Annotated in this window: 60 protein-coding genes, 3 tRNA genes and 1 other RNA gene (2 of these 64 only partly in view); 35 read left to right on the forward strand and 29 right to left on the reverse strand. The window is 65.4% G+C overall.

Features of this window, described 5'->3' with window-relative positions; genetic code table 11:
• Positions 1–137, forward strand: the final stretch of a protein-coding gene (gene surE / locus VYJ16_RS14570) for a 5'/3'-nucleotidase SurE (RefSeq protein ID WP_336351029.1). 640 nt of this gene lie to the left of the window's left edge; the window shows 137 of its 777 coding nt (coding positions 641–777); its start codon lies off the left edge, out of view; the stop codon is at positions 135–137.
• A 57-nt stretch (positions 138–194) separates the two neighbouring features.
• Here surE and VYJ16_RS14575 read toward each other — a convergent pair whose 3' ends face one another.
• Complete coding sequence (locus VYJ16_RS14575) at positions 195–608, reverse strand: DUF5790 family protein (protein ID WP_336351030.1); 414 nt, start codon at positions 606–608, stop codon at positions 195–197.
• Positions 609–770: 162 nt separating this feature from the next.
• Entirely contained in the window at positions 771–1,151 is a 381-nt protein-coding gene (locus VYJ16_RS14580; RefSeq protein WP_336351031.1) for a dihydroneopterin aldolase family protein, read from the reverse strand.
• Between the two features lie 95 nt (positions 1,152–1,246).
• On the opposite strand from VYJ16_RS14580, the gene azf reads away from it, so the two are divergent.
• Positions 1,247–1,999 (forward strand): NAD-dependent glucose-6-phosphate dehydrogenase Azf, encoded by a 753-nt coding sequence (gene azf, locus VYJ16_RS14585; RefSeq protein ID WP_336351032.1) that lies wholly within the window; start codon positions 1,247–1,249, stop codon positions 1,997–1,999.
• Between the two features lie 29 nt (positions 2,000–2,028).
• On the opposite strand, the gene VYJ16_RS14590 is transcribed toward azf, so the two are convergent.
• Positions 2,029–2,496, reverse strand: a complete 468-nt coding sequence (locus VYJ16_RS14590) for an HVO_2922 family protein (RefSeq protein WP_336351033.1) — start codon at positions 2,494–2,496, stop codon at positions 2,029–2,031.
• Between the two features lie 108 nt (positions 2,497–2,604).
• Between VYJ16_RS14590 and VYJ16_RS14595 the strand changes: the two genes are divergently transcribed.
• Positions 2,605–3,030 (forward strand): hypothetical protein, encoded by a 426-nt coding sequence (locus VYJ16_RS14595; RefSeq protein ID WP_336351034.1) that lies wholly within the window; start codon positions 2,605–2,607, stop codon positions 3,028–3,030.
• An 86-nt stretch (positions 3,031–3,116) separates the two neighbouring features.
• Here the strand turns inward: VYJ16_RS14595 and VYJ16_RS14600 are convergent, their stop codons facing one another.
• Positions 3,117–3,767, reverse strand: a complete 651-nt coding sequence (locus tag VYJ16_RS14600) for a DUF309 domain-containing protein (RefSeq protein ID WP_336351035.1) — start codon at positions 3,765–3,767, stop codon at positions 3,117–3,119.
• 148 nt (positions 3,768–3,915) lie between these two features.
• On the opposite strand from VYJ16_RS14600, the gene VYJ16_RS14605 reads away from it, so the two are divergent.
• Positions 3,916–4,455: a hypothetical protein gene (locus VYJ16_RS14605; RefSeq protein ID WP_336351036.1), complete on the forward strand. Its 540-nt coding sequence runs from the start codon at positions 3,916–3,918 to the stop codon at positions 4,453–4,455.
• Between the two features lie 882 nt (positions 4,456–5,337).
• Here the strand turns inward: VYJ16_RS14605 and VYJ16_RS14610 are convergent.
• The 3 genes from VYJ16_RS14610 to VYJ16_RS14620 all read right to left on the reverse strand — a co-directional run bounded on the left by VYJ16_RS14610 (position 5,338) and on the right by VYJ16_RS14620 (position 6,838).
• Positions 5,338–5,604 carry a hypothetical protein gene (locus tag VYJ16_RS14610; RefSeq protein WP_336351037.1) on the reverse strand — a complete coding sequence of 89 codons (267 nt, stop codon included), beginning with the start codon at positions 5,602–5,604 and terminating at the stop codon, positions 5,338–5,340.
• Between the two features lie 6 nt (positions 5,605–5,610).
• Positions 5,611–6,372, reverse strand: coding sequence for a hypothetical protein (locus VYJ16_RS14615; protein WP_336351038.1), 762 nt, complete (start codon positions 6,370–6,372; stop codon positions 5,611–5,613).
• A 115-nt stretch (positions 6,373–6,487) separates the two neighbouring features.
• On the reverse strand, positions 6,488–6,838 hold the full coding sequence (locus tag VYJ16_RS14620; RefSeq protein ID WP_336351039.1) for a winged helix-turn-helix domain-containing protein: 351 nt from the start codon (positions 6,836–6,838) through the stop codon (positions 6,488–6,490).
• 154 nt (positions 6,839–6,992) lie between these two features.
• Between VYJ16_RS14620 and VYJ16_RS14625 the strand changes: the two genes are divergently transcribed.
• On the forward strand, positions 6,993–8,387 hold the full coding sequence (locus VYJ16_RS14625; RefSeq protein ID WP_336351040.1) for a DNA methyltransferase: 1,395 nt from the start codon (positions 6,993–6,995) through the stop codon (positions 8,385–8,387).
• Between the two features lie 141 nt (positions 8,388–8,528).
• On the opposite strand, the gene VYJ16_RS14630 is transcribed toward VYJ16_RS14625, so the two are convergent.
• The gene (locus tag VYJ16_RS14630) at positions 8,529–9,026 is read right to left on the reverse strand and encodes an SWIM zinc finger family protein (protein WP_336351041.1); all 498 of its coding nucleotides are present in this window, start codon (positions 9,024–9,026) and stop codon (positions 8,529–8,531) included.
• 206 nt (positions 9,027–9,232) lie between these two features.
• Here VYJ16_RS14630 and VYJ16_RS14635 point away from each other — a divergent pair, with 206 nt between their 5' ends.
• The gene (locus VYJ16_RS14635; RefSeq protein WP_336351042.1) at positions 9,233–9,457 is read left to right on the forward strand and encodes a FaeA/PapI family transcriptional regulator; all 225 of its coding nucleotides are present in this window, start codon (positions 9,233–9,235) and stop codon (positions 9,455–9,457) included.
• 358 nt (positions 9,458–9,815) lie between these two features.
• Here the strand turns inward: VYJ16_RS14635 and VYJ16_RS14640 are convergent, their stop codons facing one another.
• The 4 genes from VYJ16_RS14640 to VYJ16_RS14655 form a co-directional block, all read right to left on the reverse strand.
• Positions 9,816–11,321 carry a helix-turn-helix domain-containing protein gene (locus tag VYJ16_RS14640; protein WP_336351043.1) on the reverse strand — a complete coding sequence of 502 codons (1,506 nt, stop codon included), beginning with the start codon at positions 11,319–11,321 and terminating at the stop codon, positions 9,816–9,818.
• 1,171 nt (positions 11,322–12,492) lie between these two features.
• Complete coding sequence (locus VYJ16_RS14645; protein WP_336351044.1) at positions 12,493–12,759, reverse strand: hypothetical protein; 267 nt, start codon at positions 12,757–12,759, stop codon at positions 12,493–12,495.
• Between the two features lie 2 nt (positions 12,760–12,761).
• The gene (locus VYJ16_RS14650) at positions 12,762–13,880 is read right to left on the reverse strand and encodes a tyrosine-type recombinase/integrase (protein WP_336351045.1); all 1,119 of its coding nucleotides are present in this window, start codon (positions 13,878–13,880) and stop codon (positions 12,762–12,764) included.
• Positions 13,881–14,074: 194 nt separating this feature from the next.
• Positions 14,075–14,147, reverse strand: a tRNA-Arg gene (locus VYJ16_RS14655).
• A 155-nt stretch (positions 14,148–14,302) separates the two neighbouring features.
• On the opposite strand from VYJ16_RS14655, the gene VYJ16_RS14660 reads away from it, so the two are divergent.
• The 4 genes from VYJ16_RS14660 to VYJ16_RS14675 all read left to right on the forward strand — a co-directional run bounded on the left by VYJ16_RS14660 (position 14,303) and on the right by VYJ16_RS14675 (position 18,135).
• Positions 14,303–14,815 carry a hypothetical protein gene (locus VYJ16_RS14660; protein WP_336351046.1) on the forward strand — a complete coding sequence of 171 codons (513 nt, stop codon included), beginning with the start codon at positions 14,303–14,305 and terminating at the stop codon, positions 14,813–14,815.
• A gap of 206 nt (positions 14,816–15,021) precedes the next feature.
• On the forward strand, positions 15,022–16,479 hold the full coding sequence (locus VYJ16_RS14665; protein WP_336351047.1) for a single-stranded DNA binding protein: 1,458 nt from the start codon (positions 15,022–15,024) through the stop codon (positions 16,477–16,479).
• A gap of 206 nt (positions 16,480–16,685) precedes the next feature.
• Positions 16,686–17,117, forward strand: coding sequence for a histone (locus tag VYJ16_RS14670; RefSeq protein WP_336351048.1), 432 nt, complete (start codon positions 16,686–16,688; stop codon positions 17,115–17,117).
• Positions 17,118–17,124: 7 nt separating this feature from the next.
• Positions 17,125–18,135 (forward strand): histone deacetylase family protein, encoded by a 1,011-nt coding sequence (locus tag VYJ16_RS14675; protein WP_336351049.1) that lies wholly within the window; start codon positions 17,125–17,127, stop codon positions 18,133–18,135.
• Positions 18,136–18,205: 70 nt separating this feature from the next.
• Here VYJ16_RS14675 and cca read toward each other — a convergent pair whose 3' ends face one another.
• Complete coding sequence (cca, locus tag VYJ16_RS14680; protein ID WP_336351050.1) at positions 18,206–19,597, reverse strand: CCA tRNA nucleotidyltransferase; 1,392 nt, start codon at positions 19,595–19,597, stop codon at positions 18,206–18,208.
• Positions 19,598–19,748: 151 nt separating this feature from the next.
• On the opposite strand from cca, the gene VYJ16_RS14685 reads away from it, so the two are divergent.
• The 5 genes from VYJ16_RS14685 (at position 19,749) to VYJ16_RS14705 (ending at position 22,298) form a co-directional block, all read left to right on the forward strand.
• Positions 19,749–19,821: transfer RNA gene (locus VYJ16_RS14685), tRNA-Asn, on the forward strand.
• Positions 19,822–19,988: 167 nt separating this feature from the next.
• Positions 19,989–20,726, forward strand: a complete 738-nt coding sequence (locus VYJ16_RS14690) for a homing endonuclease associated repeat-containing protein (protein ID WP_336351051.1) — start codon at positions 19,989–19,991, stop codon at positions 20,724–20,726.
• 68 nt (positions 20,727–20,794) lie between these two features.
• Positions 20,795–20,919, forward strand: a tRNA-Ile gene (locus VYJ16_RS14695).
• 73 nt (positions 20,920–20,992) lie between these two features.
• Positions 20,993–21,127, forward strand: a complete 135-nt coding sequence (locus VYJ16_RS14700) for a hypothetical protein (protein WP_336351052.1) — start codon at positions 20,993–20,995, stop codon at positions 21,125–21,127.
• A 67-nt stretch (positions 21,128–21,194) separates the two neighbouring features.
• Positions 21,195–22,298 carry an aminopeptidase gene (locus VYJ16_RS14705; protein ID WP_336351053.1) on the forward strand — a complete coding sequence of 368 codons (1,104 nt, stop codon included), beginning with the start codon at positions 21,195–21,197 and terminating at the stop codon, positions 22,296–22,298.
• Positions 22,299–22,322: 24 nt separating this feature from the next.
• Here VYJ16_RS14705 and VYJ16_RS14710 read toward each other — a convergent pair whose 3' ends face one another.
• Entirely contained in the window at positions 22,323–22,901 is a 579-nt protein-coding gene (locus tag VYJ16_RS14710; protein ID WP_336351054.1) for a class I SAM-dependent methyltransferase, read from the reverse strand.
• A 648-nt stretch (positions 22,902–23,549) separates the two neighbouring features.
• An RNA gene (gene rnpB, locus VYJ16_RS14715) (RNase P RNA component) lies at positions 23,550–23,921 on the reverse strand.
• Between the two features lie 94 nt (positions 23,922–24,015).
• On the opposite strand from rnpB, the gene VYJ16_RS14720 reads away from it, so the two are divergent.
• Positions 24,016–24,621 carry a TIGR00296 family protein gene (locus VYJ16_RS14720; protein ID WP_336351055.1) on the forward strand — a complete coding sequence of 202 codons (606 nt, stop codon included), beginning with the start codon at positions 24,016–24,018 and terminating at the stop codon, positions 24,619–24,621.
• Positions 24,622–24,806: 185 nt separating this feature from the next.
• On the opposite strand, the gene VYJ16_RS14725 is transcribed toward VYJ16_RS14720, so the two are convergent.
• From VYJ16_RS14725 to VYJ16_RS14735, 3 genes are all read right to left on the reverse strand, one after another.
• A complete protein-coding gene (locus tag VYJ16_RS14725; RefSeq protein ID WP_336351056.1) occupies positions 24,807–25,952 on the reverse strand; it encodes a nicotinate phosphoribosyltransferase in 1,146 nt (381 codons plus the stop codon).
• Positions 25,949–27,379, reverse strand: coding sequence for an Hvo_1808 family surface protein (locus tag VYJ16_RS14730; protein WP_336351057.1), 1,431 nt, complete (start codon positions 27,377–27,379; stop codon positions 25,949–25,951). The genes VYJ16_RS14725 and VYJ16_RS14730 overlap by 4 nt, the downstream gene beginning before the upstream one ends.
• A gap of 96 nt (positions 27,380–27,475) precedes the next feature.
• Complete coding sequence (locus VYJ16_RS14735; RefSeq protein WP_379762489.1) at positions 27,476–29,020, reverse strand: Hvo_1808 family surface protein; 1,545 nt, start codon at positions 29,018–29,020, stop codon at positions 27,476–27,478.
• Here VYJ16_RS14735 and VYJ16_RS14740 point away from each other — a divergent pair.
• Entirely contained in the window at positions 29,010–29,144 is a 135-nt protein-coding gene (locus tag VYJ16_RS14740) for a hypothetical protein (RefSeq protein ID WP_336351059.1), read from the forward strand. The two genes, VYJ16_RS14735 and VYJ16_RS14740, sit on opposite strands and share 11 nt — an antisense overlap.
• A 25-nt stretch (positions 29,145–29,169) precedes the next feature.
• Positions 29,170–29,739, forward strand: a complete 570-nt coding sequence (locus VYJ16_RS14745; RefSeq protein WP_336351060.1) for a cysteine hydrolase family protein — start codon at positions 29,170–29,172, stop codon at positions 29,737–29,739.
• A gap of 33 nt (positions 29,740–29,772) precedes the next feature.
• Here VYJ16_RS14745 and VYJ16_RS14750 read toward each other — a convergent pair whose 3' ends face one another.
• The 5 genes from VYJ16_RS14750 to VYJ16_RS14770 form a co-directional block, all read right to left on the reverse strand.
• The gene (locus VYJ16_RS14750; protein WP_336351061.1) at positions 29,773–30,225 is read right to left on the reverse strand and encodes a DUF5807 family protein; all 453 of its coding nucleotides are present in this window, start codon (positions 30,223–30,225) and stop codon (positions 29,773–29,775) included.
• A gap of 552 nt (positions 30,226–30,777) precedes the next feature.
• Positions 30,778–31,398 (reverse strand): archaellin/type IV pilin N-terminal domain-containing protein, encoded by a 621-nt coding sequence (locus VYJ16_RS14755; protein WP_336351062.1) that lies wholly within the window; start codon positions 31,396–31,398, stop codon positions 30,778–30,780.
• A gap of 2 nt (positions 31,399–31,400) precedes the next feature.
• Complete coding sequence (locus tag VYJ16_RS14760) at positions 31,401–31,985, reverse strand: archaellin/type IV pilin N-terminal domain-containing protein (RefSeq protein WP_336351063.1); 585 nt, start codon at positions 31,983–31,985, stop codon at positions 31,401–31,403.
• A gap of 220 nt (positions 31,986–32,205) precedes the next feature.
• Positions 32,206–32,670 carry a DUF7500 family protein gene (locus tag VYJ16_RS14765; protein ID WP_336351064.1) on the reverse strand — a complete coding sequence of 155 codons (465 nt, stop codon included), beginning with the start codon at positions 32,668–32,670 and terminating at the stop codon, positions 32,206–32,208.
• Positions 32,671–32,716: 46 nt separating this feature from the next.
• The gene (locus VYJ16_RS14770; RefSeq protein WP_336351065.1) at positions 32,717–33,295 is read right to left on the reverse strand and encodes an archaellin/type IV pilin N-terminal domain-containing protein; all 579 of its coding nucleotides are present in this window, start codon (positions 33,293–33,295) and stop codon (positions 32,717–32,719) included.
• A gap of 392 nt (positions 33,296–33,687) precedes the next feature.
• Here VYJ16_RS14770 and VYJ16_RS14775 point away from each other — a divergent pair, with 392 nt between their 5' ends.
• From VYJ16_RS14775 to VYJ16_RS14810, 8 genes are all read left to right on the forward strand, one after another.
• Positions 33,688–34,872 (forward strand): FlaD/FlaE family flagellar protein, encoded by a 1,185-nt coding sequence (locus tag VYJ16_RS14775; RefSeq protein WP_336351066.1) that lies wholly within the window; start codon positions 33,688–33,690, stop codon positions 34,870–34,872.
• A gap of 1 nt (position 34,873) precedes the next feature.
• Positions 34,874–35,305, forward strand: coding sequence for an archaellum stator protein ArlF (arlF, locus tag VYJ16_RS14780; protein WP_336351067.1), 432 nt, complete (start codon positions 34,874–34,876; stop codon positions 35,303–35,305).
• 96 nt (positions 35,306–35,401) lie between these two features.
• The gene (gene arlG, locus VYJ16_RS14785; RefSeq protein WP_336351068.1) at positions 35,402–35,854 is read left to right on the forward strand and encodes an archaellum stator protein ArlG; all 453 of its coding nucleotides are present in this window, start codon (positions 35,402–35,404) and stop codon (positions 35,852–35,854) included.
• 2 nt (positions 35,855–35,856) lie between these two features.
• Positions 35,857–36,585 carry an archaellum protein ArlH gene (gene arlH / locus VYJ16_RS14790; protein WP_465261551.1) on the forward strand — a complete coding sequence of 243 codons (729 nt, stop codon included), beginning with the start codon at positions 35,857–35,859 and terminating at the stop codon, positions 36,583–36,585.
• Positions 36,586–36,592: 7 nt separating this feature from the next.
• On the forward strand, positions 36,593–38,260 hold the full coding sequence (locus tag VYJ16_RS14795; RefSeq protein WP_336351070.1) for a type II/IV secretion system ATPase subunit: 1,668 nt from the start codon (positions 36,593–36,595) through the stop codon (positions 38,258–38,260).
• 4 nt (positions 38,261–38,264) lie between these two features.
• Positions 38,265–39,983, forward strand: coding sequence for an archaellar assembly protein FlaJ (gene flaJ / locus VYJ16_RS14800; RefSeq protein ID WP_336351071.1), 1,719 nt, complete (start codon positions 38,265–38,267; stop codon positions 39,981–39,983).
• Positions 39,984–40,074: 91 nt separating this feature from the next.
• A complete protein-coding gene (locus VYJ16_RS14805; protein ID WP_336351072.1) occupies positions 40,075–40,512 on the forward strand; it encodes a FlaD/FlaE family flagellar protein in 438 nt (145 codons plus the stop codon).
• 389 nt (positions 40,513–40,901) lie between these two features.
• Complete coding sequence (locus tag VYJ16_RS14810) at positions 40,902–41,408, forward strand: PadR family transcriptional regulator (protein WP_336351073.1); 507 nt, start codon at positions 40,902–40,904, stop codon at positions 41,406–41,408.
• A 100-nt stretch (positions 41,409–41,508) separates the two neighbouring features.
• On the opposite strand, the gene VYJ16_RS14815 is transcribed toward VYJ16_RS14810, so the two are convergent.
• Both VYJ16_RS14815 and VYJ16_RS14820 read right to left on the reverse strand, forming a co-directional pair.
• Positions 41,509–41,946: a DUF7112 family protein gene (locus VYJ16_RS14815; RefSeq protein ID WP_336351074.1), complete on the reverse strand. Its 438-nt coding sequence runs from the start codon at positions 41,944–41,946 to the stop codon at positions 41,509–41,511.
• A gap of 239 nt (positions 41,947–42,185) precedes the next feature.
• Positions 42,186–42,596 carry a 30S ribosomal protein S6e gene (locus VYJ16_RS14820; RefSeq protein WP_336351075.1) on the reverse strand — a complete coding sequence of 137 codons (411 nt, stop codon included), beginning with the start codon at positions 42,594–42,596 and terminating at the stop codon, positions 42,186–42,188.
• Positions 42,597–43,040: 444 nt separating this feature from the next.
• Between VYJ16_RS14820 and VYJ16_RS14825 the strand changes: the two genes are divergently transcribed.
• A complete protein-coding gene (locus VYJ16_RS14825; protein ID WP_465261550.1) occupies positions 43,041–43,361 on the forward strand; it encodes a WNWW family protein in 321 nt (106 codons plus the stop codon).
• Between the two features lie 236 nt (positions 43,362–43,597).
• The gene (locus VYJ16_RS14830; protein ID WP_336351077.1) at positions 43,598–44,170 is read left to right on the forward strand and encodes a DoxX family protein; all 573 of its coding nucleotides are present in this window, start codon (positions 43,598–43,600) and stop codon (positions 44,168–44,170) included.
• 46 nt (positions 44,171–44,216) lie between these two features.
• Here VYJ16_RS14830 and VYJ16_RS14835 read toward each other — a convergent pair whose 3' ends face one another.
• On the reverse strand, positions 44,217–45,116 hold the full coding sequence (locus tag VYJ16_RS14835; RefSeq protein ID WP_336351078.1) for a diacylglycerol/lipid kinase family protein: 900 nt from the start codon (positions 45,114–45,116) through the stop codon (positions 44,217–44,219).
• 158 nt (positions 45,117–45,274) lie between these two features.
• On the opposite strand from VYJ16_RS14835, the gene VYJ16_RS14840 reads away from it, so the two are divergent.
• Positions 45,275–45,787, forward strand: coding sequence for a TspO/MBR family protein (locus VYJ16_RS14840; protein WP_336351079.1), 513 nt, complete (start codon positions 45,275–45,277; stop codon positions 45,785–45,787).
• 59 nt (positions 45,788–45,846) lie between these two features.
• Here VYJ16_RS14840 and VYJ16_RS14845 read toward each other — a convergent pair whose 3' ends face one another.
• Positions 45,847–46,368 (reverse strand): DUF21 domain-containing protein, encoded by a 522-nt coding sequence (locus tag VYJ16_RS14845; protein ID WP_336351080.1) that lies wholly within the window; start codon positions 46,366–46,368, stop codon positions 45,847–45,849.
• Between the two features lie 98 nt (positions 46,369–46,466).
• On the opposite strand from VYJ16_RS14845, the gene VYJ16_RS14850 reads away from it, so the two are divergent.
• From VYJ16_RS14850 to VYJ16_RS14865, 4 genes are all read left to right on the forward strand, one after another.
• A complete protein-coding gene (locus VYJ16_RS14850) occupies positions 46,467–47,129 on the forward strand; it encodes a DUF502 domain-containing protein (protein WP_336351081.1) in 663 nt (220 codons plus the stop codon).
• Positions 47,130–47,193: 64 nt separating this feature from the next.
• Positions 47,194–48,426, forward strand: a complete 1,233-nt coding sequence (locus VYJ16_RS14855; protein ID WP_336351082.1) for an MBL fold metallo-hydrolase — start codon at positions 47,194–47,196, stop codon at positions 48,424–48,426.
• Between the two features lie 137 nt (positions 48,427–48,563).
• Positions 48,564–48,959, forward strand: a complete 396-nt coding sequence (locus tag VYJ16_RS14860) for a DUF8147 domain-containing protein (protein ID WP_336351083.1) — start codon at positions 48,564–48,566, stop codon at positions 48,957–48,959.
• An 87-nt stretch (positions 48,960–49,046) separates the two neighbouring features.
• Positions 49,047–49,466 (forward strand): CopG family ribbon-helix-helix protein, encoded by a 420-nt coding sequence (locus VYJ16_RS14865; protein ID WP_336351084.1) that lies wholly within the window; start codon positions 49,047–49,049, stop codon positions 49,464–49,466.
• 19 nt (positions 49,467–49,485) lie between these two features.
• Here VYJ16_RS14865 and VYJ16_RS14870 read toward each other — a convergent pair whose 3' ends face one another.
• Entirely contained in the window at positions 49,486–49,713 is a 228-nt protein-coding gene (locus tag VYJ16_RS14870; RefSeq protein WP_336351085.1) for a hypothetical protein, read from the reverse strand.
• Between the two features lie 123 nt (positions 49,714–49,836).
• Here VYJ16_RS14870 and VYJ16_RS14875 point away from each other — a divergent pair, with 123 nt between their 5' ends.
• Positions 49,837–51,342 (forward strand): FAD-dependent oxidoreductase, encoded by a 1,506-nt coding sequence (locus tag VYJ16_RS14875; protein ID WP_336351086.1) that lies wholly within the window; start codon positions 49,837–49,839, stop codon positions 51,340–51,342.
• An 80-nt stretch (positions 51,343–51,422) separates the two neighbouring features.
• Positions 51,423–52,613 carry an MBL fold metallo-hydrolase gene (locus VYJ16_RS14880; RefSeq protein WP_336351087.1) on the forward strand — a complete coding sequence of 397 codons (1,191 nt, stop codon included), beginning with the start codon at positions 51,423–51,425 and terminating at the stop codon, positions 52,611–52,613.
• A gap of 27 nt (positions 52,614–52,640) precedes the next feature.
• Here the strand turns inward: VYJ16_RS14880 and VYJ16_RS14885 are convergent, their stop codons facing one another.
• A protein-coding gene (locus VYJ16_RS14885) for an oxidoreductase (protein ID WP_336351088.1) crosses the window boundary here: on the reverse strand, positions 52,641–53,553 show its 3' portion. It continues 80 nt past the right edge of the window; the window shows 913 of its 993 coding nt (coding positions 81–993); the start codon falls outside the window, past its right edge; its stop codon occupies positions 52,641–52,643.

Genomic DNA, 53,553 nt, shown 5'->3' on the forward strand with positions numbered 1-53,553 from the left:
GCGACGAAGCCGTCACCGACCCCGTCGGGACCGACCGGCGCGCGCTCGCCGACGCCGACGTCAGCGTCGCACCGCTCTCGGTCACCACGAACACCGTCGACCACGCACCGTTCCGGTCGCTCGAAGACGCCTACTGAGAACACGCCGAACCGCTCGCGACCGCTCGCCGCGTCACGCGACAACCGCCAGGGACGTTACTCGTCGTCCTCGTCCTCGTCGGCGTGGGCGTCCTCGAGCGTACTCCGGAGTTCCGGCACGGTCGACGCGAGGTCGCCGACCTGATCGTGCGCCTCCTCGATCGTCCCGACGAGGTCCTCGACGGTCTCGATGGCCTCCTCGAGGTCCTCGGCGTCCTCGAACGCGTCCGCGCGCTTCCCCATCACGAACGCCTTCTTCGCGTCACGCAGGTGGTCCTCGGCGTCGCCGACGTCGAGCGCCGACCGCAGGCCGTTCAGGACGCCGAGGACGTTATCCGCGTCCGTCTCCCAGACGTCGTCCGCCTCCGGGAGGTTCTCGCGCGCCTTCTCGAGGGCCTCCTCGACGTCCTCGCGCATCTCCGACGCCATCTCGCCGAACAGCTCGTCGTCGTCGAGACTTGCTTGACTCATGCCATTACCGACGCCCGCGAGGAGGTTAAATACCCGCCTGAAAGTGAAAGTGAAACCAGCGTCGAGAGCCCTCATATCCGTCGAATCCGAGTCGTGGACCGACAGCGACGACCGACCCCCATGCGAGGTCAAACGGGACTCCTCGACGTTCCCGTCTGGTGGTCAGTCGCGTTCGACCGAATCGACCTGCATCAGCGGGTAGCCGTCCTGCATCGCCATGCTCGTGTACACCGTCACGTCCTCGTACTCGATGCGCATCGAGACGTCCACGAGCGACCCCGTGAGCTCGACGTAGTCCGCGCCAGCGTCGTCGATGGCGGCCGCGAGCGCGTCCTCGCGGATCGCGACCTGGACGTCCTCGCAATGGGGCTGGTTCTCGATGGCCTCCTCCATCGCCGTCGCGAGACTCCCCGCGCTCGACGGCGACACCGGCGTCCCCGCGAACTGGTGGTAGAGCGACCCGAACTTGATACCCGCCTCGAACGCCGCTTCCTCGCCGGTCGTCGGCGCCGACGCACCGCCCTCGGTCTCCTCGTCGGTCATACGCGGACGGTCGGCCCGGATTCGGAAACCCGTTCGGGTCGCGGCCGGAGCGGAACCGGATTCTTCTTACCCGCGCCAATCATGCCATCAATCGAATGGACGACCCCGTCCTCCTCACCGGCGCTCGCGGGCACGTCGGCACCGCGCTCCTGGACTGGGCCGGCGACGACTACGACTGGCGGCTGCTGGACCGCGACCCGCCGACGGACCCCGACGCGTACCCCGGCGAGTTCGTCGTCGCGGACATCACGGACGAGGACGCGGTCCGCGACGCCGTCGCGGGCTGTGGCGCGGTCGTCCACCTCGCGGGCGACCCGCGGAAGACCGCGCCGTGGTCGTCGGTGCTCTCGAACAACATCGACGGCACGCACACCGTCCTCCAGGCCGCGGTCGACGAGGGCGTCGAGAAGGTCGCGTTCGCGTCCTCGAACCACGCCGTCAAGCACTTCGAGACCGAGCGCAAGCCCGACCTCTACCGCGAGCACGACGACTTCCTGCTCGACGGCAGCGAACTCCCCCGTCCGGGGAACCTCTACGGCGTCTCGAAGGCGAGCGGCGAACTCCTCGGTCGATACTATCACGACGAACACGACCTGAGTTTCGTCGCGGTCCGCATCGGGAACCTCACCGAGGAACACCCGCCGAAGGACTACGAGCGCGGGCAAGCGATGTGGCTCTCCTACCGCGACTGCGGGCACCTCTTCCAGCGCTGCATCGAAGCCGACTACGACTACGAGATCGTCTACGGCATCAGCGACAACGACCGCAAGTACTACTCGCTCCGGAACGCCAAGGAGGTCCTCGGGTACGAGCCGATGGACAACTCCGCGACGTTCCCGGACGCCTGAGCGCTCGCCGGTAGTTCCGACCGCGCCGGTCAGTCCTGCTCTTCGATGGCGGCGCCGGCGGCGTTCCGTTGGACGCTCTGGATGCCGTTCCGGGCGTTGTCCTTCTTCCCGTAGCCTTCGCCGCTGTCGGCGATGATGTTCCCGTTGTCGTGGCGGAGTCGCCATCGCCACTCGCTCGCGCGGTCCGCGTAGAGCTCGAACGTCGCCTGGCTGTCGGGGCCGCCGGCGTCCTCGTCGACGCCGTCGTCGACGCTGGCGTCGGTGTCGACGCCGCCGTCGTTCGCGGGCCACGCGAACTCGAGTTCGTACGTCAGCTGGTCGCCGGTTCGTTCGACGTCGACCTCCAGTTCGGCCTCGGTGGGGAGGTCGACGGCGACGCCGTCGTCGACGGGGGACGGCTCGCCGCGCTCGAACGCGTTCGCGACGCGGTGCAGGTACGCGCCGATCGCTTCGCGTGACGCTGTCCGCGTCGACTTGTGCAGGGTCTCCTCTGGCATGCTCCGGTCGACGCACGCCACACGCATAGGTGTTGGTTCCGTGAGAGTTCTCGCGGCGACCCCCGGGAACGAATGAACGCTAAGTCCGAGCAGCACGTACCCAATCATATGAGTACTGGTAACGAAGCCCATAATTCGGGGTTGACCGACGTGGAGGTCGACGCGCTCCACGAGATAGACCTCGGTATCGAGCACCTCCACCGCGCGCACGGCCACCTCGTCGCGTTCCACCACGCGACCGGCCGCGGCATGGACCACCTCGCCGACGCCGAAGCCCGCCTCCGCGACGCCGGCCACGACGACCTCGCGAACGCCATCCGCGACGACTTCCTCCCGCGTGGCGTCATCGAGAGCACGCACCCCGACGACCAGGGCCGCTGGTCGTACGACATCCTCGAGACGTACCAGGACGCGTTCCTCGACGACATCGTCGCGTTCGGCGAACGCGCCAGCGACGACCTCGCGGACGGCCAACGACACGTGAAGGAGCGAGCGCAGGAGCGCGACTGGAAGCGCCGCGCCGGCGGCGAGTGACTCGACCGCAACCGCGACCGTCCAGCGACCACAGCCCGAGTTTACAGTACACGTAAACCTCGTCGGTGGGTCGTGGTCGAGAGCGCTCAGTCGAAGAGTCCGTCGACGTCGCTCGCGCGGTGGTCGCGGCGCTCGACGTGCTCGCTGAGCCGCTGGTAGACGATACCGTAGTCGTCGTCCGCGGTCGCGAAGTCCACGAGGAACCGTTCGAGCTTCGCGGCCTCGTTCCGGCCGCTCGCGGCGAGGTCGTCCGCCGCCTGCTCGCGGTCGCGGTCCTCGCGAGCGTACGCCGCGGCGCGCTCGACGACCGATTCGTCGAGTCCGCGTTCCTCCGCGAGCGCTTCGGCGACGAGTTCGACCGCGTCGAGGTCGAGGCGGTCGCGCGTCACGCGCTCGCCGTCGACCGCGAGTTCGGGCATCGGGCGGCGTTCGACGACCTCGGGGTCGCTCGCGAGCGTCTCGAGCACGCGCCGCACGAGTGCCACGTCAACGCCCCCGTACGCGTCGGGGACGTCGTCGAGGTACTCGCGCGCACTCGACGCCAGTCCGACGCAACCCACCCAGTTCCGGCCGCGAGCGTGATGCACCGCCGCCGTCAACTGCACGAGCCCCTGCAGGAACCGGCCATCGAGGTCGTCGCGGTCGCTCGCCAACCACGCCGCCTCCAGCGGGTCGTGGGCCGCGTGATAGTACCCGTCGTTGAACAACGCCACGCCCGCACGAACGTTCGCTCGCACGCCACCTCGTACGGCCGCGACGGACAAACCACCTTCCCTCTCGACGGAACCACACAGACTCGGCGACCACACGCCGAGCCCTGACTTCGGTCAATTCGTTCTTTCAGTCAACACAAGACTTCCGCCGGTCGCTCCCTCACGCACAGGTATGCGACGCCGTGCCCTCCTCCGAGCGACGACCGCAACGACCGCCCTCGGTTCCCTCGCCGGCTGTCTCGACAGCCTCGGTGGCGACGGCACCGAGCCCACGACGAACGACACCGACACGACCACGAACGACACCGACACGACCACGAGCGACACCGAGCGAACGACGACGCAACCCGAACTCACCGTGGAGTCGAAGGCTATCGAGACCACGAGTACCGCGTGCGGCGCGAAGAACACCGGTAGCATCGAGTTCACCGACAGCGGCGCAACGGTCACCGGCGCCGTGCAGGCGTCGACGCCCTGCCACGACGCCCAGTTCGTCGCCGAGCGCGTTCTCGGCGGCGTCCTCGAAGTGACGATCGGGACGACCCCGACCGACGCCGACAGCTGCCAGTCCTGCATCGGGCACGTCGAGTACACCGCCACCATCCAGACGAACCGCGACCCCCACTCGCTCGTCGTCGCCCACGAATACACGCCCGAAGACAGCGACGAACCAGTCACCGAGGTCGTCACCGACAAGACCCGCGACGACTGACCGAGTCCCCCACGAGCGCAGCGACCACTACACAATAACCAACTAGCAAGTCCGGACGGAGTCCCCGCGAGCGCCAGCGAGCGGGGGCACGTCCGGACGTGACGAAGTGACTGAACGAAGTGAAGGAACGAAGGAACGTCCGGACGGAGTTCGACGCGAGCACCGCGAGCGTCGAGCACGACCGAGCGCTCACGCTCGGTCGGAGTCCCCACAATCGCAGCGACCACTACACAAACCAACTAGCAAGTCCGGACGGAGTCCCCGCGAGCGCCAGCGAGCGGGGGCACGTCCGGACGTGACGAAGTGACTGAACGAAGTGAAGGAACGAAGGAACGTCCGGACGGAGATTTGAACTGGGCGAGACGGTCGCGCTCACTGCGTTCGCGCGCTGCGACTCGCTTGCTCAAATCTCCGCGCGTCCGTTTTCAGCGGACGCACTCCTCGCTACGCTCGTCGTTGTTGTCCGCTGAAAACGTCCGGACGGAGATTTGAACTCCGGTCCCTGGCTCCGCAAGCCGCCTCGTCACTTCGTTCCGAGGAAGTGATAGTACTTGAATCGGCCCAAGTATGGTGGTCTTGCGAGCCGTGTTTCGGCTGTGACGATAGGTTAGAAGGGGCGAGACTACATAAAACCTACTGCGCTGGCGGTGGCGACAACCACGGTAAAGTCCTATATTAGTTGTAGGGTGAAACCCCCTGGATAGGACCAACTGGAGGGGATGTAATTAGCCGGAAGATGGGGTTTAGCGTCTAACTTTGAGTCACAATCCTCAAGCCAGCTCGTCCTACTTCTCCAGCACCATGTCGAAGTAGTCGTCGTCCATCACGCGCGGGTTCTGGACCTGGTGGAAGTCGTCGAGAACGAACGCGGGTTGCTCTCGATCACCGAGCGAACTTGTACATCACTTGGGCTTCGTCTCCGTTCTCGGCAACTTCTATGCCGGTGTAGCCATGACCGGCGATTGATTCAGGGAGGGGACGCTTCGCCCCGTACATGTAGGGGATGTCAGGCGCACAGCGCACTTCGAGACCCATCGTTTTGATTGCTTCCTCCAAATCATCCAGAGTGAACCTCAACTCTCTGTTTACACCGTTTGCTTCTACTTCATCCTCGAACACTCGCTCGATAACGGTTTTGTACTTGCTCATAGTGGTTTACTCTGACTGGAAGTCGTATTTCCAGACTTGATCGGTTTCCAACTTGTCTTCCCCCTCATCATCTTGGTATACCTCGAACTCGAACAGGTAGAAGTAGCCGTCTTCGTCCAGCTTGACCGCCAGCGTCCGTACCGAATTAGGGTACTCGCTCTTGTCTTGTATCCCCCGAGTGTTGCGGATGAGCTGATTCCTGTTCAATGTCTCACCTTCTCCCTTCGCCTCGACAGCTAGAGCGATGTGACTCCCGTCCTCATCGACGCCGACATACAGGTCGTCAAGTTCGGCCTCACGCCCACGGACACGCATCCGGAGGTGCGATTGAAGATGATAAGTATCGAGTTCCGTGAAATCATCCAGCAGGCCAGCATACCTCACCTGAGTGAGCGCACCCTGCTCGTCTTTCCCGATGTACTTACGGACAGCCTCCGGGAGTACACTGGTACTGGTTTGATGGGTCTCGTCCACGGTATCGGGAACGGGAATCAACTGCTCCGTCTTCGTGAACATGTAGGTCGGATCTTCACCCTCACGTTTGTCATCAATGACAACTGCCGTGTACCCATGCTTAGAGATTTCGTCAGGGAGCGGGCGACGGCTACGGTACGCATACGGGATGTCAGGTACGTTTCCGACGCTTATATCCAAGTCCTCCATCGCCATCTCGATGTGATCTCGATGGAACGGGATCTCTTCTTCTGTGCCGTACTCTTCGGATTGGTGGTCGAACACCCATTTGATGATTGGTTTGTATTTTGCCATCGACACATGTGCCTTGGCAGGGGTGGGTGGTAAAACTAACACAGAGCCGACATATCTGCGAATTTAATCGGCGATAGTCTTCGCAGTTGGTCGTATCTCGAACGAAAAAAGAGAGTTAGCGCGGAGGCGCTACGTCAGATTCACCAAGATAGAAGTGATAGTCGTCAGGCACAACATCGAGCTGCACCATCACACCCTTCTCTTCGTATGCGAGAACGTACTCATCCCTGGGGCGATTGCCGGGTCCACGTTCCCGTGACGATTTGAGCAATCCAGCTTCCTCTAACTGATTCAGCCTCTTCTTGATGCTCTCACTCGTAACCTCAAACTCGTCGTCTAGTTCGGGTGCTGAAACGGGCTGCCGATCACTCACCTCCTTTAGTAACTTCAGTCGGCCTTCTGATTGGAGTGCCTTGAATACCTTCGCCTGACTACGAAAATCTTCTCTGTCGATCTCTTCGCTCATGGTTCAGAATCCAGAAGCTGAAGTTATAATCTCTCGCCAACACCAGAGAGAAAAGTTAGCTATAATACGACTGTCTGCGAAGACGCTCTTGGTATAACCCGAGTGTTTGCGAAGATACTGGCCACCGCTACAATCACAAACTTAAACGCCAACCATGAAGACCACACAAACCAACGAGGCAGATAGCTTGAAGCACCAATCAAATATCGGGCGTCTAGACGACGTAGATATCCACGATTGGTATCGGTTCGTCTACGCCTTCTCAGATAGAGTCATCACAGGCTTAGTCGACGAATTTGATATCGAGCAGGAAGACCTGATTATCGACCCGTTCAACGGGACGGGAACAACCACACTCGCCGCCAAGAAACTCGGTATTGATTGCATCGGCACGGATACCTCACCAGCATCCGTCCTAAGCGCACGCTGTAAGACGAATTGGGACGTAGATCTTGATGACTACCGTGACCGGCGGGCCGACCTTCTAGCCACTGTCGAGCCAATCTTTAAACAGATCTCATCACAGGGGAACACGACACTCGACTCCTTCGGGAATCAAGACAGCGAAGATGTTGACCTGAGCAAGTACGACTTCAGCGAACCCAAGAAGACGCCGAAAGGGTGGCTCTCCGAGAAGCCACTGAAGAAGATGAAGGTCCTGAAGTATCACATCGAGAAGTTGCCTGACGACGATGTGACTGACTTGTTCAAGCTGGCGATGATTGCGATTCTGCCTGAAGACGTGGGTAACGTTCGATTCGGCCCTGAAGCAACCCGTGACCGCAAGCAGGAAGGGGATAAGGACGTGTTCACGATCTTCAAATCGAAACTCGCCGAGATCGAGGAAGATTTGGAGACTGTCCAATCAGCTGTCGAGTCAGGGGACCTTGATCCGGGCGAGACCGAGGTTATTCGTGCAGACGCTCGCCAGCTAGCGAAGACTCTCCGTGAGGAATCTGAGCTACTAAACACGGACAAACACAATGGTGAAGTGGACTATCTCATCACTTCCCCGCCATACCCTGCAGAACACGATTACACGAGAAATCAGCGGCTCGAACTCATTTGGCTTAATGCCGCTGACGACAACAAGGACTTGCAAAAAATCAAGAAGGCGAACATCCGCTCGCACACGAAGAACATCTACGTTGCCGACGATGAAGGCGAACAGGTCGACATCCGAGAGAACGACCAAGTAGACTCGATTGTGTCTGAGATGGAGCAGATCATTGTTGATGAAGACATCTCTCACGGGTTCGGGAAGTATTACCCCCGAGTGATCGAGGAGTACTTTGCAGGGATGCAACACCACTTCGAACAAGTGTATGACTTGCTTGCTCCTGGTGGCAAGGCTGCGTATGTTGTAGGTGACTCCGGTTCGTACTGGCAAGTTGAGGTAGAGACGGCAGAGATTCTCGGTGAACTTGCCGAAGAGCGAGTCGGGTTTGAACCTCCTGAGATCCGTCTTTGGCGCAACATGGCGGCGACGACCGCGGACTACGACGACATTGAAGAAAACATCCTGATCCTGACGAAGCCTGAGGAGTAAACCAACACTCTCCCGATTGTTCGGGGACGGCAGGCACTGTAACTGACAACTCAGATCGTCTCAGTGCATCACTAATAGTGAGATGCTCAAATCGAGGTGTTTCCACAGAGTACGTTACCCCCGGAGGTAGAAGTCGAGACCTCAGAGTTTCAGATGGCGCTTCCCGTCGCGGACGCACTCCCAGCAAGGCATCGTGGACAGGCCAGCACACTCCGCACAATCTTGGTGGTCATCGGCGAGAACGTCCGTGTCCGAGGTTAGCAGGTCCTTCGCGGTCGTGGCACTCTCCAGCGCGTCGGAGTTGGACGCGGGCCTCTCGAAGTCGACCGCTGCATTAAGAACAGTCGGGCCAGCGACCGTCGCGAGCGCGACCTTGTGCTTACAGTCCTTGTCTCCATGGACATCAGCCGGACACTCGCACTCCGCGGGCACAATCACACCCTCGCGCTCCTCGACACCGACCACATACGCATGGTCCTCCTTCAGGTAGCCGTAACTGGCGTTCGTGACTTTGACCTGGTACGGGCCGACGACGGTGAACTCCCAGGACTCCCACGATACTCTTTGACTGGTGCGCGCGGTGAAGGTCAGGTGTTCGACGGCGGTATGCTTTTGACTTCCAGACTTCGTACTTGACATTGGCTTTCTGCTCCAAGAAGGCCAGTCCGTGCGCCTCTAACGCACGGGCGTTTCCGATGATTCACGCCCCGAGGGACCGGCCCTTCTACGTTAATTCCTTAGACGGCAGTAATAGTAAACCTATCTTCTGCCCGCTGACACGCCAGAGTGCGCGCGTTACTCCCTTAGACGGAATCTTTAATCGCCGGAGTGACGACCTCTCACATGTGGGCGACTCGAAACCAGGGCGAAAGCCGCGCGTCACCGACGAGGAAATCCTGGCCGTGTTCGAGGAGACTGACGACCCAGTTCTATCGACAGCTGAGGTAGCGGACGCACTCCCGCTGCAACGGCGGTCTGTGTACAATCGTCTCGTACAACTGGAGGAGGCCGGGCAACTCACCCGGAAACAGATTGGCGGGCGGAACACCATCTGGTGGCTGTCTGACTGAGTGGAAGACAGCGAGAAGCGGCGGGCGACGGGAGGTTGCAACACCAGACGTAATCGGAGGCCGCCAACAAACGTTACATCGTATGAGAATTTTCCCCGAAATCACGTAGTTTCGAAGGGTCAGTAGCACAGTCGCGGAGCACATGACTCCGTGGTGAGCAAGTGTGAATCGGTTCAGTCGGCTTCGCTACGCTCAGCCTCCTTCCCGGTGGAAACCGCTTCGCTTCGCTCGCGCCCTTCTCGTGGAAGTACGTGTGAATATTGAGCGCGGAAATATTTACACTCCCCCCCAACGGCACTACACGGTTCACGAAAGTCTCGCATATAGTCGTGTATATGCCGGACTTTCGAAGACCCTGTCAGACGTCGAAGTTCACATGGCCCCAATCTCCGATTGAGTCGATTCCATGGTCACTCCAGATGTAGGGTCTTCCGCGACCACTTCCACGGCGTGATTTCAGAAACCCAAACTCTTCGAGTCGGTTCAGGTGGGTGCGGACTTGCTGGGGCGATAGCGGTACAGCATCGACAATCTGACTGCACCGCCACTCCCTCTCCTCCAACTCGTCAATTGCGGCGATCACCTTCTTCATCCCCTCTTTTTCACCAACCCAAGTGTGTACTTGCGGGCTAACGGCCTTATATCGGACCCACTCGGGGAGAGCGGAGGTATGCACGTAGACAGTCGCACCGCCTCCATCACGACCGAATCGCATCAGCGCTTGGAGAACAGCCTGCTCTCTCATCCCGTACAGCAGTTTGTTACCGTAGTCACCGAAGTCCACGTTAGAACCGTACTGGTCTTCAGCTCGTGAGAGAGATTTCCCCGCCAGCGCACCCCATTTCTGTAGTTCCTGATCGCCATAGTGCGGGCTTCCAACTACGATTCCGACCCGCTTCTTTCCGAAGTTGTTTATTCCCTTCGTAGCACCGTAGTGAGTCCAATCGTCGACGAGATCGGCAAGACCCAGTTTCTTGTATTGATTGATTGCCCGCCTCGACGAAATGAGCGATGGTAGTTCTTCCTCGATGAGTCCCACCCCCTCGATGAGAGCAATATCCTTCGGCGGGGTGACGTGTATCCCGCTCGAATACGGTTTGACGTTTTCACTCGTGCGTACTACCCGGATTCCGAGACCCTCCTCAAGGTATTCGCCCTTCTCCTCGTCAGAGTGAATTGCTTCGTGGGTAAGCGACTCGCCAAGCAGAAGCCGCCATAGTTCGACAGTAGGTGTTCCATCGAGGGCAATCACACCCTTGGCGTCCCCAATATCGGGCCGAGTAAGGATGGTTACTGATTCGTCAGTAGGGTTGATAGCCCCGACTTGTCCATTGGGGAGCGTAGCGTACTCCCAGCCGTTCTCCAATTCCGTCGCATTGAGAACGACGTAAGCGATTGTAGCAGCATCAACGTGCGCACCACCAGCCATGTCTTCTACAACCTGCACCACATCCCGCTCAGCAAGTATCTCCGTGAGCCACTCCGTTCCTGCTTCGCGTAGGGTGGTATCGGTTCGTTGTTTGGTCAGCTCCTTCTTGAACTGATACGGACTGTCATCGCAGTCGCCCAGTAGTGCGTTCACCGCCTTGGTGACCGTTCCGGTATCGAAGGTCTTCAGGAAAGCTCCATCGGGGAACTCGTCAATGGCTACGAATCGGTCCTTGGTGATATCGGTACCGTAGGGGGACTTAGACGAGTGTGCATGGGTGTAGTATCCAATAAGTACATCATAGTCATCGGGATCGAAGTCCCGTTCCTCGTAGAAGGGACACTTCCCCCCTTCCTGACAAGGTAACGTTTCATCGAATAGGGTATGCGCGAATCTGTGGATTTCACCACCGAACAGCCCCTGATCATCATACACCTTACCGACTCGTTTGGCCCAAGTCGTCCCGTAACCTCCGTTTGCCGTCTCACAATCCCTGTGGAACGATGGGAGGCGTTTGTACGACAGTTCGTGTTTGTCACACCATCCCTCGTACTGCTCATAGAGATCGTGTCGAGCAGTAAGTACAGTTAGAGGGTGTCCGGTATCCGCGGCCCACCTAATCACCCCAGAACTCTTGCCGGTAGACGGGAGTGCCTCAATGAGAACTGGCGTATCCTGGTTGAATCCTTGACTGATTGCTCGGGAACACCGCTCTCTTGCGTCGTTTAGTAACCGAGTGGAGTCGTCACTCGGCGCTACAGTTGTAGTCGTCATTATATATTTAGATCCGTAGAAGTCCCCCACTCGTCAACATCGTTGGTCGCTGAAAACTGCAGACAAGCGATTGACCAAGGCTACGCCTCGGTGGTTCTTCTACAGTAGTATAACTCGGTGAGCGGTATTAACCATGTCGGTCGTTAGTACCCGGTTCAATACCCCAAAGCGCCGGAAACCAGACGTTTAGTAATCAGGCAGTCTCCGGCGGTGTGTCCTAAGAGTCCTGTCACTCATTGGCGGACTACAACGAGAAGGTCGGGAGATCCGTGGAGCGCTGCCTGTTCTTGAGAAATCACACCGTGGACTTCTAAGTGGGTGTCATACTGGTAGTAATCATAGTGGTAATAAGACAGCCTACATGAACACACTCCTCATGTACACTTTTGAGTGTGAGATGCGGCCTTCTCGTTGAAGTACATGGAAATATCTACACGGACTGTAGTGGATAGCAGCTGGTGTACAGTTGTAGTGTGACAGAGTTATAGCACGCTGTTGAGGTCGGGGAGAACAGCGGAGAGAGATGCACCTGTAGAACCCACACAGAAGTCCTGTAGCGGCCCGTGCTGGCTTTCCTGTGTTTCCGTGGGTCTTCCTACGTTTGGCCGCTGAAACGCAGTACGAGAGCCGTCCGTGGCTGTACGAGGGTCGGGGACACAGTCTATCTGTGTCTCGGTACAGTAAGCGAATATGCCGAATTGAGTATAAAACGAGACTCGAATATAACCGGCGTACCGCCTGGATTGGAGGGTTTCACTCTGGTTCGGGTGACAGGACGTATGGAAGGTCGCCGGGTTCTCGCGGATGCCCACCAGAAGGGAGAGGAGCCGAGTTACAGGTCCTTGATGAACGGCCGTCTGAGTTGCATTTTCCCGTTCTCGTTGAGGGGTTCGACGTTGTCCATCAACGACCTCCACTCACCCTTGCTGAAGGACACCCAATTGTCCATCTTGCCGTCCTTGTCGATTCGCCATACAGTTTCGGCCAGCACCTGTGATTCAATCTCACGTTCTTCCTCGCGCGAGGTGGTGTTCGCGTACTCCTCGATGAGTTTGAGCAAGCGGTTCTCGTTGATGTCCGGGTGGTTGTTGTCGTCCATGATTATCCCATGCGGTCGAGTGCATCGCGGCGGTCTTCGGGTGGTGCGTTGTCGTATCGAGCAGTCGTGCGAACGGACTTATGCCGTAACTGCGCGCGGGCTGCAGCCAGGCCGTCCTCGCGGGCCATATAAGTGCCAACACTATGACGTATCATATACCAAGACACTTTTCGGTTCTCCGTGGGGATGCCGGTGATCTCGAACAGTTGCTTGAGAACTTGGCGGAGCGAGTTCGTCTGATACGGGTTCTCGAAGCGCGTCAGCCACAGGGCATCGGTGTCCGCGTAGTCGTCGTACTGTTCTCGTTCGGTGAGCCAGCGGTCGAGTGCGTTCGCGGTACGTTCCTGCAGGCTTACAGTCCAGTTGCCGTCGTTCTTGGAACTCTCCTCGCGCGGAATCCGGAGAACTGCGTTGTCGACGTCCACCCAGGTCGTGCGTGCGCGCTCAACCTCCACAGGTCGAAGGCCCGCGTCGAGGCTCGTCCAAACGAGACTGGGGAACTTCCAACTGTTCGCGCGCTCCCAGTCCGCAGGCGTGACGTCGCGCTTGTGCTTGCTGAGTCGCTGGGCGAGGTACGCCTTCCACTTGGACCGCTCCTCGGGGCTGAGGTTGTCGTAGCTCGGGATTGAACCATACTCCAGGGCCGCCTGACGTATCCGACTCCGTTCCTCGCGCGTCAGGTAGTCCCGTGGCTCGCCCGTTCCGGACGGTTCCGTGAACACGATCTCCGGCTCCCAGAGTTCGCCACCGCGCTCGTGGTGTTGCCACTTGAACAGGCGCTTGATAGAACTCTGCGTGTTGTTCCGCGAGTAGTTCCCGTCGTCTCTTCGGGCGAGTTCCCGCATGTACGCATCCGCGTGTTCGTGCGTGATGTCGGTCGTGTAGCCGTCGAACTCGTTCCAGACCCAGCGATAGAACGCGTCGAGGCGCTGGGCGGTGTTCTTCGTGGTCGCGGTCGCGTATCCCTCGGCGTGGCTGGGATTCTTGCCGAATACCAGCAGCCACTCCAGCAGGTTCTCACGGTGGTCTTGGTAGTCGAGTTGTTGGCGTTCTCCGAGTTCCGCGCGCGACGGTTCGGGAACGAGGATGATGCCCTCGATGGTGGAGTGATTCTCGCTCATGCGCGCACCCTGGTAGTTGGCTTGCGCTCGGAGATCGATAGACGGCGTCGGGGGTTGTGCCTGGTATGACACGTTCCCGAAACCGCCAGACGGCGGGCTGGTCGGTGTTCGTTGTTACGTGGGTTGGCTTGCGACATGACTTTTTCTCAGTTCATGCCACAGCCGAAAACTGCGGTACGGGCGTACGCCCGTTACGTCCGGACGGAGATTTGAACTCCGGTCCCTGGCTCCGCAAGCCAAGAGGATAGTCCACTACCCTACCCGGACTCATCTCTACGTTTCGCGGTGGTACACAAGAGGGTTACGATGTTGGTGGGGTGGAATCGCGGGGCGGCGCGTGGGGGCTGCTAGCGCGGGGGCTGGCTGAAAGTGATTTTTCACCGTGGGAAAGGGCTTTGAAAACAGGGGGCTTTTGGTGGGATATGAAGCGACGTACGCTGTTGAAACGGGCGAGTGCGGTGACTGGTTCCCTCGCTGTTGCGGGGTGTCTGAGTGACGGTACGGGGAGCGGTGACGGGTCGACGACCGACGAGGACGATGGTGAGTCGACGACCGAGCAGCCGACGGAGACGGAGGCGTCGACGACCGAGCAGCCGATGTCGCTCGGTGATCGGTCGGTTGAGACCGTGAAGACTGGGTGTGGGAGCGAGAATTCAGCGACGGTGTCGTTCACGGATAGTGGTGCGTCGGTCGAGGGGAAGATTCCGACGAGTGATCCGTGCCACGAGGCGGCGTTCGTCGACATCGAGCTGAAGGACGGCGCGTTGACGGTGACGATGAAGGCGGTGGAGACGGACGTGGATTCGTGCCAGCAGTGCCTCGGGATGGTCGAGTACTCGGCGGGTGTCGGGACGGAGAACGGCGTGCCGAAGTCGGTGACGGTCAAGCACGAGGCGCAGGGCGAGACGACGGTCGTCGCCGACGCGACGCGCTGACGGTCGACACTGACGCGACGCGGTAACGGTCGGCGACGGGGCGGTCGCGGCGCGGTCGCTGCCGCGGGCCGAGGGTTCTTGTAGCGGTCCGCGTAAGGGTCGTCGATGCCGAGTATTCGCCGACGACGACCGCCGCGGACTGCGGTCGCCGAAACGACGAGAGGACAACGCTTAAGCGGCGGCCAACCCTGCGAAACCGTACGATTATGGGCGCGATAGAGGACGTCTACGAGGACCTCGAGACAGACGTCTCCATCGAGGAGTTCCGGGAGGCGGTGGAGGCGAAGGTCGAGCAGATGGGTGGCCTCGCCGACGAGGAGTCCGCGGCGATGCTCGTCGCGCACGAACTCGAGGACGGCGAAGTCGAGGGTGTGAGTGACGTCGAACCGGGAATGGAGGAGGTGAAGTTCGTCGCGAAGGTGACGTCGGTCGGCGAGAAGCGCGCGTTCGAGCGCGACGGCGACGACCAGCCGGACGGCCGCGTCATCAACGTCGAGGTGGCGGACGAGACGGGGAGCGTCCGGCTCGCGTTCTGGGACGAGAAAGCGGATGCGGCCGAGGAGGAGCTCGAGGTCGGTGACGTCCTCAAGGTTGGTGGGCGACCGAAGGAGGGCTACAACGGCGTGGAGGTGAACGTCGACGACGTCGAGCCGGCGCCGGATACGGACGTGAACGTCGACGTCTCCGGCGAGAGCACGATCGACGGCCTCTCGCTCGGGTTGTCGGACGTGAACGTGAAGGGCAAAGTGCTGGATACGGAGTCGGTGCGGACGTTCGACCGCGACGACGGGAGCGAGGGGAAGGTCGCGAACCTCGTGCTCGGCGACGAGACCGGGCGCGTTCGCGTGACGATGTGGGACGGGCAAGCGGAGACCGTGAACGAGGTCGCGGCGGGTGACAGCGTCGAGGTCGTGGACGGGTACACGCGCGAGCGCGACGGCGACCTCGAGCTGCACGTCGGCGAGCGCGGCGCCATCGAGGAGCTCGACGAGGAGATCGCGTACGAGCCGGAGTCGGTCCCGATCGCGGAGCTGGAGCTCGATACGACCGTGGACATCGCGGGCGTGGTGCGGTCCTCGGACCCGAAGCGGACGTTCGACCGCGACGACGGGAGCGAAGGCCAGGTGCGGAACGTGCGCGTGCAGGACGACTCGGGCGACATCCGCGTGGCGCTCTGGGGCGACAAGGCGGATTACGACATCGGACCCGGCGACCGCGTGGCGTTCGCGGACGTGGAGATACAGGACGGCTGGCAGGACGACCTCGAAGCGTCGGCCGGCTGGCGGTCCTCGGTGACGGTACTCGACGGGAACGCGACGAGCGCGGCCGCCGACGCTGACGGCGCGAGCGACGAGGAGGCGACCGGACTGGACGCGTTCGCGGACGACGGCGACGCGAGTGCGGGCGACTCGACGGACGACGCGGGCGAGACGGCGACGGCGGACGACGCCGGTGGTGGCGCGGTCGCCGCCCAGCGGTCCCGCGAGGACGGCGAGCGCGTGGAATTCACGGGTACCGTCGTCCAGGCCGGGAATCCCGTGGTGCTCGACGACGGCGAGGAGACGATGAGCGTCGACACGGACGCGGACGTCCACCTCGGCCAGGAGGTCACGGTCCGCGGTGACCTCGTAGACGGTCGCGTCGACGCCGACGACGTCGTCTGACCGGTTCGGAGACCTCGTCTGCCGCGGGCCGCGGTGTCGCCTGACCCGTTCGACGGCGTCGTCTGACCGCAGTCGGCAGCGTCGTGGTCGCAGACCCGTCGATCTGACAGCATCCGTAACGTGTCGAGCGTCCGCGAAGCGCGTTCTCCGCCGACCTCGTTACGTCTACGGAAAATACTAAGGCGTGGCCGACCCCGGAGTTGTGTATGAGCGTCGAGTTGCCGTTCGCGCCGGTGGATACAATCATTCGACGGAACGCAGGCGATCTCCGCGTGAGCGCTGGTGCCGCCGAGGAGCTGGCGCGACGCATCCAGGAGCACGGTGCCGACCTCGCCGTGGACGCCGCCGACGTCGCCACCGAGGACGGCCGGAAGACGCTGATGGCGTCGGACTTCGGCGTGACAGCCGACCTCGACGGCGACGACCTCGAACTCCCGATCGCGCCCGTGGACCGCATCGCGCGCATCGACATCGGGAACTCGTATCGCGTGTCGATGGACGCCCGTATCGCGCTCGCGGACATCCTCGAGGATTACGCGGACAACGTCGCGAGCGCGGCGGCGACGCTCGCGCGACACGCGGACCGACGTACCGTGAAGGCTGAAGACATCGAGACGTACTTCGCGCTCTTCGAGTGACCTCCAGATGAACTTCGGTTACAGCGAGACGTGCCTCGACCACGACACCGGACCGCGGCATCCGGAGACGCCGGACCGCTTGCGTGCGATCCGCGAGGGCTTGAAGCGCAAGCACGGCGTCGCGTACGTCGAACCCGACCCCGCGGCGCTCTCGGCGGTCGAGCGCGTGCACGACGCCGACTACGTCCAGGAGCTCCGCGAGTTCTGCGCGGACGGCGGCGGTGACTGGGACCCGGACACGGTCGCGGTCGCGGAATCCTGGGACGCGATCATGCAGAGCGCGGGAATCGCGCAGTGGGTCGCCGAGAGCGCGCTCGACGGCGACCAGGGCCGCGAGACGCCGTTCTCGCTCGGGCGGCCACCCGGGCATCACGCCGTCGAGGACGACGCGATGGGGTTCTGTTTCGTGAACAACGTCGCGGTCGCCGCGGACTACGCACTCCACGAGCGCGACGTCGACCGCGTCGCCATCGTCGACTGGGACGTCCATCACGGGAACGGCACGCAGGACATCTGGTACGACGACGACCGCGTGTTCTTCGCGAGCCTCCAGGAGTCCGGGCTCTACCCGGGGACGGGCGACGTGGACGAGATCGGTGAGGGCGACGGCGAGGGCACGACGCTGAACCTCCCACTGCCGGCGGGGGCCGGCGACGCCGACTACGCCGCCGCTATCGCGGACGTCGTCGCACCCGCTATCGAACGCTACGACCCCGGCCTCCTCCTGATATCGGCGGGGTTCGACGCGCACCGCCACGACCCCATCTCGCGGATGCGCGTCTCCACCGAAGGGTACGCCATCATGACCGACCGGCTTCGCGCGCTCGCCGACGCCGTCGACGCCCCCATCGGGTTCGTGCTCGAAGGCGGCTACGGCCTCGACGTGCTCGCGGAAGGCGTGGCGATGGTCCACGAGACGTTCGACGGCCGCGACCCCATCCCGACCGACGAGGACGTCGACGACGACGTCCGCGACCTCCTCGACGACGCCCGCGAGATCCACGCGCTCGACGACTGACTTGGCGACCGCTCCGGGCGGTAGCGGGCGGCGAGAAACGGCGTCCTGGCGGACGCCGTATGCTCGGTGATCACGGTGCAGGGTCGAAGTACCGCGCGAGTTCCACACCGAAGTCGTCCGCGAGCGCTGCGACCGCGTCGCCCGCGAGCACGTCGTAGTCCTCCGCGAGCGCAGTCTCGACGTGCGTTCCGAGGCGGACGTCGAACACGGCGTCGCTCTCGAGGAGCGCCACGGCGGTCGTGAACTCGCGGTCGCGTTCGACGACGTACCGGTCGTCGTCGACGAACGGCCCGTACGCGTCCTCGTCGCTCGCGTACGTCTCGTAGAACCCCGTCGCGTGCGCGTCGACGTGCACCGGCGGGCCGTCGTGGCGCGTCACCGCCGGGCGCTCGGCGACCTCGAGCTCCGCGAACAGCGCTGCCGCGTCGCGGTCGTCGGTCGCGAACGCCGCCGACCGCAGCACGTCGAACCCGCGGCGGTCCAGTTCGTCGACGATACCGTCGAGCGACCGGCGGAGCTGCGGCCACAGCTGGTCGTCGACCAGGTCCGGTGGCGCGAACGCGAGCGCGACCGGCGTCGTCCCGCGGCGCGCGACGTGCTCGCGGACCGCCGCCTCGTCGAGCGGCTCCGGGTCGCGCGGCCGGAACCGGTCGACGGTCGGCTCGTCGAGGAGCGCTCGCGCGTGATGCTGGAGGCGCGCGACGTTCCGCGTCGAACACACCGCCGCGACGTTCCGCTCCGGGTCCGTCGGGTCGACGACGACGAGCGCGTCGTCGAACGACGCCGCCGCGTGCCCCTCCGGGTCGAACTCCACCGGCGGCTGCCAACCAGCGGCCGCCTCGACGAACTCGCGGAACCCACCGTACTCGAGGACCAGCAACTCGGTGACGTACCCCGAGAACCCGCGCGTCTTCAGGTCGCTCCCGTACACGCCGATACCCTTCAAGAACTGCTTCGTGACGCGGACGTCCGCAGCCAGGTCGTCGTCGAGTCGGCTCTCCAGGTACTCGTTGTGGAACGGCGTCCGGTCCACCGCCGACCGAATGTCAGCGGCCGACTCGACGCGATAACACGGCACGCAATCCACGTCGAACCCCTCGTACTCCCCTTTGACGTACGGATGCTCCGCGTACTCCTCGCGTCCGTCGGGGAGGACCGCGTGCCCGACCTCGAGGCCCCACGCCTCCAGGTCCTCGCGGTCCACGTCCGGCGGGAACCGCACGAAGAGGTCCACGTCGCGGTCCCCCGCGATCCACGTCCCGCGCGCCGTCGACCCCACCTGCATCACGTCCGCCGCCGGACACAGCTCCACGACCGCCGCCTCCGCACGCGCCGCGAGCTCGCCCGCCACCTCACGCATCCGCGCCCACTCCGCGTCGTCCGGGTCCACCCACTCGCGGACCTCACCCACCACCCGCTCGAACGCGTCGTCACCCTCGCCGGCGTCGGCCTCGTCGCTCATACCACACCACTCACCGCCTCGAACGGAAAACCCATCGAAACCACCACAGCCAGCCACGCCAGCGCGCCCAAACCACACGACACACCCCCACACGCCCGACGGCGAAACGAAAGCCCTATACAGCGACCCGCGTCAACACAGTAATGCAGAAGCCGTCGTAGCTCAGATGGTAGAGCACCACGCTGTTAACGTGGTTGTCCCAGGTTCGAGTCCTGGCGACGGCGCTCCTCCCACACCAACCACCCCATAGCCGCCGGACTCTCACCCTCGCAGCACTCTCAACGCGGCACCCGTGGTCTGTCGAAGCAACCGACGCGCAGGGAGGCACCAAGCGAACCAATATGTTATTAATATGGTAGTTTTATGATGGTTCAGTGCGTGAATTCGTTCGATGGGGGAGTTTTACGGAAACCAACACACCGGAGCGACGGACGATGGAGATTACGCGGACCTGCAGGAGGCCGTGCTGGCGTATGCTGCCGAGAATGGCGAAGCGCCGACGACCGAGGAGGCGGCGAACGACGACCGATTCCCGTCGCTCAATACGATAGACAAGCGACTCGATAGGGGCTGGAACGACCTGCTCGAAGATGTGGGACTGGAACGTGGACAGCCAGAGGCGTACGGACCCGAGGAGACGGCGGAGATGTTACAGGACCTCCGTGCGGTCCAGCAGGCGGTCGAGAGCGACCACCTGACGTCACGTCAGTACGCCGAGCGGGGTGCATACGGTGACGATACCATCAAAGAGCGGTTCGGGTCGTGGCGCGAGGCGTGCGAACGTGCGGACGTCGACGCCGGCAAGCGGTACGGCGTCTCGTGCGAGGGACCGCAGGGAGCGACGCTCGACAGCCGACTGGAGCTGGCTGTCGCGACCGCGTTGCACGAACGAGACGTCGTGTACGAGGTTCATCCCGAAGTCCCGGAGACGAACTGGACGAGTGACCTCTACCTGCCGGAGGTCGACCTCTGGGTCGAGGTGAACGGGTTCGCTGCGGGTGAGCGTCCGAACGAGGCGGATTTCGAGCGGAAACTCGACCACTACGAGCGGGAGGGCCTGGATTGCGTCGTCGTCGAGGGGGCGGAGGAACTGGTCACCGAGATTCGTGCACGCCGGGCCGGGCAGTGATTGATTAGACGACGTTGCGGTGCGTATCCGGCAGACTCAAGAGGGTCTGTCTGCAAAACGCCGACAGAGGGCCCTTAGCTCAGTCTGGTTCACAGCACCCGGCTCATATCAGTTTGCTGACACAAACGCGGCGCCGTGGGTGTCACGACTGTGGGACACCGGGCGATCGGTGGTTCAAATCCGCCAGGGCCCATCCGTTTCGTTCTCGCGGTCGCTCGCGCGTCGAGTCGTGAGACTCTTTGTCGTGGACTGGATAGGGGGGTTCGATGAGCGACTACTACGTGATGGTGGGTTCGCGTGAGGTGGAGGGCCCGTTCGAGGATCGGAAGTCGGCGAAGCGGCGTGCTGACGAGTTGAACATGAACGAGGTGGGGACGAACTATACGGTGCGTAAGCAGTAGGCGGGTTCGTGTGGTGTGGGACGGTGGATGCGGGTTGGTTTTGTGGGTGGCGGTCGGTGGTCGTGGTATGGATTCGCGAGTTCGCGAGCATGCGGAGGTACTGGTCGAGTGGAGTGCGCGCGTCGAGGAGGGCGACGACGTGGTGGTGTCGGTGAGTGAGGGGGCGCACGAGTTGGCGGTGGCGGTGGCGGAGGCGTTGGGGGAGCGTGGGGCGAACGTGGTGACGTTGTATTCGTCGGCGGAGGCGAGTCGGGCGTATCTGCGGGCGCATCCTGGGGAGTTCGAAGTGGGTGAGCACGAGTTGGCGCTCGTGGAGAACGCCGATGTCGGGCTGCGGTTGGGTGCGAGTCGGAACGCGAGTGCGTCGGTGGACGTGGACGCTGGGACGCGGGCGGCGAAGTCGAAGGCGGACGAGCCCGTCAGGGAGGCGTGGATGGACTTGGATTACGTGTCGACGCTGCATCCGACGCGGGCGCTCGCGCAGCAGGCGGAGATGTCGTACGAGGCGTATCAGGACTTCGTGTACGACGCCATCCTCCGGGATTGGGAGGCGCTGGCCGAGGAGATGGCGGGGATGAAGGAGATCCTGGACGACGGGTCGGAGGTGCGGCTCGTCGTCGGTGACCACACGGATATCTCGATGTCCGTCGAGGGGCGGACGGCGGTGAACTCGGCGGCGAGCGTGGCGTATAATTCGAGCAACCTCCCGAGTGGGGAGGTGTTCACGGCGCCGTACGACACGGAGGGCGAGGTGTCGTTCGACGTGCCGATGACGTTCCGCGGGAAGCAGGTGCGGGACGTCCACCTCGTCTTCGAGGATGGCGAGGTCGTCGACTATTCGGCGGGCGTGAACGAGGACGTCCTCGGGGACATCCTCGACACGGACGAGGGCGCGCGCCGCCTCGGCGAGCTCGGTATCGGGATGAATCCGGGTATCGACCGGTTCACGGACAACATCCTGTTCGACGAGAAGATGCGGGATACGGTCCACATGGCGGTCGGTCGTGCGTACGACGCGAACCTCCCGGAGGGCGAGTCGGGGAACGAGTCGGCGGTACACGTGGATATGATAACGGACGTGAGCGAGGACTCGCGCATGGAGGTCGATGGCGAGGTCGTCCAGCGTAACGGCGTGTTCCGGTGGGAGGACGGCTTCGACGAGGCGGCGTGACGGGGTCGGGCTGATTGCGACCGCTCAGTCGGTTCGTTTGGCGGTGAGTTCGAGCCAGCGGTCGCCGCTTCCGTCGACGGTGACGGTGTCGTAGTCGGCGTCGCGGGCGAGTGCGCGAAGGTCGTCGGGCGTGTAGCGTTCGAAGTGGCGGTCGCCGTCGGCGTGGCGGTCGGTACCCTGGCGTTTGAGCGTCGCGACGAGCGTGCCGGGGGCGTCGAGGACGCGGTGGAACTCTTCGAGTGTGTTGGGGGCGTCGCTGCGGGGGACGTGGAGGAGGCTGGCGCTCGCCCAGATGCCGTCGAACGCGTTCGATTTGAAGGGGAGGGTTCGCATGTCGCCGCGGACGAAGGGTGCGTCGACGGCGTCGGTGGCGCGGTCGAGGAAGGCGGCGGTGAGGTCGAAGCCGACGACGTCGTAGTCGTGCTCGCGGAAGGTGGCGGTGTCGGTGCCGGGGCCGCAGCCGACGTCGAGGATGCGGTCGCCGGGGAACGTCGGGTCGACGTCGTCCCAGAAGCGCGCGGCGATGGATTCGGTCTCGTACTTGTCGACGAACGCGTCGCTGTCGGCCTCGTACGCCCGGGCCGTCTGGGCGAGTTCGTCCATGCAGACTGGTTTTCGGTAGACTGACAGGTATCTTTCGGTGGGGCGACGAGTCGGGCCATGCGACCGCGACCGCACCGCATCACAGCCTCGCCCTCCCCAGCCGACTCGGCGCGACCACCGGTCGCGCCTCGTCCCTCGCGCAGTATCGACGCGACGCGGCTCACCGGCGTTCGCCGCGTCGCGACACCGCGCGCCAGCCGGTGGTCGAACGGTCGATTCGCCACCGACCGGCCGCGAGCAGCGCGCGCAGGACTGCGCGCGTGCTGCGAGCAGGGGAAGGGCAGGCGCGGTGCGGTCGCGGACGCGGTGGCGGTGCTGCGCGCTGCCGCCGGTGCAGCGGGCAGGAACCGAGGAACCGAACACGCCCTCGCCACCACAGCGAGGTTTACACGAGACGTAAACCTTGGCGGTGCGTTCGGGCGCAGTCACCTCCTGGGGCCGCTGCCGGCACGCTGTCGCGGTTCCGGCGGCGTCGCGGTCGCGGCTGCGACGCTGCGCGGTCGCTGTACCGATGCGGTCGACGCTCGACCACACGAACCACCGTTCGCTGGTCGCGGGCACGTTCACTTTTCCATCAACGTTTTGCGAGCGACGGCCGCGACCCGCGCGGAGCGCGAGTTGCACAGCCGTCGCTCGACGAACGGTTGTGGTTGAGAGGAGTAAGCCCCCTTCTGTTCGGCCCGGCATTCGGCTGAGCGTCCACATCCGCGTCCGGGCTACCTTGTGGTGTGGACTTGCACCGGCGAGGATTCGCCGTTCCATCCGTTCGCACCGGTCTCGGCTCGGCGGGTTAGCTCCCTCCCCTCACGGGTCGGTTCGCACGCTCACGGCTCGCGCCGTTCGCGCCGAGCGGTGACTCGCGTCACCGCTCGCGCCTCATCGCTCGCGGTACGGGGTGTCGTTTCTGTTCCAGCGCCAGCGGTCTCCCGCTCTGGACTTGCGTCCAGTCGCCTGCCCGGACGGTGGGGGGACTTTCCTCGCTCGCCCCGGAGGGGCAGCGGTGGCCGGGCTCTCTCTACCGACTCGACGTAGACCACTGGCGTGGTTAACTCCTGCGGTGACCGGTCGAGTCGAAACGAAAGCGTTCAAGAGCGTTCCTCCCGGTAATACGTGTATGTCGAAGGCGACAACCGCCAGTTTCTCGTACGATGACGGTGCACGAGCGGTCGAACTCGCTCGTGAGGCCGTCGAGTCGTTCGTCGTCAACGGGCAGCGCGAACAACCGGGGAGTATGCGTGACGCCTTCTACGAGCGAACTGGCGCGTTCGTCCGCCTGGAATCCACTCGCGGCCGCGGGAGCCTCCGTGGGTGCGCGGGCGGCTACGAGAGCGACGAACGCGTCGGGCACGTCATCGTGGACGCCGCCATCAAGGCGGCGAGCGAGGACTCGTGTGGCTCCGAGATCACGCCCTCCGAGCTCGACAACCTCACCGTCTCGCTGTGCTACGTGAACAACGTCGTCCTCACGGACGACCCGGTCGCGGACATCGAGATCGGGCGCCACGGCGCGGCGATCGATACCGGCACCGAGTCCGGGTGGCTGTACCCGACCGTCCCCCTCGAGCACGGCTGGAGCGCCGAGGAGTACCTCGCGCGCGTCTGCCGGAAGGCCGGCCTGGCGCCGAACGCGTACGAACGCGAGGACGTCATGGTGACGCTGTTCGACGGGCAAGTGTTCCGCGAGCGCGAACCCAACGGGAGCGTTCAGGAACTCCGCTAGCGACCTCGACGCACCGCGAGCTGGTTCTGGAGCGAGATTTGAAGTACGGAGCCGCGGCGACGGTCGGCGTGCCCGACGCGTGGGTGCGTCGACGTCCAGGCGGGAGTGCGACTCGCGTCGACGCCACCGCTAGCAACGAGTCGCCTGCTCGCCCCCTGACTGCAGCAATCGCTACGAGCGACGCGTCAGTAGTCGACGCGGCGGGCGTCGGCGAGACAGCGGTCGGTCGCGTCCGCGAGGTCGAACTCGCGGACGAGTTCGCCGTCCTTGAGAAGTGGTTCCAGCAGCGGCGTGCCGTCCGTGGGGCCGGGTCGGTCGGCGAGCCCGACGTGATGCGCGCCGTCCGCGGTGCGGTACACCTGTTTGACGCCGCCGAGCTTCCCGCGTTTCGCGACCGGGTCGCCGTCCACCGCGACGATGTCGAGCGCGAAGTCCACGGGGTTCGCGTCCGTGATGGCGCTCCCGACGCCGAACCCGTCCACGACGCGCCGGAGGTCGCGTAGCTCCTCGGGGCCGAGGCCGCCGGAGACGAAGACGTCGACGTCCTCGTGGCCGCGTACGTCGAGCGCCCACTGGACCTCGCGGACGATGTGCTCGAAGTCGCCGCGGCGACTGCCCGTGGTGTCGAGGCGGACGCCGTCGAGGTCGTCGCCGAGCGCGTCGACCGCACGCAGCACCTCGTCCTTCTCGTCGGTGAACGTGTCACAGAGCGCGACCCGTGGAACGTCCGCGGGCGCCGCGTCGTCGAACGCGCGCCACGCAGCCTCCTGGTTCCCGCGCCCGAAGCACAACATGAGGGCGTGGGGCATCGTCCCGCTCGCCTCCCGGCCGAGGACGTCGCCCGCGGCGACGTGACTGAACCCGTCCAGGCCCGCCAGGAGCGCGCTCCGTTCGACGACCGCCGCGATACTCGGGTGCACGTGGCGTGCACCGAAGCTCAGGACGTTCGAGTCGGGCGCCGCCCGGCGCGCGTGCAGCGCCGCGGACGCGAACCCGCTCGCGTGCGACAGGTACCCGAGGAGCGACGTCTCCAGGCGTGCGAACTCGAGGTAGTCGCCCGCGATACGCATCACGGGCCCGCCGTCGAACGCGCGGCCTTCGCGGAGTGCGTGCACGTCGAGGTCGCGTCCTTCGAGGAGCGCCGCCGCGTCTTTCACGCCCGCGAACACCTCGAACTCGCCGTCCGGGAACTGGTCCGCCGTCACCTCCGCGACCACGTGCGGGTTCCGGCCAGCACCTTCGAGTGCTTCGACCGTCCGGTCGAAGTACGCGTCCGTCGCCCGCCCCGACAGCACCGCATCGTCGGGAATCGTGTCGAACGTCTCGCTCATACGCCGGCTTCGAGCGGCCCGCCGAAAAGCGAGTCGGTCCCGGCGCGCGCGACTGCCCGATCGCGGCGTTCGTGCACGCCGTCGAGTGCCCGATTCCGCGGTTCGTGCACGCCGTCGAGTGCGTCGACGGTCGGCGCGTTCACGACGAGGACGGTGTCGCCAGTGCGGACGACGCGGAACGCGTCCGCGAACGCGCCCTCGCGAACGACGAACACGCCGTCACCTCGAGCGGTCGCGTCCTTCGACGCGAGGAGGTCGCGGTACGCGTCCGCGAACTCGCGAGCGTCCGCGTCGCTGTCCCACGTCGTCCGCCAAACGTAGCCGTACGCGCCGTCGTTCTCGTACGCGACCAGCTGGTCGCCACCCCACCCCGCCGTGACGGGGTGGTCGTACGTGAACCGCGACAACGGGTCGTCGTTGCTCGCGTAGTGGTCGTTCGGTATCTGGCCGTTGTACCAGAACATCGCGTACGCGGTCGCCTCGCCGACGACCTGCGGGCTTCCGACAGGGTTCCAGTCCGCGTTCGACCGGTCTTCGACGTCGACCTCGTCGGGGCGTTCGTCGGGATATGCCTCGGGGTGGATGACCTGTTCGGTGCTCTCGGGTTGCGCTTCGAACACGGCGTCGACGGCGTCCCAGCCGCCGCGTTCGTGGATCGCCGCGACGAACGTCGACCCTTCCGCGTACGGGACGAACGTCGACGCGAACAACCCGCGGTTGTACTCCGCGGGCGCCCCACCGCCGCTCTCGGGCACGTCGACGCAGTCGTACGTCCCGTTCGCGCACCGCTGCTCGTACAGGTACTCGACGTAGTTCGCATCACCCTCGACGATACCGCGGCCGGCGAGCGTCGCGTCACGCGTTCGACCGTCCACGCGCAGCGTCAACTGCTGGTCCTGGAGTGCGTGCTCGAGTTCGTGCACGAGCGTCGCCCGCGAGATACCGAGGTCCGCGCCGCTCCCGATGACGACGATCCGGCCGTTCGTGTAGTACCCCTGGACGGCGGACCCGTACAGTTCGTCGAACGCCGCTGCAACGCCCGCGTCCTCGCCGACGACGAACGTCGCCTCCCAGAGCTGCTCCTCGGTCGGTGACCCCTCGGGGTCGTCGCTCCCGCCCGAGCGGTACTCCTCGCGAGAGAGGACTCGCACTTCGACGTCCTCGGTGAACTCGTGGCCGCGGATGCGCTCGATGCGCGCCATCATGCGCGCACTCACCACCTCGAGTTCCGCCTTCGACAGGCCGTCGCTCGCGGTGACGGCGACCGAGTCGTTCCACCAGTAGCCGTCCTCCCAGCCGAGGACGTCCTCGCTCGGGTCCGGGCGGTTCGACTCGGGTTCATCGATGCCGCCGACGTCGAGGAACGCCGAACAGCCGGTGAGCGCGAGGACGGTGACGAGCGCGACAGCGACGAGGACTCGACGCATCACGTGCACTTGGCGGCGACGGTGTAAAAGGAGTGTTGCGAGCGGTCGCGGTCGGTCGCGCGTTCACGCGGGACTCGACCGCCTCGCGAACCGACCTCAGGCGAGGACCGCGACGGCGTTCGTCGACGCGGTCGCGTTCGTCGACCCGGACGCGTACTCGGGTTTGAGGGCGTCGACCGCGTCGACGTCCGGCCCGTTCACGACGACGACGCGCTTCCCGTCGATGACGACGCGGAACGCGTCGGCGTACGCGCCACTCGGCACGCGCCACGTGTTCTCGTCGACCTGTTCCGCGCCGAGACCACTCAGGAGTTCGAGGTACGCCGCCCGGAACTGTTCGGCGTCCCGCTCGGTGTCCCACTCGGTCACCCACACGTACCCGTCCTCGTCGCTGTTCGGGGACGTGTACGGGTACACGCGGTCGCCCGCCCAGCCGTCCGACGGCGGGGCGCTGTAGTTGTAGCGGTCGAACTCGCCCTCGGCGCTGAGGAGCGCACGCCAGTCGACGATGTCCTGGCCGAGACCACCGGCGCGCTCGGGGTACGACGCGTACCAGAACATCGAGTAGATCGACACCTCGCCGACGGTATCGTACCCGTCGACGCCCTGGCCGGGGAACGTCTCCCAGCCGTCGGTCGCGGTGTTCTCGTACTCGATGGTCGCGGGCTGCTCCGCCTCGTCCGGCGTCCGTGCGTGGATGACCGTCTCCGTCGACGCGGGCGGGTTCCGGATGACCTCGTCGACGAGGTCCCAGCCACCGGCTTGCTTCAGGCGGTCGATGTAGTTCGGGCCGTCCGCGTAGGGATTGAAGATGGTGACGTAGATTCCGAAGTTGAACTCGCCACCGCCACCGCCGGAGGACGGCGTGGCGACGCAGTCCCACGTGCCGTTGATGCAGTAGTCCTCGTACACGTACTCGACGTAGTTCGCGTCACCTTCGATGACGCCGTCACCCGCGAGGTTCCCGTCCTGGGTCGGCGCGGCGTACTTCGCTTGCGTGAGGTCGAAGTACTGGTCCTGGAGGGCGTGCTGGAGTTCGTGTACGAGCGTCGCGTTACTGATGACTGGCGTGTCGGGGTTGTCGGAGATGATGACGATGGCGTCCTCGCTCGGACTGTAGTAGCCGCCGACGCCCGAGGAGTAGAACTGCGATATCTGGTCGGTGACGTTCTTCTCTTCGCTGGAGATGAACAGTGCCTCCCAGACCTGATTGTTCCAGTCGGACTGCACTTTCGGCGTCCCGGAGTTACTGGACTGGTTCGCGTACTCGCTGCGCGGGATGACGTCCACGGGGACGCGTTCCTTGAACTCCTTGTTCCGGATGACTTCGACGCGCGCCATCGCGCGGGAGACGAACACCTCGATCTCTTCGTCGGTGAGGCCGTCGGACTGGTCGACGTCGATGGATTCGTTCGCCCACACGCCGTCCTCCCACCCGATGACGTCCTCGCTCGGGTCGGGGGGTGCGTCGTCGCTATCGTCGGTGGTCGTCGTGGTTGGCGGGGTACTGGTCGTCTCGGGGACTGTGGTCGCTTCGGTCGCGCCGCCGGTCGTCGTTCCGGGGCCAGCTGGGGCGTTACAGCCGGCGAGGACGACCGCGAGGACCACGAGGACGGTTGCCAGTCGCTTCATGGCTATCATCGGGGGCTACGAATTAAAGAAACGCCCGGTCGAAGCGACCCGGGTGCTGGTGGCCGACCGTGGCGTCGTCGTGTCCGACGCGACTCGTCGGGTCGTGGTCGACGAGGTGGAGCCGAAGGATTAGGAGGGCGGCGAGCCGACGTTCACGTATGCACGCAGATTCGGATTCCGCAGCGCTCGTCGTGGTGGACATGCAGAACGGGTTCTGTCATCCGGACGGAAGCCTGTACGCACCCGGGAGCGAGGACGCCGTCGACCCGGTCGCCGAACTCGTCGACCGCGCGCACGACGCCGGCGTTCGCGTGGTGTTCACGCGCGACGTCCACCCGCCCGAGCAGTTCGCGGACGCGCACTACTACGACGAGTTCGAGCAGTGGGGCGAGCACGTCCTCGAGGGCTCCTGGGACGCCCAAGTCGTCGACGAACTCGACGTCCACGACGACGACCACGTCGTCGAGAAGCACACGTACGACGCGTTCCACGACACCGAACTCGACGGCTGGTTGTCGGCGCGCGGCATCGACGACCTCCTGTTCTGTGGGACCTTGGCGAACGTCTGCGTCCTCCATACCGCGGGGTCCGCGGGCCTCCGAGATTACCGGCCCGTCATGGTCGAGGACGCCATCGGCGCGATAGAAGCCGACCACAAGGAGTACGCGCTCGAGCACGCCGACTGGCTGTTCGGCGAGGTCGTCGACAGCAGCGACGTCACGTTCTGAGCCGCGTTCGCGTGGCGAACGACCAGAAGTCCGTCAGTCGTCGGCGGCGAGCCACTTGTCCGAGTACGACGTCCCGCACGCGCAGTGGGCGTACGCGTGCACGACGTCGCCTTCGGTGTAGAGGCCGTCGAACTCCTCCTCGTCCTTCTCGTCCTCGCTGAACGCGAACACGAACTCGACGACGTGCTCGACGTCGGGGTCGTCCTCGGCGTCCGGGCACTCGCCGGTCGTGAGGTCGTGCTCGATCGGGCTCTCGGTCCCCATCGCGCCCTGCGCGAAGTTCATCGCGTCCATCCCCGTGGCGGCGTGGAACGCGTTCCGGCCGCTCTCGCCGTCGACGACGATGACGATACCGTCGGCGGTGCGGACGCCGTACTTCTCCAGGCGCCCGAGGTCGTCCACGTAGTCGTCCGCGAGGTAGATCGCCACGTCGTCCGGTCGGTCACCGGCGAGGAACGCCTCCCGGCGCGCGCTGACGTCGGTCATGGAACGTACTCGACGGTCGAGGCTGAAAAACTCCGCGTGTTCCCCGCGCTCGCACTGGGAGACGCCGCCGCGGAGCGACTGGCGTCGAGACCGCGAACCGTCGCTGTCGAGCGTAGCGTCGAAAGAAAACCGCGAGGTGGGCCGTGGTCGCGTCGTCACGCGACCGTGGCCCGCGCGTTGGGTGAACTGTGAGCCGGCTCGTTGCGGGCCGACTCGGGTTGCCTACCGATGTGGGATACGCCGAAGCGTATGGTCGTTCGCGATTCCTCGATCGTTCGTGCGTACCGGACCGACGTGGCGTGAGCCTCCTGGGTTCACGCCGCGTCACGTGCGTGCGTGACGGCGTCGGTGTGTCGTGCCTCGAACTGGGTTCGCCACTATCATTCCGTTGTTCGGATGGCGAGTCCACGAGCGCATCCGGCCGGCGCCAGACGCGCTGCCAGCGGCGCACACATCCTGCCGCGTGCCACCGGCGCATCCCCGGCGTCAACGCCGGAGCGGGATGCGCCCGGGGACGAGCTCACCCGGCCGATACCGGGTCGAAGGTGTGCGTCAGACCGCGACCGTGGTCTCGTCGCTGATCGTGTTCGGGACGTTCACACCGTAGATCGTCGACGCACCGGACTGGTCGACGAACGTGACCGTCGCCTCCTCGCCCTCCTGGAGTTCCGCGAGCTGGTTGTTCATCGTATTCAGGTCGATACGGACGACCCGCCGGTCGGAGCTGCTGTCGAGGACGACGGACGCGCCGTCCGGACCGTCGTGCAGCGGGTTGTTGATGTCCGTGTCGTTGATCTCGTAGACGGCGAACGTCCTCGCGCCCGCAGCGGTGTCGTTGGCGAACGTCAGCGTCTTCGAGACCTCGTCGGTCTTGAGTTGCACCGTCGCCGCCGAGAGGTCGATGTCGCCCGACCCCGAGGACTTCATGACCGTGAAGTTCAGCGAGGAGACGTTCCCGCTGTCGATGTGCCCGGATGCGCTCACGACCGTGAGCTGGTTGGAGACCTGGGCTTGCGAGTCCTGCCCCGTGTCGGAGGCCGTGGACTCGAGCAGGCCTGCCGTGTTGATGAGCACGCCGGCTGCGACCGCGGCGACCAGCACCATCGCGATGAAGATGATCAGGGTGCCGATGCCGACTTGACCGCGTTCGTTGGTATCGATTGCATCGAACATTGTTACACGCTCACGTACTCTTCACCGCTGATGGTGTCTGGGACGTTGACGCCGTAGATCGTCGACGCACCGGACTGGTCGACGAACGTGACGGTTGCTTCGCCACCTTCGCTGAGTCCGGATTCGATCGTCTGGGCGCTGACGGTCACGATGAACCGCTCGTCCGTGTCGTCGAGGACGTTGTCACCGTCGCCCGTGAGTTCCGTCGTGTTGAACTGGACGGCGTTGGCGTCCCCGCTCGTGAAGTTGAGCGTCTGGGACGCGGCGTCGGACTGGTAGTTCACCGTGAGGTTCTCCAGGTCGATGTTGCTGGACCCGGCGGACTTCTTGATGGTGAAGTTGAGCCGTTCGACGGTGCCGTCGGTGTCGTTGTCGTGCCCGATGGCGCTGATCACGTCGACTTGGTTGGAGACTTGTGCTTGCGAGTCCGACCCCGTGTCGGAGGCGGTTGACTCGAGCAGTCCGGCGGTGTTGATGAGTACGCCGGCTGCGACCGCGGCGACCAGCACCATGGCAATGAAGATGATCAGGGTGCCGATGCCGACCTGACCGCGGGTATCGTCGTTCGTAGGGTTTTCCACTATCATTCTTTGTCGTGTGGGGATGCGCCCCGAATAGTGCATGCATCCGGGTTACTATCAAGGGGTGTATCAGTTCGGTCGCCGTTTCGGCGCGCGACTCAGGTCTCGAAACGAGACCCAGAACGGCTCCCGTATATCGTTGCCTGCGTGTGGTTCGTGTGATTTCGTTCGAACGAACGCAACCGCTAACAAGTTAGAAAACCTACCAGAAAGTATCAGGGAACGCTCAGAAGTCTAGCTCGGAGGCTGCCCGCAACACCGCGAGCGTCTCCGCAGGATCTGCGTCCGAATCGAGCTGGAGCGCGTACCAGCGTAGCATCTCGGTGAACACCTCCCGAATGTCGTTCGACGTTACCCGACGTCTCGAAACACCGGCCTCGGTTTTGACGGCCAAATCGACTCCGAACCCAGCGGACGACTGCGCTAATGCATCGGTAGGCGACGGCGACCCGTCGGTCACCACCTGACCCCCATCGGAGCGGGTCTGGCGTGCTCGCCCACCACTCGCCGACGACCCAGTCCCGCCAGTAGAGACGAGGTAGCGGTCGTCGTCGAGCTGCCGAACGTGCTCGTCGTCGTCGAGCGCGAGCTCGTCGGGCGACAGCACGCCCCCGGACCGCTCCGAGGACCTGCCGTCGCTGCGAGCGCGTTCGGGCGTCGTGTCGTTCGTGTCGGGTTCGTTCGTGGTCATACGTTGTTTTCTATCGTGTGCCCGCGAGGGACACCGCCGGCGGTCATCAGACTTTCACGTACTCTTCGTCGCTGATCGTCTGCGGGACGTTCACTCCGTATAGTGACTTCGCTCCGGACGCAGTGACGATCGTGATCATTGCCTTCTCACCGGGTTGTAGACCAGTGCCGCCTTCGAGGTCGGCGTCGGTGACGTCTATACGCAATACGATACGGTCGTCTCGGCTGGTCAGGACCTTCGAATCTGAGGTGTTATCCGTGTTCCACAGCGTCACCGCTGAATCCGTGGACTTCAGACTCTTCGCTGCGTTGTCCGAGATGTACTCGAACGACGCTTTCTCCAGGTCCATGTCGCCGGCACCAGCTGCCTTCATCAACGTCAGATTCAGGTGCGAGACGGTTTTAGCCGACGTGTCGACTTCACCGACCGCGCTGACGACGATGATGTGATTGGAGACCTGTGCTTGCGAGTCCTGACTGGTATCAGACGCCTTCGCTTCGAGCATCCCCGCCGTGTTGATGAGGACACCTGCCGCGACGGCTGCGACCAAGACCATCGCTATGAAGATGATCAGGGTCCCGATACCGACTTGACCGCGTCTGTCGTGTGCTTCGGGTACGTGCATCGGTAGTTCACCATCCGTGAACGAACGTACCCGACTCAGGTGCGGCCTCGCGTGAGGACGCACTGTCCCCGACTCGGCCGTCCGTCGGCCGCAGGGCCGGACTGCTCGCTGGTCGTCCGCTGACGACCGGGAGCGGCCACGAGCCCCGCGCCGGGGCGAGTCGGGAAGGTTCATCACGAGATACGGGGGGAGTGCCCCCGAGTACGTGAACGCGAGTTCGGTTATTCAAGACGTGTATGCCCTCGTTGGCCGATTCGAGTCTCGACTCACGCCTCGAAACGCGGAGCGAGGGTGTGCGCGCTTCTTTAGTCATCTGTACGGTACTGACAGGTGGCGTATCCGGTATCGCTCGGGCAGACTCGCTCGAATCACGACCACGAATCACACCACAGATGGGACTTCGAGACGTCCTCGCCGACTTCCTGAGTTCGGAGGGGAGCCAAGACCGCGCTGGCCGCGACGACGCCAGCGGTGGCTCCGACTCCGACTCGATCGACGCGCAGGGGAGCGAGGACGCGTCGGGTCCGCCCGAGTCCAGTTTCGACGTCGAGCTCGAGGAACTCGACCAGGAGGAGCAAGTCGAGGCGCTCGAAGGACGCCTCGACGAGATGGAAGGCAGCATGCAGCAGAACCAGTCCGAGCTGGAGACCATCAAGGGCTCCCAGCAGGACGTCGCCGAGCAACTGAACGAGGTGAACGACACCGTCCGCCAGCTGCTCGGAATCTACGACCAGTTGACCGCGGACGTGAATCCGTTCATGGAAGGACCGACGCGCGACGCCGACCCGGACGCGGACGGGTTCGGTGTCGTCGGCGGCGAGGAACCGGATCCGGACGGCGAGGTCGTGGAGGCGGTCGTCGACGGCGCGGACGCCGACGACGAGGAAGGCGAGGAAGACGACGCGGAGGCGGAGGCGGAGGCGACGGAAGACGACGCGGCGACGGTCGGCCTGGACGACCTCCGCGCGGAGTACGACGAGGCCGGCGACGAGGAGGCGGCGGCCGACGAGGAGGCGGCTGCGGCGTCGGACGACGGCGGGACCGTCGCCGTCGAGGAGGACGCGGCGGCTGCCGGGGCGAGACAGGACGATGAACCAGTCGATAACGAGATCGAGGTCGAACCGACGACGGCCGAGGAATCGATGAGTCAACACGACCCGGAACCGACGAGTCAACGCAGTCAGCTCGACGACGCTCGACGCGACGCCAGCACGTGGCGCGACGACGGCGATTCGCGGGAGCACGAGGGCGGCCGGTCGGCCGACGCGGTCGCGCTCGCCGGGCTCGCGGACACGTACGCGACGGAGATAATCGTCTTCGAGTGGTTGACGAGTCTCGTGTCGACGGCGGGGCCGGCGGCGACGCTCCGCGCGGTCGCGTACTACGAGGAGATCGGGTGGATCAGTCCACGAGTCAAGGCGTACCTGGAGTCCGTCATCTCGGGGCCGGACCTCGACATGAACGTCGACCCGAGCCGCGACCCGAACGAACTCACCGCGGAGGATCACGCAGAGAGCTACGAGTACATCATGAAGCTGGACGCGGTCCAGCGGACCATCGACGACACGGGGTTATAGGATGGGTTTCAGTACGAGCGGGTCGATGGCGGTCCTGTTCGTCGGCGTCCTGATAGCGATCAGTACCGCGTACCCGATGATGAGTACCGCGAACGAGCGCGTGCAGACCGCGGTCGACGACCGCGGCGACCGCGGGCTCTCCCAGCGGAACTCCGACATCGACCTGGGGAACGTGACGTACAACGCGACGACGGACACGCTCGTGGTGCGCGTGAACAACACGGGGTCGCGGACGCTGTCCGTGGCGGACACGGACGTGCTCGTCGACGGCGCGTACCGGCAGGGGTACGCGACGAGCGTCGACGGCGACGGCTCGCGCACCATCTGGGTGCCCGGCGAGACGCTGCGCATCGAGGTGTCGACGTCGACGCGACCGGATCGCGTGAAGGTCGTCACCGAGTTCGGGATCGCCGAAACGGAGACCGACATATGAATACGCATAGCACGGACGGTCGAACGAGTTCGCTGGGACGGGGCCAGGACGGCGAGGCGTCATCGAGCGCGACCGTCGACGGCGGAGGTGGTCGCGATGGCGAGTAGCTCCGTCTCCAGTCTCATCCTGTTCATCGCGGCGATGATCATCGCGGCGAGCGTCGCCGGGACGATGGTGACGAACGTCGCGGAGGTGAGTAACGCGATAGACACGCGGAGCGTCGACGCCGAGCAACGCATCGACACCGAGATAGAGATCATCTCCGACCCGGGGTCGAGCGCGGTGTACGACGACCCGAACGCGACGGTGTCCGTCCTCGTGAAGAACACGGGCTCGAACACGCTCCCGGACGAACCCGGGAAGATCGACGTCCTCGTCGACGGCCAGTACGTCCCCGCGAGCGACCAGGGACTGACCGTCCTCGACGGGTCGAGCTGGCGGCCGGGAACGGTGCTACGTCTCGAGGTCGACGAGTCGCTGTCGCCGGGCGAGCACCGCGTCGTACTCGTAATCAACGGCGACCGGGAGGTGTTCACCTTCTACGTATGAAGGTGAACGGTCACTACTCGCTCGGCCTGGAGGACACCGACCGCGTGAATCACGCCGTCGGCGGCGGCATCCCCGAAGGCAGCCTCGTGCTCATCGAGGGCGTCGACGGCGCCGGGAAGTCCGTGTGGACCCAGCGGATGTGTTACGGGATGGCCGAGGAGGACACGTACATCGCGTACGTGTCCACGGAGCTGACGGCCGCGGACTTCATGCAGCAGATGCACTCGCTGTCGTACGACATCGTCGAACACATGCTCTCCGGGCAGGTGCTGTTCCTGCACGCGGACGTGGACACGCACCGCGGCGGCGACCGCCGCGAACTCCTGTCGAAGCTCACGGAACCGAGCACGCTCTGGCAGGGCGACGTCATCGTCGTCGACGCGTTCAGTGCGTTCCTCCGGAACGACCCGCGGTTCGACGCGATCGCCGCGCACGGCGACGAGGACCACGAGATGGAGAGCGTCCTCACGTTCCTGCAGGGCATGACGAGCCGCGGGAAGACGGTCGTCCTGACCGCGGACCCGGAGGCGACGACCGAGCGCGCGCTGCGCCCGATCCGGAGCACCGCGGACGTCTTCATGCAGATCGAGACGGAGGAGGTCGGACAGGAGATCCGGCGGAACGTTCGCGTCCGCCGGTTCTCGAACATGAAGCAGCCAGTTGACGACGGGATCGCGTTCAACGTCCAGCAGGGGCGTGGACTGACCATCGTGAACCGGACGATCGCCTAACACACCTATGTCAGAACACGGCACGCAGCGGATGACGACGCAGTTGCGCGAGCACGCCGACGACTACCCGCACCTCCAGAATCACCTGGCGGAGTTCCACGCGGAGTTCGGCGAGTACCCGCTGTTCGTCGAGAACGTCGGCGACTACGAGGCGGACCGACCGAACGTCTGCTATCGCATCAGTGACGAGGTGTTCGTGCAGGTGTACGGCGACCTCGGCGTGAGTACGACGTACTACTGTATCGAACCGCAACTCGACGAACAGCAGCGCGAGGTGTACGCGCAGGCGCGCCAACGCATCCTCGACCGGAGCGTCTCGCGGCCGGCGCCGAACGACGACGACGAGTTCGAGGCGCACCTGGATGCACTCCTCGACGAGGTGGTGTCGGTCGGTGGCGCCATCGGGTCGCTCTCCGGTGGGCTCGGCGGGTCCGTCACGGTCGACCAGCGCACGTACGAAGCGCTCCGATACCACCTCCAGCGCGACATCGTCGGCCTCGGCCCGCTCAACCCCGTGATGCAGGACCCGCAGAACGAGGACATCCACGTCATCGGGCCGCACCAGTGCAACATCGACCACGGGACGTTCGGGATGGTGGAGACGAACGTCGACTTCGGGGACCCGGACGCGTTCAACACGTGGCTGCGGAACATGGGCGAACGGATGGACTCGCCCATCTCGGACTCGAACCCGATCGTGGACTCGACGCTCCCGGACGGGTCGCGTATCAACATCATCTACTCCGACGACGTCTCCGTGAAGGGCCCGTCGCTCACCATCCGCCAGGGCGACGACATCCCGCTGTCGATATTCCAGATCACGAAGTGGGGGACGCTGTCCCCCGAACTGTCGGCGTACCTCTGGCTCTGCCTGGAGAACGAGCAGACGGTGTTCGTCGTCGGCGAGACCGCCTCGGGGAAGACGACGACGCTGAACGCGAGCCTGTCGTTCATCCCGCAGGACTCGAAGATATACACCGCGGAGGACACCGCCGAGGTCATCCCACCCCACGACACGTGGCAGCAACTCCTCACCAGGGAGGGCCAGGGCGAGGACGAGTCGAGCGACGTCGACATGTTCGACCTGGTCGCGGCCGCACTCCGGTCGCGCCCGGACTACATCATCGTCGGAGAGGTTCGTGGTGCGGAAGGCCAGATGGCGTTCCAGGCCGCCCAGACGGGCCACCCCGTGATGCTCACGTTCCACGCGTCGGATATCGTCTCGATGATCCAGCGGTTCACGGGCGCCCCGATCAACGTCCCGGAGACGTTCATGGACAACTGCGACGTCGCGCTCTTCCAGAACCGCGTGAAGCAAGGCGACGACGTCCTCCGCCGAGTCACCTCGGTGCAGGAGATCGAGGGATACTCCGATTACGAGGACGGCGTCATCACGCGCCAGGCGTTCAACTGGGATCCGCGCGAGGACAACGTCGAGTTCACGGGGCGGAACAACTCGTACGTCCTCGAGGAGCAGATCGCGACGCTACTCGGGTACAACGACACGCGGAAGATATACGACGAACTCGACCGGCGCGCGGAGATCATCCGCCAACTCATCGACGCGGACGTCCTCGGGTATCACGAGGTCAACGACGCCATCGAGGGCTACCAGCGGGACGGCATGGAGGGCCTCCCGATAGACATCACTGGATTGCAGAGCGTGACGATGTAACATCATGTCGACGGCAGCACAACCGGACAGCGAGATATCCATCCGAACGGTCCTCGAGGACCTCCAGCAGTCCTACCGGCGGATGGACATGCCGATGCGGACGTACCTGCTCGTGGTCGTGCTGCCGTCCGTCCTGTTCGCCGTCGGGTCGATCGCGGCGGCGCTCATCGTCTCGCTCCCGCTCACGGTCGCCGGACCACTCGTCGGCCTCGGCGTGTTCGCGGTGTTCGCCGCACTCCTCTACCCGAAAGCCGTCCAGGACCGGAGTCGCAAACAGATACGGCAGCGGTTCCACCTGTTCCTCACGCACATCACGGTCCTGTCGATGACGAACATCAATCGCGTCCAGATCTTCCGTACCTTGGCGGGCGAGGAGGAGTACCAGGCGCTCGCCGACGAGATGGGGCACCTGGTCGCGCTCGTCGACACGTGGAATCAGAGTCTCGACGACGCGTGCCGGATGCGCGCGAACCAGGTGAACTCCGACCTCCTCAGCGACTTCCTCGAACGCCTCGCGTACACGGTCGGGAGCGGCCAGCAGATAAGCGAGTTCCTGATGGACGAACAGGACTCCATCATCCAGCAGTTCGTCATCCGGTACGAGGCGGACCTGAACAAGCTCGACGTGATGAAGGAGCTGTACCTGTCGATGATGCTGTCGACCGCGTTCGTCCTCGTGTTCGCGATCGTCATCCCGGTCATCGTCGGCATCGACCCGACGATAGCGGTCGGCGCCGTCATCGGGCTGTTCGTCATCGTCCAGGCCGGGTTCGTGTACGCGGTCCACACCATCTCACCGAACGACCCGCTGTGGTACCGCGAACCGGAGTCGTTGACGTACCCGCTCGGGTACGTGAAGGCGCGGCTCGCGCTCGGTATCGGGCTGTCTATCGTGCTGGCGGCGGCGGTCGGCGTCGTCCTCCTCGGGTACGCGCCGGTCTCGACGGACGTCCTGCCGTTGCCGGTGATGGTCGCGCTCCCGGTGACGCCACTCATCATCCCCGGGTGGAGCGTTCGGCGCGAGGAACGGCGCGTGCAGGTTCGCGACGAGGAGTTCCCGAGTTTCGTGCGCGCGCTCGGCGCGGTCGAGTCCGTCAAGCAGTCCTCGACGGGGAGCGTCCTCGAATCGCTCCGGAAAAAGGACTTCGGGGCGCTCACGGAGAACATCGACAACCTCTACAAGCGCCTGCACATGCGCATCGACACCACGCGCTCGTGGCATCTGTTCGCCGCCGAGACCGGGTCGTTCCTCATCCAGAAGTTCGGTGACATGTACGTCGAGGGGCGTCGGATGGGTGGCGAACCGAAGCACCTCGGGCAGGTCATCTCGCGGAACCACAGCGAGGTCATGAAGGTCCGCGAGCAACGCAAGCAGGCGACGACGACGCTCATCGGCGTCCTCTACGGGTTGACGGCGGCGTCGGTGTTCGCGTTCTTCGTCGGACTGGAGACCGTCGAGATGATGATCACCATCATGGACGAGATGGGTGACCTCGGTCGGATGAGTTTCCTCATCAACGTCGAGGGATACGACCTCCAGGTCATCGAGTTCCTCCTGCTCCTGACGGTCCTCCTGAACGCGCTCCTGTCGTCCGTGATGGTGCGCGTGAGTGACCGCGGTCACCAGGTGAGTGGGTACGTGCACTTCGTGATGCTGACGTGGACGGGCGCGCTCACCGCGGTCGTGACGCGCATGGTCGTCGACGCCCTCATCACGGTCTAACCGCCTTCCGGCGACGGTTCCCCGGGGGACGACTCAGGTCTCGATTTCACGCGACGCTTGAAGTGGACGGCGGTGGTGTGTTCGTGCAAGGATGGAGCGCGAGAAACCGTATCTCGGTTCGATATCGCAGTCCGCGGACCGGATGGAGACGACGATGCAGTGGGCTCGGTATCTCGGCGAGACGTTCGGGACGAGTGGCGCGCTGAACTGTCTGCGGTACTACGAGCGCCTCGGGTGGATATCGAGCGAGGTCCGCGAGGAGATGATCCGGTACATCCGCGGACTGTCGCTCTCGGAGATCCACAACAAGAAGTACGACGAGCCGGCGACGCTCGAGTATCCCCTCGAGACGCTCTCTGGGACGCCGTTCGGGACGCACGCGCGGTCGCTGAAGTACGTCGCGAAGATCGCGGGGGACGACCTCGAGGAGCACCTGATGCTCGCGCGGCTCGCGGAGCGGCGCGTGGACAAGCAACTCGGTGATCGGAGTGCGCGCAAGGAGGTCATCGAAGCGATCGGCGACGATTGAGTCGTCGCTCGTGCGCTCGCGGGCGTGAGCGAGCTCGCGTGGGCGTGGTTCTGGCTCGCACCCATCTCCTGCTTGTGATTCACGCTCACGCACGAGGTTAAGACAGATTACGTATACACTAACTATTCGTTTTTAGTTTCTGAGTCGGGTCTCGATTCCACAGAACCCACCATATACCCCATATAGAAGACGATTAGACCATATTCGAGACAGTTAGTCTACGCTCGGAGCCGCCGGAATAAACCTGTCACTTACCATATAACGGCCACACCACTTATGTGGGATAGCTACAATGTACGAGTGTACTCTGGAACGGTCTCTTGACACGCTACGTGGGTACGTGGGTCGTGTCTCAGGGGGAGGCCGGTTCGGAGGGAAGGTGACGACTGATGTACGAGGAATCCGACAACGCACAAAGCGTGTTCAACGAGTTGACCGCATCGGCAACGAACGACACCGACGAGAGCAACGAGGTGGAGTTGCTCATCGGGTCGACGCCGAAGGCGGACGACAAGACCGTCGAGCGCGAGCTCGACGAAATGCTCGACGACGTCCGGGCGGCACTCCCGACCGACGACGTCGACTTCGAGGAGGACATCGTCAAGGAGAACCTGGACGAGATCCTCCTGATGCTCATCTCGCTCCGCGGCGAGACCCACGGGAAGGAACTCATCTCCGACCTCACGCGGCTGTTCGACGCACAACTCAGCCCCGGAACGGTGTACCCGAGCCTCCACCAGCTCGAGGAGGAGGACATCCTGAAGATGCACAAGAAGGTGCGGACGAAGGAGTACTCCATCGACGGCGAACGCGAGGTCCGCGAGACCGTCGAACGCACGATGGTCCAGCACCTCGCCTTCGGCTTCCTGCTGTACTCGTTCCTCCCTCGCCTCTAGCACACCCTCTTCTACTCGACTCGACCCACTCCCCGAGTGGCGACCCCAGTCGCCCGACGCGCTCGTCGACGGCGCTCGATCCTGACCGCTCGAACGACCATCACTCGCCGCGTTCGACCTGCTCCGCGATGTCCGCGAGACTCTCGTCGGGCGCCTCGTGCGCCGTGTAGAACGACTTCTCACCGGGCGCACGCAGCCCGTACAGGAATCCCTCCTCGACGACGTCCACGAGCACGGACCCGCCCGGCTGGCGGTTCACGTCCTCGCACCACGCCGCCAGGCGGTCCTCGCCGGAGCGGTCGCGCGCCTCGTCGGGCGTGTCGAACGCACCAGCGAGCAGGTACGTGTCGTCCGTGAGATGCCGCTTGATCTCCGCGTGACGCGTGTCGCCGTCGACGACCACCCGCACGACCTCCCCAGCAGGGAACCGATCCATCTCGTCCGCGGGTATCTCCACCCGCAACCGATCCATCGCACCGTGCTTCACGAGCGTCGCTCGCACCGTCGGCACGGCATCCGAAGAAACGCGGTCGGCCATACGACCTCTGCGTGACGGCGACGCCTAAACCCGTCGCTCCCGACGAATCAACTCCGAGAACACGCACACGCCCGATTCCGACCGTACTCGCCGCCGAGACGACGACGCGACGACAGCGCTCGTCGGGTCGCAACGACCACGCCGGACGCGCCGCTATCGAGTTCGAGAAGCAGGAGTCCGATGCGCGCCGAGGGCGACGCCCTCAGGAAACCTACGACGCACCGACTCCGGGAACGGCGTTACTCGTCCGCTTCGTCTTCGTCGTCCTCGAGCCCGAGAAGGGACTCGACGGACTCCTCGCCGGCTTCGGCGACGGTGACGTTGATCTGGACGACCGCGTCACTGATCTCGCTCCCGCGGACGGTGAGGCGCTTTCGCTTCCCGTCGCGGTCCTGATTGTAGCCGACGCCATCCTCCTTCATCAGGACCTCCTTGAGGTTCGGGCCCGCGACGTCGCCGCTCATCGGGCGACCAGCCTCGTCGCTCCCGCCCGTGATCTCGAGCGTGTACCCGTCGAGTCCGAGAGCGCCGCCGTCGACCTCGTCACCGATCGTCTTCCCGACGAAACGGTTCGCATCCTGTCCATCGACCTCGAGCTGGTGCGCGAGCCCCGACTCGGGGTCGCCAACCACGACGTTGAAACTAGGCATAGAAGGACTCAGACGGAGCGCGTAAAAAACACCATCGAAACCCAGCTCACGGCCACATCAACGCGAACAACCGCGCAACGCCCGCTCCCGCAGCGATTCCGCACCGCAACTGCGACCACCGCCGTCGCACCCCCACCGCCACCGCACAGCGACCGCAACGGAACCGGCGGCCTGGCGGCCCCCGGACGCTGGGAGAGTCGAGAAGCCCCCGGACGCTCGGTGAGTCGGTTCCACCCGAACCGGCGGCCTGGCGGCCGCCGGATGCTCGGAGAGTCGAGAGGCCCCCGGACGCTCGGTGAGTCAGTTCCACCCGAACCGGCGGCCTGGCGGCCGCCGGACGCTAGGAGAGTCGAGAAGCCCCCGGACGCTCGGTGAGTCGGTTCCACCCGAACCGACGGCCTGGCGGCCGCCGGATGCTCGGAGAGTCCGTGGGCCGACGCACGTATGGGGGCCGCGCTCGTATCTGGTATCGTGAAGCCGGGTCGATTGGAGCTCGAACTGGAACGCGAGTACGGCGGCGAGTCTCGCGTGGTCGTTCGCCAGGCCGTCGACCTCCGGGACAGCGGATACTATCGCGAGGACGCCGGCTGCGACCTGACCGCGGACGTCATCGTCGACCACCTCTCGGACGCGCCCGACGACTGCACGGACGCCGTCGAACGCTGGAACTGGTGGGTCGGGTCGCTCGCGCTCGCGTACGGCAACCGGTACGCGCAGTTCACCATCCGCCGCCCACCGGACGTCGGGAAGGACCCGTACCGGTAGCGTGGCGTGAACCAGCAGGCGTCCCCCACGCCCGAACCAGCCGCCGGACGGCGTGATCCACGGCCGAACCAGCCTAACCTGTTCGGTGTCCTAACTCGTTCGGTACGACAGCTCCGCGTCGCAGTTGTATTCGCCTTCAGGGCCCATTTCGTCCGGTTAAGACGGTTCTAACGCCGCTCCGGCAGATATGAAAGAACTGCATCAATTATACCGTTGGTTGGTGACAGGCCACATGCATGGCAACGCAAGACAGACTCGAGACGGAGATCTTCGGTCGCGGCGTCACGTTCGAATACTCGGAGCACTGGGTCGGGTACTCGATGTTCCTCATGCGGGTTGTGATGGGCTGGGTGCTGTTCCAGGGTGGCGTGACGAAACTCGTCACGTACCTCGACGGGGACCCCGCGAACGACTGGACGGCCGCGGGCTTCCTCCAGAACGCCGTCCCCGAAGGCAACCCCTTCGGCGGACTCTGGATGGACATGGCAGGCAGCCCCCTCATCGACATGCTGAACATGTGGGGCCTGACACTCGCCGGGGCTGCGCTCATCCTCGGTGCGTTCGTCCGATTCAGCGCGTTCTGGGGCGCCATCATGATGCTGTTCTACTGGGCCGCAGCGCTCGAAGGCGGCCTCATGGCCGGGCTGCCGCTGGCGCACGGCTGGGTCGTCGACGACCACATCGTGTACGCCGTGCTCCTGTTCGGGCTCGGCGCGTTCGGCGCCGGCCGCATCCTCGGGCTCGACGCACGCATCGAGCGACTCGACGTCGTCCAGAACAACTCCTGGCTGAAGTACCTCCTCGGATAGACCACCAGCGGGTGAACGAGCCCGCTCTCGTCGCTCGACCCCGCCCTCAGACCGGGTCGGGGTCGTAGGCGTCGCCGACGCGGAGGTCGAGCGCGCCCTCGCGGACCGACAGGTCCAGACCGTCGTGCTCGGCGAGCTCGCCGTCGCGACTGAACCGGATCGGGTTGTCGGCGGTGACGTTGAGGTTGCTCGCCTGCAGGTGCGTCACGCCAGGCGTGTCCTGCCCGAGCAGTCGCTGACCGAGCGCCTCGGCCACCGCGTTCGCCGCCGGCATCTGCTCGACGACCGCCACGTCGAACAGGCCGTCCTCCATGTCTCCCTGTCCGCCCTCGGCGACGAACCGGCGCGCGTTCCCGACGAGCAAGCACAGCGCCTCGCCCGTCCACGCCTCGGTCCCCGCGTCGGTGTCCGCCTCCAGTTCGATGTCGATACCGTTCCACTCGATCGCCTCCTGCGCGCCCGTGACGACGAACGCGAGCGGGCCGAGGCGCGCCTTCAGGTCGCTGCTCGCGGACAGGCTCGCGTCCGCCGGGAACCCCGCGATGGTGGAGACGAGGAACGGCTCGCCGTCCGCGAACCCGACGTCGACCCGCCGGACGTCGCCGGTGTCCGCCACCTCGACGCCGGTACGGATGTCCGGGACTCCGATGTTGCCCGCGAGGAGGTTCGCGGTCCCGACCGGGACGACCGAGAGCGTCACGTCCCCGAGTCCGCCCGCGTCCGCGAGCCCTCGCACGACCTCGTTGATGGTGCCGTCGCCGCCGCAGACGCAGACCTCCGAGACGCCGTCCGCGACCGCGTCCCGCCCGAACGCGACAGCGTCGCCCTCGCCCCCGGTGCGTTCGACCTCGAACCCGCGCCCGACGAGCAGGCGCTCGACGTACTCCGCGTGGTCGCCGCTGCCACTCACCGGATTCACGACCGCGCGACGCGACCCCTGGTACACGCCAGCAGCCAGGGTGCCGGCGACAGTAATTCCATCGACTCGACGAGCGCGAACCCCGGTCGCCGGGTGAACGGCCCCGAGGGGACCAGTCCGACGGCCGTCCGTCCCCGCACCGCTTGCACGGTCGTTTTATCCGGAAGGAACGCGTGTAAATCGGTATGGGCACGCCGTCCGTCGACGCACCCGTCGGTGACGACCTCGACCGAGGGGACGTCCCCGGGCTCCTCGCCGCCATCGTCGCGACGAACCTCGCGGGCGGGCTCCCCGCGGCGTTCACCGCGGGCGACGTCGCGTCCTGGTACCCGACGCTCGCCGCGCCGCCGCTGACGCCACCATCGTGGGTGTTCGGGCCGGTTTGGACCGCCCTGTTCGCCGCCATCGGCGCCGCCGCGTACCTCGTCTACCGTCGACGCGACCACCCGATGCGGACGCGCGCACTCGCCGCGTTCGGCGTCCAGCTCGCGCTGAACGTCTCCTGGTCGTTCGCGTTCTTCGGCGCACAGTCGCCCGCCGCGGGGCTCGCGGTCATCCTCGCACTCGACGTCGCCATCCTCGCCACGATGGCGCTGTTCGACCGCGTCGACCGCCGCGCGACCGCGCTCATGCTTCCCTACCTCGCGTGGGTGCTGTTCGCGACGTACCTCACGGTCGGGTTCTGGACGCTGAACTAGCGACGCCTCGACCGACGACGCCGCGGTTCTCGCTCGTCGACCGACGAGACCGAGTCGTCTCACTCGTCGAGGTACGGCTCCTCGATGCGCTGGTCGCCGCCGACGAAGCCCGTCAGCCGGCGCGTGCTCTCGTCGAACACCGTCACGACCGGGCCGAGCGCGCGTTCGACGAGCGAGAGCGGGCGGGCGACGCGGAGACTCCACTGTTCGGCGTGCCCGAGCCCGTACGCCTTCGGGACTATCTCGCCGAACACGAGGACGAGGACGGTCGCGGCGAGCGTCGCGACGACGACCGCGAGCCCCGAGGGCACGAACTCGGCGACGAGGAGCGTGACGATGCTGGAGATGGCGACGTTCACGACGTTGTTCCCGACGAGTATCGTGACGAGGAGTCGATGCGGGTCGTCGAGGAGCGCTCGCAGCGTGCGTTCGTCGGTCGATTCGCCGTCGGCGGCGAGCCCCGTCACCCAGTCGTCGGTGAGCGAGAACAACGCGGACTCGCTACTGGAGAATAACGCGCTGACGACGACGAGCACGGCGACGGCGAGCAACGACGGGACGAGCGTCGAGACTGCGTTCATACCACCACGTTGCTCGGCGCCCGCTTGAAAGTGGGCCGGCCCTCGCCCCGGCGGCGCGACGCCAGCATCCCTATCCACGTCCACCCCGATACGTCGGTATGCGAGTCACCGACGCACTGAAGAGCAGTTTCGTCTCCGGCATGATACTCATCGCGCCGCTGGCGCTCACGCTGTACGTCCTTCGGCTCCTCGTGAACTGGTCGCTCCAGTTCGTCGACCCGTTCGTCGCCGGGACGGAACTCACGCGGTACACCGCCAACGACAGGGTCGCCGCGCAACTGCTGGCCGCCGCCATCATCGTTGCGAGCATCACGCTCCTGGGCTACCTCGCGAAGAAGAGCATCGGCCGGCACCTGTTCGGGAACGTCGGCCGCATCGTGAACGTCATCCCGCTGTTCTCCACCATCTACCTGAACATCCGGCAGGTCGCGGACTCGCTGGTCGAACGAAAAACCGCCTACGAGAGCGTCGTCCTCGTCGAGTACCCGCGCGAGGGCGTGTACTCGATCGGCCTCGTCACCGGCGAGAGTCCGAGTTCGGTCGAGGAGTTCGCCGGCGAGGACGTCTACAACGTCTTCCTCCCGAACAGCCCGAACCCGACCGCCGGCCGCCTCGTCCTCCTCCCCGAGGATCAAGTGCACGAGATAGACATGAGCGTCCGTCGCGGGATGCGCCTCATCGTCACCACCGGCGTCGGCGACGACGGCCCGACGCCCGTCACCACCGACCCGAGCGCGTTCCCGGACGCGAACGCGGATTAGCTCGCGACGACTCGCCGAACGACGAACGCAAGTGGCTTCGGTGACTTCCCTCGGGTAACGCAGCATGGACGTTCGCTTCCTCGGTGGTGCCCGCGAAGTCGGCCGGAGTGCCATCCTCGTCGACGACTCGCTCCTCCTCGACTTCGGGCTCCTGACGGGGACGCCGATGCAGACGCCGGTCGACACGCCGGACCCGGACGCCGTCGTCGTCTCGCACGGCCACCTCGACCACGCGGGCGCGGTCCCCGCGCTGCTCTCCGGGAAAGCCCGGCCGCCCGTGCACTGGACGCCCCCCACGCGAGAACTGGCTCTCACGCTCGCTCGCGACACCCTGAAACTCCACGGCGGCACCCTCCAGTGTCCGTTCACGGAGACGGACGTCCAGCGACTCACGCAAGTATCCGAGACGCACGGCTACCGCGAGCCCTTCGAGGCCGCCGGATACGAGGTGACCCTGTTCGACGCCGGCCACATCCCCGGGAGCGCGCACGTCTTGATCGACGACGGCGAGACACGCTTCCTGTACACGGGCGACTTCCACGTCGACTCGCAACGTCTCGTCCCCGGGACGACCGCGCGCCCGGACGCGGACGTCGTCCTCTGCGAATCCACGTACTACGGCGTCGAGCACGACCCGCGAGCCGAGGTCGAACGCCGGTTCGTCGAGCGCGTCGAGGAGACCCTCTGGGAGGGCGGCACCGTCGTCGTCCCCGCGTTCGCCATCGGCCGCACCCAGGAGATGCTGCTCGTGTGCGACGCGCACGACGTCCCGTGCTACGTCGACGGCATGGGGAAGGACGTGACGCGGATGCTCGGCCACCACCCCGGCTTCGTCCGGGACGCGGACGCCCTCCAGCGCGCGACGAGCCACGCCCGGTTCGTCACCGGTCGGGACGGGCAACGCAAGCGCATCTGCGAGCAGAAGGCCGCCATCGTCACGACGAGCGGGATGCTCTCGGGCGGCCCAGCGATGACGTACGTCCCCGAGGTCGCGCCGAACCCGACGAACCTGGTCGCGATGACGGGCTACCAGGTCGAAGGCACGCCCGGCCGGGAACTGCTGGAGACCGGGAGCGCCGAGTTCGACGGCCGCCGGCTGCCCGTCAGCGCGCGCGTCGAGCAGTACGACTTCTCCGCGCACGCCGACGAAGCCGGCGTCCGCGAGTTCCTTGACGCGTACCGCGACAGCGAGGTGCTCGTGAACCACGGCGACGACTGCGAGCGCTTCGCCGCCGACCTCCGCGACGACGGCTACGACGCCAGCGCACCCGCCGTCGGCGACGTCGTCTCGCTGTGACCACGTCGGCACCGTCGGCATCGTCGCCACCGTCGGCATCGTCGCCACCAACGTCCGGACGCCAGCGCCCGACCGCGTTTCTCACCCCCTGAGACCCATACTCCGAGTATGTGTGCGCTGGACGCGTCTAGAGAGGTATGATACTCCACCGTCTCCTCGTCGCTGCAGGTTCGGCCGTGGTCGCGTTCGGCGTCGTCGCCGTCGCGGTCATCGAAGCACTCGCGCCCACAGCGGACATCGGCGCGGGCATCGTCGGCGTCGGCGCCGGCGCGCTCGCCGGCATCCTCGCGTTCGTCGCCGTCGCGCTCCTCGTCGAGGAGCTCGCCGGCCCGGCGCGCTGGGCGGTCGACGCGGTCGGCGCGTTCGGCCTCGCGCTCGTCGGCGTCGGCGCGTTCGTCTACGTCGACGTCGTGTCGCTCGAGACGACGACCGCGGTCGCGGCCGCCGCCGTCGTCGGCGTCCTCGCCTTCGGCGCGGGCTGGCTGAGCGACGAGCGGACCGACGAACCCGGTGACGGCTCCGGGACCGCCTGAAGCGACTCGAACCGGCCGCCGCCTCGTCGACCGACGAACCCCACGGATTACCAATCCTTATTAACTGAGACCGTCTACGTTAGTATCATGACGGTTGCGAGCGTCTCGATGCCCCAGGAACTGCTCGACAGAATCGACGAGTTCGCCGACGAACACGGCTACACCGGGCGGTCGGAGGTCCTCCGCGAAGGCGCGCGGAACCTGCTCGGCGAGTTCGAGGACAAGCAACTCGAGGACCGCCAGCTCATCGGCGTCATCACCGTCCTCTTCGACTTCGAGACCACGAACGCCGAGCAACGCATGATGAACCTCCGCCACGAGTACGAGGGCCTCGTGAAGTCGAACTTCCACAATCACGTCGGCGACCACCAGTGCATGGAGCTGTTCGTCCTCGAAGGCAGCCTCGAGGAGATCTCCGCGTTCGTCGGGAAGGTCCGCGCGACCAAGGGCACCACGACCGTCGACTACTCCGTGACGCCCGTCGACGCAAGCGACGCCGTCGTCTGAAGCGGCCTCGTCGTCGACCTCAGTCCTCCCCGCGCTCGGTCCGCCCCGCGGCAGGACTCGTCGCGACGCCGTAAAGGAAGCCGGCGGCGACGACCGCGAACCCGAGGACGACGCCCAGGTACGCCAGCCCGGTGAACGGGCCGTACTCGCGGCTGTACCGGCCGTACCAGACGAGGTCGTGGACCACGACGAACCCACTCGAGAGCGTCATCGCGATACCGAACAGCATCGGTCTGAGACCGCGCATACCGTCGGTGTCGTGGAGCGGACGCTTCACGCTTGGGAGATCCGCCGACAGCGACCCGCGGTCGTGCACGCGGCGGGCGATTCCGGGGATAACGTATTCACGATGGCGAGCGACGCGTGTGGTATGCCGGACCCGTTCGTCGTCGTCGGCGGAGACGCCGCAGGACTGAGTGCCGCGAGCAAGGCCAAACGCGAGGCGCCCGAGCGCGACGTCGTCGTGTTCGAGAAGGGACGCTGGATATCGTACGCGCACTGCGGGACGCCGTACTTCGTCGAAGGCGTCGTCGAGACGCTCGACGACCTCCTGTCGCTATCGCCCGACGAGGTCGAAGAACGGGGCGTGGACCTGCGGCGCGAACACGAGGTCACTGGCGTGAACACCGACGCGCGGACCGTCGGCGTCGACGGTCCCGACGGCCAGTTCGAGCAACCGTACAGCGACCTGCTGGTCGCGACGGGCGCGCACGCCGTCACCAGCCCCATCGAGGGTCACGAACTCGACGCCGCGCTCCCGATGCACGGCCTCGACAACGCCGCCGCGACGAGAGCGCTCCTCATGGACCCCGACGCCGACCACCTCGCCGCGGTCGGTGGCGAGGAATACGTCGACCGGGAGCGCGTCGAACGCTGCGGCGCGCTCGAACCACCCGAGACCGTCGCCATCGTCGGCGGCGGGTACGTCGGCGTGGAGATGGCCGAAGCGTTCAGCGCGCACGACCTCGACGTCCACCTCTTCCAGCGCCCCAGTCACGTCCTCGAGTCCTTCGGCGATCCCATCGCCGAACGCGTCGAGGAGACCCTTCGGGACCACGGCGTCACCCTCCACCTCGACACCGAGGTCGCACGCCTCGTCGACGATACAGGAGCCTCGACGGGCGACGGTCGCGTCGCCGGGCTCGAATGCGCCGGCGGGACGACCCTCGAGTGCGAGCTCGCGCTCGTCGGCATCGGCGTCCGGCCGAACACGCACCTTCTCGAAGACACGCCCGTCGCGCTCGGCGAGAGCGGCGCGGTCGCAGTCGACGACTTCGGCGCGACGAACGTCGACGGCGTGTACGCCGCCGGCGACTGCGCCGAGATGACTCACGCCGTCACCGGCGAGTCGACGTGGGTGCCCCTCGGCCTCACCGCGAACCGCGCCGGCCGCGCCGTCGGCACCACCGTCGCCCGCACCGACCACGACGCCGGCGACAACGGCGACGGGAGCGGGCACGGGGGCGTCTCCCCAGCCGACCGCGAACCCGTCGGGTCGATCGCCGGCACCGCCGTCACGAAAGCGTTCGACATGGAGGTCGGCCGCTCCGGCATCACCGACCTCGACGAAGCCCGCTCGTACGGGTTCGACCCCGTGAAAGAGACCATCACGACCCGCTCGCGCTCGGGGTACTACCCGGGCGCCGCCGAGACCACGGTCACGCTCGTCGCCGACCGCGACAGCGAACGCCTCCTCGGCGGCGCCATCGCCGGCACCGACCGCGCCGCCGTCCGAATCGACACCGTCGCCACCGCGCTCGAAGCCGAGACGACCGTCGGCGACCTCGAACGCACCGACCTCGCGTACGCCCCACCGTTCTCCCCGGTCTGGGACCCCATCCTCACCGCCGCGAAGGTCCTCCGCGGCTCGCTGTAGCCAGCGGTCGCACTCACCCACGACCGGGACCCAGATGTGTACGCACCGCACTTTTCCGTCTCGGTCGCGTTCCCCCAGATATGTCCGGTCAGTTCCCCGACCTCGACGCCACCGTCCCGCTCGTCAGCGCCGCCGAACTCAAGGCGCGAGTCGACCGAGACGAGCACGTCGTCGTCCTCGACACCCGCCGCCCGGACGACTACGAGTCCTGGCACATCGACGGCGAGAACGTCACCGCAATCAACGTCCCGTTCACGGCGTTCATGGACGGCGACGACCCCGCGGGCGGCGTCCCCAAGGCGCTCCTCGAAGCGCTCCCGGAGTCGTACGACGCGCCGATGGTGACGTGCTGCGCGAAGGGCATCTCGAGCCTGTACGTCGCGGAGTTCCTCACGCGCGAGGGCTACGACATCGTCGCGCTCGACGACGGGATGCGCGGCTGGGCGGGCCTCTACGAGTCCACACCGCTCGCGAGCGAGTTCCTCCCCGACGAGGCCGTCGTCCGCCAGTTCGTCCGCCCCAGCTCGGGGTGTCTCGCGTACATGATCGTCTCGAACGGCGAGGCGATGGTCGTCGACCCGCTGCGTGCGTTCGCGAACGAGTACGCGGCCGCGGCCGACGACCAGGACGCCTCGCTCGTGCACGCCGTTGACACGCACGTGCACGCGGACCACGTCTCCGGCGTCACCGCGGTCGCCGACGCCACCGACGCCACAGCGCTCGTCCCACGGGGTGCGGCCGAGCGCGGGTACGAAGGCGACGCGGACTACGTCGACGCCGGCGACGAACTTCACGTGGGCGACGTCGCCGTCGAGGCGGTCGCACTCCCTGGCCATACGACCGAGATGCTCGGATTCCGCATCGGCGACGTCCTCCTCACCGGCGACACGATATTCACCGATAGCGTCGCCCGCCCCGATCTCGAAGAAGGCGACGAGGGCGCGAGAGACGCCGCGAGCCAGCTATACGACACCATCGAGGACATCGCCGAGTTCGACGACGACGTCCTCGTCGCGCCGGGGCACACGAGCGAGACCGCAAGTCCGCGCGACGACGGCACGTACGCCGCGACGCTCGGCGAACTCCGCAAGCGCCTGCCCGCGTTCCGGCGCGACCGCGAGGACTTCGTGGACGCCATCCTCGACGGCATGCCGCCGCGGCCGAACAACTACGAGACCATCATCGCCGCGAACCTCGGCCGCGAGGACGTCGACGACAGCGAGGCGTTCGAGCTCGAGCTCGGCCCGAACAACTGCGCCGCCGGCGAGTAGTCGTGGTCGGCGGCGACCGGTGACGCCTCAGGCCGCGAGCGCGTCGAACTCGTACTCGATGTCCGTGTGTTCCTCGCTCGCCTCCCAGAGCCGGCGCGCGAGGTCGTCGTCGAGCGCGCGAGCGCTCGGCTCCTGGCGCTCCGGGCTGCCGCGCATGTTCATGAACCCGCCGGGGCCGTAGTACGCGCCACCGGCGACGTCGGGCGCGGTCGCGGCGTACAGCAAAGGGAGCGCGCCGTCGGCCGCGGACTGCGCGAACACCGCGTTCGCGGCCTCCATCATGTACTTCCGGAGCACGGACCCGCGCTGCTCGGGGCCGCGCTTCTGGAGGTTCGTCGCCGCGTACCCGGGATGCACCGCCGCGCTCGTCACGTCCTCGACGCCCGCGTCGTCGAGCCGCGCGTCGAGCTCGCGCGCGAACAGGACGTTCGCGAGCTTGCTCTGCGCGTACGCCGCCCACTCGTCGTACCCGCGCTCGGGCTCGTCCACCGGGTCCGCGCTCCGGGGACGGATGCGCTCGAAGTCGACGTCACCGCGCTCGTGCAGCCCACTTGACTGCGTGACCACGCGCGCCTCGCCGTCGCTCGCCGCGAGCGCGGGCAGGAGATGCTCGGTGAGCGCGAAGTGCCCGACGTGATTCACGCCGAACTGTTTCTCGAACCCCTGGGCGGTCTCGCTGTACGGGATGGCCATCACGCCCGCGTTGTTCGCGAGGACGTCGAGCGCGTCGTAGTCCTCGCGGACGCGCTCGGCGAACGACCGAACGGAGTCGAGGTCCGCGAGGTCGCACTCGCGGACGTCCAGCTTCCCCGGCGTCGCCGTGCCGCGCCCGGCGATCTCGTCGCGGATGGACTCGGCGGCGTCACGGCCGCGGTCCGTGCTCCGGACCGCCATCACCACGGTCGCGCCGCGCGCCGCGAGGACCCGCGTCGCCTCGCGA

It is taken from the genome of Halorubellus litoreus (genome assembly GCF_037081675.1).
GTDB classification, from domain to species: Archaea; Halobacteriota; Halobacteria; order Halobacteriales; family Natrialbaceae; genus Halorubellus; species Halorubellus litoreus.

Coding starts and splice junctions, on each gene's coding strand:
- VYJ16_RS14855 (WP_336351082.1), top strand. CDS start 47,194: ATGGACGTTCGCTTCCTCGGTGGTGCCCGCGAAGTCGGCCGGAGTGCC.
- VYJ16_RS14710 (WP_336351054.1), bottom strand. CDS start 22,901: ATGGACGAACTCGCCCAGACGGCCCGGGCGTACGAGGCCGACAGCGAC.
- VYJ16_RS14720 (WP_336351055.1), top strand. CDS start 24,016: ATGTCGAAGGCGACAACCGCCAGTTTCTCGTACGATGACGGTGCACGA.
- VYJ16_RS14620 (WP_336351039.1), bottom strand. CDS start 6,838: ATGAGCGAAGAGATCGACAGAGAAGATTTTCGTAGTCAGGCGAAGGTA.
- VYJ16_RS14815 (WP_336351074.1), bottom strand. CDS start 41,946: ATGGCCGACCGCGTTTCTTCGGATGCCGTGCCGACGGTGCGAGCGACG.
- VYJ16_RS14650 (WP_336351045.1), bottom strand. CDS start 13,880: ATGAGCGAGAATCACTCCACCATCGAGGGCATCATCCTCGTTCCCGAA.
- flaJ (WP_336351071.1), top strand. CDS start 38,265: ATGTCGACGGCAGCACAACCGGACAGCGAGATATCCATCCGAACGGTC.
- VYJ16_RS14660 (WP_336351046.1), top strand. CDS start 14,303: ATGAAGCGACGTACGCTGTTGAAACGGGCGAGTGCGGTGACTGGTTCC.
- VYJ16_RS14625 (WP_336351040.1), top strand. CDS start 6,993: ATGAAGACCACACAAACCAACGAGGCAGATAGCTTGAAGCACCAATCA.
- VYJ16_RS14630 (WP_336351041.1), bottom strand. CDS start 9,026: ATGTCAAGTACGAAGTCTGGAAGTCAAAAGCATACCGCCGTCGAACAC.
- VYJ16_RS14590 (WP_336351033.1), bottom strand. CDS start 2,496: ATGCCAGAGGAGACCCTGCACAAGTCGACGCGGACAGCGTCACGCGAA.
- VYJ16_RS14810 (WP_336351073.1), top strand. CDS start 40,902: ATGTACGAGGAATCCGACAACGCACAAAGCGTGTTCAACGAGTTGACC.
- VYJ16_RS14725 (WP_336351056.1), bottom strand. CDS start 25,952: ATGAGCGAGACGTTCGACACGATTCCCGACGATGCGGTGCTGTCGGGG.
- VYJ16_RS14830 (WP_336351077.1), top strand. CDS start 43,598: ATGGCAACGCAAGACAGACTCGAGACGGAGATCTTCGGTCGCGGCGTC.
- VYJ16_RS14870 (WP_336351085.1), bottom strand. CDS start 49,713: ATGCGCGGTCTCAGACCGATGCTGTTCGGTATCGCGATGACGCTCTCG.
- VYJ16_RS14840 (WP_336351079.1), top strand. CDS start 45,275: ATGGGCACGCCGTCCGTCGACGCACCCGTCGGTGACGACCTCGACCGA.
- VYJ16_RS14645 (WP_336351044.1), bottom strand. CDS start 12,759: ATGGACGACAACAACCACCCGGACATCAACGAGAACCGCTTGCTCAAA.
- VYJ16_RS14675 (WP_336351049.1), top strand. CDS start 17,125: ATGAACTTCGGTTACAGCGAGACGTGCCTCGACCACGACACCGGACCG.
- VYJ16_RS14755 (WP_336351062.1), bottom strand. CDS start 31,398: ATGTTCGATGCAATCGATACCAACGAACGCGGTCAAGTCGGCATCGGC.
- arlG (WP_336351068.1), top strand. CDS start 35,402: ATGGCGAGTAGCTCCGTCTCCAGTCTCATCCTGTTCATCGCGGCGATG.
- VYJ16_RS14880 (WP_336351087.1), top strand. CDS start 51,423: ATGTCCGGTCAGTTCCCCGACCTCGACGCCACCGTCCCGCTCGTCAGC.
- VYJ16_RS14665 (WP_336351047.1), top strand. CDS start 15,022: ATGGGCGCGATAGAGGACGTCTACGAGGACCTCGAGACAGACGTCTCC.
- VYJ16_RS14690 (WP_336351051.1), top strand. CDS start 19,989: ATGGGGGAGTTTTACGGAAACCAACACACCGGAGCGACGGACGATGGA.
- VYJ16_RS14750 (WP_336351061.1), bottom strand. CDS start 30,225: ATGACCGACGTCAGCGCGCGCCGGGAGGCGTTCCTCGCCGGTGACCGA.
- VYJ16_RS14765 (WP_336351064.1), bottom strand. CDS start 32,670: ATGACCACGAACGAACCCGACACGAACGACACGACGCCCGAACGCGCT.
- VYJ16_RS14615 (WP_336351038.1), bottom strand. CDS start 6,372: ATGGCAAAATACAAACCAATCATCAAATGGGTGTTCGACCACCAATCC.
- VYJ16_RS14845 (WP_336351080.1), bottom strand. CDS start 46,368: ATGAACGCAGTCTCGACGCTCGTCCCGTCGTTGCTCGCCGTCGCCGTG.
- VYJ16_RS14805 (WP_336351072.1), top strand. CDS start 40,075: ATGGAGCGCGAGAAACCGTATCTCGGTTCGATATCGCAGTCCGCGGAC.
- arlF (WP_336351067.1), top strand. CDS start 34,874: ATGGGTTTCAGTACGAGCGGGTCGATGGCGGTCCTGTTCGTCGGCGTC.
- cca (WP_336351050.1), bottom strand. CDS start 19,597: ATGAGCGACGAGGCCGACGCCGGCGAGGGTGACGACGCGTTCGAGCGG.
- VYJ16_RS14735 (WP_379762489.1), bottom strand. CDS start 29,020: ATGATAGCCATGAAGCGACTGGCAACCGTCCTCGTGGTCCTCGCGGTC.
- VYJ16_RS14820 (WP_336351075.1), bottom strand. CDS start 42,596: ATGCCTAGTTTCAACGTCGTGGTTGGCGACCCCGAGTCGGGGCTCGCG.
- VYJ16_RS14575 (WP_336351030.1), bottom strand. CDS start 608: ATGAGTCAAGCAAGTCTCGACGACGACGAGCTGTTCGGCGAGATGGCG.
- VYJ16_RS14875 (WP_336351086.1), top strand. CDS start 49,837: ATGCCGGACCCGTTCGTCGTCGTCGGCGGAGACGCCGCAGGACTGAGT.
- VYJ16_RS14595 (WP_336351034.1), top strand. CDS start 2,605: ATGAGTACTGGTAACGAAGCCCATAATTCGGGGTTGACCGACGTGGAG.
- VYJ16_RS14580 (WP_336351031.1), bottom strand. CDS start 1,151: ATGACCGACGAGGAGACCGAGGGCGGTGCGTCGGCGCCGACGACCGGC.
- VYJ16_RS14850 (WP_336351081.1), top strand. CDS start 46,467: ATGCGAGTCACCGACGCACTGAAGAGCAGTTTCGTCTCCGGCATGATA.
- VYJ16_RS14825 (WP_465261550.1), top strand. CDS start 43,041: ATGGGGGCCGCGCTCGTATCTGGTATCGTGAAGCCGGGTCGATTGGAG.
- VYJ16_RS14700 (WP_336351052.1), top strand. CDS start 20,993: ATGAGCGACTACTACGTGATGGTGGGTTCGCGTGAGGTGGAGGGCCCG.
- VYJ16_RS14860 (WP_336351083.1), top strand. CDS start 48,564: ATGATACTCCACCGTCTCCTCGTCGCTGCAGGTTCGGCCGTGGTCGCG.
- VYJ16_RS14610 (WP_336351037.1), bottom strand. CDS start 5,604: ATGAGCAAGTACAAAACCGTTATCGAGCGAGTGTTCGAGGATGAAGTA.
- VYJ16_RS14730 (WP_336351057.1), bottom strand. CDS start 27,379: ATGCGTCGAGTCCTCGTCGCTGTCGCGCTCGTCACCGTCCTCGCGCTC.
- VYJ16_RS14745 (WP_336351060.1), top strand. CDS start 29,170: ATGCACGCAGATTCGGATTCCGCAGCGCTCGTCGTGGTGGACATGCAG.
- VYJ16_RS14795 (WP_336351070.1), top strand. CDS start 36,593: ATGTCAGAACACGGCACGCAGCGGATGACGACGCAGTTGCGCGAGCAC.
- VYJ16_RS14670 (WP_336351048.1), top strand. CDS start 16,686: ATGAGCGTCGAGTTGCCGTTCGCGCCGGTGGATACAATCATTCGACGG.
- VYJ16_RS14760 (WP_336351063.1), bottom strand. CDS start 31,985: ATGATAGTGGAAAACCCTACGAACGACGATACCCGCGGTCAGGTCGGC.
- azf (WP_336351032.1), top strand. CDS start 1,247: ATGGACGACCCCGTCCTCCTCACCGGCGCTCGCGGGCACGTCGGCACC.
- VYJ16_RS14775 (WP_336351066.1), top strand. CDS start 33,688: ATGGGACTTCGAGACGTCCTCGCCGACTTCCTGAGTTCGGAGGGGAGC.
- VYJ16_RS14740 (WP_336351059.1), top strand. CDS start 29,010: ATGGCTATCATCGGGGGCTACGAATTAAAGAAACGCCCGGTCGAAGCG.
- VYJ16_RS14770 (WP_336351065.1), bottom strand. CDS start 33,295: ATGCACGTACCCGAAGCACACGACAGACGCGGTCAAGTCGGTATCGGG.
- VYJ16_RS14605 (WP_336351036.1), top strand. CDS start 3,916: ATGCGACGCCGTGCCCTCCTCCGAGCGACGACCGCAACGACCGCCCTC.
- VYJ16_RS14705 (WP_336351053.1), top strand. CDS start 21,195: ATGGATTCGCGAGTTCGCGAGCATGCGGAGGTACTGGTCGAGTGGAGT.
- VYJ16_RS14865 (WP_336351084.1), top strand. CDS start 49,047: ATGACGGTTGCGAGCGTCTCGATGCCCCAGGAACTGCTCGACAGAATC.